At 37.6% G+C, this 57,671-nt stretch carries 51 protein-coding genes, 5 tRNA genes and 1 pseudogene (1 of these 57 running past the window's edge); 14 read left to right on the forward strand and 43 right to left on the reverse strand.

Going from position 1 to position 57,671, the window contains the following annotated elements:
* Positions 1-379: 379 nt before the first annotated feature.
* The 14 genes and pseudogenes from HF876_RS10610 to HF876_RS10670 form a co-directional block, all read right to left on the reverse strand.
* Positions 380-2,014 (reverse strand): thiamine pyrophosphate-binding protein, encoded by a 1,635-nt coding sequence (locus HF876_RS10610; protein WP_169360036.1) that lies wholly within the window; start codon positions 2,012-2,014, stop codon positions 380-382.
* A gap of 14 nt (positions 2,015-2,028) precedes the next feature.
* Positions 2,029-4,770, reverse strand: a complete 2,742-nt coding sequence (locus HF876_RS10615; RefSeq protein ID WP_169360087.1) for an EAL domain-containing protein — start codon at positions 4,768-4,770, stop codon at positions 2,029-2,031.
* 567 nt (positions 4,771-5,337) lie between these two features.
* Complete coding sequence (locus tag HF876_RS10620) at positions 5,338-6,123, reverse strand: ABC transporter ATP-binding protein (protein WP_169360037.1); 786 nt, start codon at positions 6,121-6,123, stop codon at positions 5,338-5,340.
* 20 nt (positions 6,124-6,143) lie between these two features.
* Complete coding sequence (locus HF876_RS10625) at positions 6,144-7,358, reverse strand: ABC transporter substrate-binding protein (protein ID WP_169360038.1); 1,215 nt, start codon at positions 7,356-7,358, stop codon at positions 6,144-6,146.
* A gap of 38 nt (positions 7,359-7,396) precedes the next feature.
* Entirely contained in the window at positions 7,397-8,458 is a 1,062-nt protein-coding gene (locus tag HF876_RS10630; protein ID WP_169360039.1) for a branched-chain amino acid ABC transporter permease, read from the reverse strand.
* Between the two features lie 4 nt (positions 8,459-8,462).
* Positions 8,463-9,347 carry a branched-chain amino acid ABC transporter permease gene (locus tag HF876_RS10635; protein WP_169360040.1) on the reverse strand — a complete coding sequence of 295 codons (885 nt, stop codon included), beginning with the start codon at positions 9,345-9,347 and terminating at the stop codon, positions 8,463-8,465.
* Complete coding sequence (locus tag HF876_RS10640; protein WP_169360041.1) at positions 9,344-11,221, reverse strand: AMP-dependent synthetase/ligase; 1,878 nt, start codon at positions 11,219-11,221, stop codon at positions 9,344-9,346. Before HF876_RS10640 ends, HF876_RS10635 begins: the two co-directional genes overlap by 4 nt.
* A gap of 15 nt (positions 11,222-11,236) precedes the next feature.
* On the reverse strand, positions 11,237-12,010 hold the full coding sequence (locus HF876_RS10645) for an ABC transporter ATP-binding protein (protein WP_169360042.1): 774 nt from the start codon (positions 12,008-12,010) through the stop codon (positions 11,237-11,239).
* Positions 12,011-12,377: 367 nt separating this feature from the next.
* Positions 12,378-13,588: pseudogene (locus HF876_RS10650) on the reverse strand (NupC/NupG family nucleoside CNT transporter).
* 203 nt (positions 13,589-13,791) lie between these two features.
* Positions 13,792-14,997 carry an EAL domain-containing protein gene (locus HF876_RS10655; protein ID WP_169360043.1) on the reverse strand — a complete coding sequence of 402 codons (1,206 nt, stop codon included), beginning with the start codon at positions 14,995-14,997 and terminating at the stop codon, positions 13,792-13,794.
* Positions 14,998-15,092: 95 nt separating this feature from the next.
* Positions 15,093-15,740, reverse strand: a complete 648-nt coding sequence (locus tag HF876_RS10660) for an SIMPL domain-containing protein (protein WP_169360044.1) — start codon at positions 15,738-15,740, stop codon at positions 15,093-15,095.
* Positions 15,741-15,812: 72 nt separating this feature from the next.
* Positions 15,813-16,358: an alpha/beta fold hydrolase gene (locus HF876_RS10665; protein ID WP_346764066.1), complete on the reverse strand. Its 546-nt coding sequence runs from the start codon at positions 16,356-16,358 to the stop codon at positions 15,813-15,815.
* Between the two features lie 4 nt (positions 16,359-16,362).
* Entirely contained in the window at positions 16,363-16,527 is a 165-nt protein-coding gene (locus HF876_RS18885; RefSeq protein WP_240949729.1) for an alpha/beta fold hydrolase, read from the reverse strand.
* Positions 16,524-17,144 (reverse strand): histidine phosphatase family protein, encoded by a 621-nt coding sequence (locus tag HF876_RS10670; protein ID WP_169360045.1) that lies wholly within the window; start codon positions 17,142-17,144, stop codon positions 16,524-16,526. Before HF876_RS10670 ends, HF876_RS18885 begins: the two co-directional genes overlap by 4 nt.
* A gap of 163 nt (positions 17,145-17,307) precedes the next feature.
* Here HF876_RS10670 and HF876_RS10675 point away from each other — a divergent pair, with 163 nt between their 5' ends.
* Positions 17,308-17,673 carry a DUF2188 domain-containing protein gene (locus HF876_RS10675; protein WP_169360046.1) on the forward strand — a complete coding sequence of 122 codons (366 nt, stop codon included), beginning with the start codon at positions 17,308-17,310 and terminating at the stop codon, positions 17,671-17,673.
* A gap of 85 nt (positions 17,674-17,758) precedes the next feature.
* Here the strand turns inward: HF876_RS10675 and HF876_RS10680 are convergent, their stop codons facing one another.
* The 8 genes from HF876_RS10680 to HF876_RS10715 all read right to left on the reverse strand — a co-directional run bounded on the left by HF876_RS10680 (position 17,759) and on the right by HF876_RS10715 (position 25,503).
* Positions 17,759-19,033, reverse strand: a complete 1,275-nt coding sequence (locus tag HF876_RS10680; protein ID WP_169360047.1) for a TRAP transporter large permease — start codon at positions 19,031-19,033, stop codon at positions 17,759-17,761.
* Positions 19,030-19,527: a TRAP transporter small permease gene (locus HF876_RS10685; RefSeq protein WP_169360048.1), complete on the reverse strand. Its 498-nt coding sequence runs from the start codon at positions 19,525-19,527 to the stop codon at positions 19,030-19,032. The genes HF876_RS10680 and HF876_RS10685 overlap by 4 nt, the downstream gene beginning before the upstream one ends.
* A 13-nt stretch (positions 19,528-19,540) precedes the next feature.
* A complete protein-coding gene (locus HF876_RS10690) occupies positions 19,541-20,566 on the reverse strand; it encodes a TRAP transporter substrate-binding protein (protein ID WP_169360049.1) in 1,026 nt (341 codons plus the stop codon).
* Positions 20,566-21,471, reverse strand: coding sequence for a hydroxymethylglutaryl-CoA lyase (locus HF876_RS10695; protein ID WP_169360050.1), 906 nt, complete (start codon positions 21,469-21,471; stop codon positions 20,566-20,568). Before HF876_RS10695 ends, HF876_RS10690 begins: the two co-directional genes overlap by 1 nt.
* Before the next feature lies 1 nt (position 21,472).
* Positions 21,473-22,675: a CaiB/BaiF CoA transferase family protein gene (locus HF876_RS10700; protein ID WP_169360051.1), complete on the reverse strand. Its 1,203-nt coding sequence runs from the start codon at positions 22,673-22,675 to the stop codon at positions 21,473-21,475.
* Positions 22,676-23,344, reverse strand: coding sequence for a GntR family transcriptional regulator (locus tag HF876_RS10705; RefSeq protein ID WP_169360052.1), 669 nt, complete (start codon positions 23,342-23,344; stop codon positions 22,676-22,678).
* Between the two features lie 461 nt (positions 23,345-23,805).
* The gene (gene hemH / locus HF876_RS10710; RefSeq protein WP_169360053.1) at positions 23,806-24,753 is read right to left on the reverse strand and encodes a ferrochelatase; all 948 of its coding nucleotides are present in this window, start codon (positions 24,751-24,753) and stop codon (positions 23,806-23,808) included.
* 93 nt (positions 24,754-24,846) lie between these two features.
* Positions 24,847-25,503, reverse strand: coding sequence for a vWA domain-containing protein (locus tag HF876_RS10715; protein WP_169360054.1), 657 nt, complete (start codon positions 25,501-25,503; stop codon positions 24,847-24,849).
* Positions 25,504-25,711: 208 nt separating this feature from the next.
* On the opposite strand from HF876_RS10715, the gene HF876_RS10720 reads away from it, so the two are divergent.
* Together HF876_RS10720 and HF876_RS10725 are read left to right on the forward strand one after the other, a co-directional pair.
* Positions 25,712-26,767 carry a YeeE/YedE family protein gene (locus HF876_RS10720; protein ID WP_169360088.1) on the forward strand — a complete coding sequence of 352 codons (1,056 nt, stop codon included), beginning with the start codon at positions 25,712-25,714 and terminating at the stop codon, positions 26,765-26,767.
* 18 nt (positions 26,768-26,785) lie between these two features.
* Positions 26,786-27,010, forward strand: a complete 225-nt coding sequence (locus HF876_RS10725; protein WP_169360055.1) for a sulfurtransferase TusA family protein — start codon at positions 26,786-26,788, stop codon at positions 27,008-27,010.
* Positions 27,011-27,281: 271 nt separating this feature from the next.
* On the opposite strand, the gene HF876_RS10730 is transcribed toward HF876_RS10725, so the two are convergent.
* On the reverse strand, positions 27,282-28,256 hold the full coding sequence (locus tag HF876_RS10730) for a macro domain-containing protein (protein WP_169360056.1): 975 nt from the start codon (positions 28,254-28,256) through the stop codon (positions 27,282-27,284).
* 136 nt (positions 28,257-28,392) lie between these two features.
* Between HF876_RS10730 and HF876_RS10735 the strand changes: the two genes are divergently transcribed.
* Positions 28,393-28,785, forward strand: a complete 393-nt coding sequence (locus HF876_RS10735; protein ID WP_169360057.1) for an SLAP domain-containing protein — start codon at positions 28,393-28,395, stop codon at positions 28,783-28,785.
* 90 nt (positions 28,786-28,875) lie between these two features.
* On the opposite strand, the gene HF876_RS10740 is transcribed toward HF876_RS10735, so the two are convergent.
* From HF876_RS10740 to HF876_RS10755, 4 genes are all read right to left on the reverse strand, one after another.
* Positions 28,876-29,337, reverse strand: a complete 462-nt coding sequence (locus tag HF876_RS10740) for a hypothetical protein (RefSeq protein WP_169360058.1) — start codon at positions 29,335-29,337, stop codon at positions 28,876-28,878.
* Between the two features lie 273 nt (positions 29,338-29,610).
* Complete coding sequence (locus HF876_RS10745; protein ID WP_169360059.1) at positions 29,611-30,546, reverse strand: MBL fold metallo-hydrolase; 936 nt, start codon at positions 30,544-30,546, stop codon at positions 29,611-29,613.
* Positions 30,547-30,567: 21 nt separating this feature from the next.
* On the reverse strand, positions 30,568-31,320 hold the full coding sequence (locus HF876_RS10750; RefSeq protein WP_169360060.1) for a YqjF family protein: 753 nt from the start codon (positions 31,318-31,320) through the stop codon (positions 30,568-30,570).
* Positions 31,301-32,002 carry an HAD-IA family hydrolase gene (locus HF876_RS10755; RefSeq protein ID WP_169360061.1) on the reverse strand — a complete coding sequence of 234 codons (702 nt, stop codon included), beginning with the start codon at positions 32,000-32,002 and terminating at the stop codon, positions 31,301-31,303. The genes HF876_RS10750 and HF876_RS10755 overlap by 20 nt, the downstream gene beginning before the upstream one ends.
* Positions 32,003-32,157: 155 nt before the next feature.
* On the opposite strand from HF876_RS10755, the gene HF876_RS10760 reads away from it, so the two are divergent.
* Complete coding sequence (locus tag HF876_RS10760) at positions 32,158-33,276, forward strand: NADH-dependent flavin oxidoreductase (protein WP_169360062.1); 1,119 nt, start codon at positions 32,158-32,160, stop codon at positions 33,274-33,276.
* A gap of 43 nt (positions 33,277-33,319) precedes the next feature.
* On the opposite strand, the gene HF876_RS10765 is transcribed toward HF876_RS10760, so the two are convergent.
* Together HF876_RS10765 and HF876_RS10770 are read right to left on the reverse strand one after the other, a co-directional pair.
* On the reverse strand, positions 33,320-34,096 hold the full coding sequence (locus tag HF876_RS10765; RefSeq protein WP_169360063.1) for a YqhG family protein: 777 nt from the start codon (positions 34,094-34,096) through the stop codon (positions 33,320-33,322).
* 29 nt (positions 34,097-34,125) lie between these two features.
* On the reverse strand, positions 34,126-35,658 hold the full coding sequence (locus tag HF876_RS10770) for a DEAD/DEAH box helicase (RefSeq protein ID WP_169360064.1): 1,533 nt from the start codon (positions 35,656-35,658) through the stop codon (positions 34,126-34,128).
* 437 nt (positions 35,659-36,095) lie between these two features.
* Between HF876_RS10770 and HF876_RS10775 the strand changes: the two genes are divergently transcribed.
* The 6 genes from HF876_RS10775 (at position 36,096) to HF876_RS10800 (ending at position 37,630) form a co-directional block, all read left to right on the forward strand.
* Positions 36,096-36,188, forward strand: a tRNA-Ser gene (locus HF876_RS10775).
* 193 nt (positions 36,189-36,381) lie between these two features.
* Positions 36,382-36,458 (forward strand) — tRNA-Met (locus HF876_RS10780).
* Positions 36,459-36,461: 3 nt separating this feature from the next.
* A tRNA-Asp gene (locus tag HF876_RS10785) sits at positions 36,462-36,537 on the forward strand.
* A gap of 110 nt (positions 36,538-36,647) precedes the next feature.
* A tRNA-Phe gene (locus tag HF876_RS10790) sits at positions 36,648-36,723 on the forward strand.
* Between the two features lie 13 nt (positions 36,724-36,736).
* Positions 36,737-36,807 (forward strand) — tRNA-Gly (locus HF876_RS10795).
* A gap of 136 nt (positions 36,808-36,943) precedes the next feature.
* Positions 36,944-37,630 (forward strand): hypothetical protein, encoded by a 687-nt coding sequence (locus tag HF876_RS10800; protein ID WP_169360065.1) that lies wholly within the window; start codon positions 36,944-36,946, stop codon positions 37,628-37,630.
* Positions 37,631-37,822: 192 nt separating this feature from the next.
* On the opposite strand, the gene HF876_RS10805 is transcribed toward HF876_RS10800, so the two are convergent.
* The gene (locus HF876_RS10805) at positions 37,823-38,821 is read right to left on the reverse strand and encodes a Gfo/Idh/MocA family protein (protein ID WP_169360066.1); all 999 of its coding nucleotides are present in this window, start codon (positions 38,819-38,821) and stop codon (positions 37,823-37,825) included.
* A gap of 164 nt (positions 38,822-38,985) precedes the next feature.
* Here HF876_RS10805 and HF876_RS10810 point away from each other — a divergent pair, with 164 nt between their 5' ends.
* A complete protein-coding gene (locus tag HF876_RS10810) occupies positions 38,986-39,861 on the forward strand; it encodes a radical SAM/SPASM domain-containing protein (protein WP_169360067.1) in 876 nt (291 codons plus the stop codon).
* A gap of 577 nt (positions 39,862-40,438) precedes the next feature.
* Here HF876_RS10810 and HF876_RS10815 read toward each other — a convergent pair.
* From HF876_RS10815 to HF876_RS10875, 13 genes are all read right to left on the reverse strand, one after another.
* On the reverse strand, positions 40,439-40,801 hold the full coding sequence (locus HF876_RS10815; protein WP_169360068.1) for a hypothetical protein: 363 nt from the start codon (positions 40,799-40,801) through the stop codon (positions 40,439-40,441).
* Positions 40,802-40,933: 132 nt separating this feature from the next.
* Positions 40,934-41,515, reverse strand: coding sequence for a hypothetical protein (locus HF876_RS10820; RefSeq protein ID WP_169360069.1), 582 nt, complete (start codon positions 41,513-41,515; stop codon positions 40,934-40,936).
* A 354-nt stretch (positions 41,516-41,869) separates the two neighbouring features.
* Positions 41,870-45,016, reverse strand: coding sequence for a DEAD/DEAH box helicase (locus HF876_RS10825; protein WP_240949731.1), 3,147 nt, complete (start codon positions 45,014-45,016; stop codon positions 41,870-41,872).
* A 78-nt stretch (positions 45,017-45,094) separates the two neighbouring features.
* The gene (locus HF876_RS10830) at positions 45,095-45,835 is read right to left on the reverse strand and encodes an NERD domain-containing protein (RefSeq protein ID WP_169360070.1); all 741 of its coding nucleotides are present in this window, start codon (positions 45,833-45,835) and stop codon (positions 45,095-45,097) included.
* Positions 45,836-45,972: 137 nt separating this feature from the next.
* Positions 45,973-46,266: a hypothetical protein gene (locus tag HF876_RS10835; RefSeq protein WP_240949732.1), complete on the reverse strand. Its 294-nt coding sequence runs from the start codon at positions 46,264-46,266 to the stop codon at positions 45,973-45,975.
* 53 nt (positions 46,267-46,319) lie between these two features.
* Positions 46,320-49,481 carry a DEAD/DEAH box helicase gene (locus tag HF876_RS10840; protein WP_169360091.1) on the reverse strand — a complete coding sequence of 1,054 codons (3,162 nt, stop codon included), beginning with the start codon at positions 49,479-49,481 and terminating at the stop codon, positions 46,320-46,322.
* 144 nt (positions 49,482-49,625) lie between these two features.
* A complete protein-coding gene (locus HF876_RS10845) occupies positions 49,626-50,549 on the reverse strand; it encodes an ABC transporter substrate-binding protein (protein WP_169360071.1) in 924 nt (307 codons plus the stop codon).
* A gap of 70 nt (positions 50,550-50,619) precedes the next feature.
* On the reverse strand, positions 50,620-51,477 hold the full coding sequence (locus HF876_RS10850) for an iron ABC transporter permease (RefSeq protein ID WP_169360072.1): 858 nt from the start codon (positions 51,475-51,477) through the stop codon (positions 50,620-50,622).
* The gene (locus HF876_RS10855; protein WP_346764067.1) at positions 51,474-52,502 is read right to left on the reverse strand and encodes a FecCD family ABC transporter permease; all 1,029 of its coding nucleotides are present in this window, start codon (positions 52,500-52,502) and stop codon (positions 51,474-51,476) included. Before HF876_RS10855 ends, HF876_RS10850 begins: the two co-directional genes overlap by 4 nt.
* A complete protein-coding gene (locus HF876_RS10860; RefSeq protein WP_481900285.1) occupies positions 52,502-53,296 on the reverse strand; it encodes an ABC transporter ATP-binding protein in 795 nt (264 codons plus the stop codon). Before HF876_RS10860 ends, HF876_RS10855 begins: the two co-directional genes overlap by 1 nt.
* 208 nt (positions 53,297-53,504) lie before the next feature.
* Positions 53,505-53,843 (reverse strand): DUF2185 domain-containing protein, encoded by a 339-nt coding sequence (locus HF876_RS10865; RefSeq protein WP_169360074.1) that lies wholly within the window; start codon positions 53,841-53,843, stop codon positions 53,505-53,507.
* Complete coding sequence (locus HF876_RS10870) at positions 53,836-54,372, reverse strand: ankyrin repeat domain-containing protein (protein WP_169360075.1); 537 nt, start codon at positions 54,370-54,372, stop codon at positions 53,836-53,838. Before HF876_RS10870 ends, HF876_RS10865 begins: the two co-directional genes overlap by 8 nt.
* A 7-nt stretch (positions 54,373-54,379) precedes the next feature.
* Positions 54,380-55,897: a T7SS effector LXG polymorphic toxin gene (locus HF876_RS10875; RefSeq protein ID WP_169360076.1), complete on the reverse strand. Its 1,518-nt coding sequence runs from the start codon at positions 55,895-55,897 to the stop codon at positions 54,380-54,382.
* Between the two features lie 518 nt (positions 55,898-56,415).
* On the opposite strand from HF876_RS10875, the gene HF876_RS10880 reads away from it, so the two are divergent.
* Together HF876_RS10880 and HF876_RS10885 are read left to right on the forward strand one after the other, a co-directional pair.
* The gene (locus HF876_RS10880) at positions 56,416-57,570 is read left to right on the forward strand and encodes an ABC transporter substrate-binding protein (RefSeq protein WP_169360077.1); all 1,155 of its coding nucleotides are present in this window, start codon (positions 56,416-56,418) and stop codon (positions 57,568-57,570) included.
* Between the two features lie 69 nt (positions 57,571-57,639).
* Positions 57,640-57,671, forward strand: the start of a protein-coding gene (locus HF876_RS10885; protein WP_169360078.1) for a branched-chain amino acid ABC transporter permease. Its footprint extends 853 nt past the window's final position; only the first 32 of its 885 coding nucleotides appear in the window; the start codon lies at positions 57,640-57,642; the stop codon falls past the right edge of the window.

The raw sequence follows: 57,671 nt of genomic DNA on the forward strand, positions 1-57,671 counted from the left end.
AGTTAAAAAAATTTTTTTCACTTTAAAATACGTAATGAAACCATTGGTACGACTACATTTTAAGAGGGAGTCGCCGTCTGGCGCTCCCATCAATAAATAGAACAGCTTTAGCATCGATAAAGCGCTAATAAATTAACTCGCATAAACAAAGCAGAAAAACTGTCACCAACCCCAGTTTCACAATCTATTTATGTTTTAATAGCCATTTGAAAGTTCCTTTTTTAATGTTTACAGTCACTATAAAAAAGAATTGCTATTCAAAATCAACCCATAACTTTAACAAAGCTTTTATAAAATACAAAAGCTCCGTTGCTTGAACGTATAAAATTATATAAAAGCTCCTATCTCGCAAACACTGAGATAGGAGCTTTTATATTAATTATTTTCCAAAGGATGATAGAAATTTAACTCGATCGCCCATTGGAGGGATACTATTATCTACCAATGAAATCTCTAATACAGCTGGGCCATTCATCTGCAGGAGACTGTTTATGACTTCCTCATTCAAGTCTCCCATTTCCTCTATACGAACACTAGGTATGTTCATAGCCGCTGCCATCGCTGCAATGTTAATCGGCTCTTGCGCAAAGGTTGGATGAACCCTTTTGTATTGCAGATTGTGTCCGTGGTAAACCATGCCTAAGCGAGCATTGTTCATCACAACAAAGAGCACAGGGATATTGTATTCCTTAGCAGTCAATATTTCCATTCCATGCATAAAGAAACACCCATCACCGGTGATGGCTACTGTAGGACGATCTGGTTCAGCAAGCTTAGCTCCTATCGCAGACCCTATACCACTACCCATAGCTCCAAAATGGACATTTATATCAAATGTACTGTATTCAAGGACATCCATGTCATGTATAACGTAAGCCATAAACTCTCCAATATCTATTGTGTATCGGGTAGATGAAGGGAGGAACGACTGTAACTGAAGTAACACATTCTTAGTAGTATAATCTTCATGACTTTGGACATTATCTTTTCTATTAAAGGCCATTTCTTTCCTTGTTATTCCAAGAGCTTTGAGCTCTTCTATTAATGCAGAAAGGCTCAATTGAATATCACCCAGGATAGGAATATCGATCGGATACTTGCGATTAAAGACGGTTTCATCAAAATCCATTTGAACCGTAAAGCGCCCATCAGTCAGGCTACCATTATAGTTATTAGTAGCTGTTTCTCCAAGACTGGAACCGATGATTAATAGAGATTTTCCATCTCCGTCATTTATAAGACTTGTAGCTTGTTCTGTAGCAGCAAATCCAAATACTCCTGCAGACAATGGATGATCTTGACGAACAAAGCCCTTTGCGACAGGCGTTGTCATAATCGGCCACTCGAGCATCTCAGCCAATTCAAATAATAGGTCGACTGAATTTCTAACCCCTTGACCTACAAATATATAACCACTTTTTCTTTCGACTAACTCTTTAGCTGCCTGCTTAATCATGTCTAGATTCGGTATAACTTCTTCCCTTACCAAAATAGTTGGAATCTCTTCGTTACCACACGGACCTTGTTGAACATCAATAGGCATAGCTATATGTACTGGACCAGGAACACCGGAAACTGCTATTTTGGTAGCCTTTATAATTTCCTTTAATAAATTCTTTGAGTCTCTCACTGTTACACTATACTTCGTGACAGAATGATAAATCGGATCCGCATCAAGCTCCTGCGATGCATTCAAGCCTTCTGTACTTACTGGCACAGCTCCCGTTAAAAATAAAATTGGCAAGTGCTCTCTCATTGCATTAGCTGCACCGGTGACTAAATTAGTACCTCCAGGACCGCTACTTCCAATACATACACTCAGCTGATCCGAGTATTTCGCATAGGCTGCAGCCATATAGGAGGCAGCACCCTCATGCTTAGTAATTATGGGAGTAATCTCCGGCATATCATATAATTCATCAAAAAATGCATTTACAGAGCCTGCAGGTATTCCAAAAACGTGTTGTACTCCAATCCCCTTTAAATATTCCAACACAGAACGAACAGCTTTCATCCCATTTCCCCCTATTAAATTAAATATTTATCTTTCAATGCACCCGCTTTTAAAGGAACACTAAAGTAATAACCTTGCATTAAATAGCAGCCCTTTGACAAAAGAAAATCTAATTGTTCCTTTGTTTCGACACCTTCAGCGATTACATTGAGCATGAGATTTTCTGCTAGTGTAATAATTGTATTAGTAATAGCTGAATTACTATCATCATCTTCTCTAATATCTTGAATGAACGATTTGTCTATTTTCAAAGCATCAATTGGAAAGTTTTTAAGATAGCCTAGCGAAGAATATCCTGTTCCAAAATCATCTATCGCTATCTTTACACCAATCTCTTTAAGTTGCTCCATCATTTCAACGGTCAAATCTTTATTTTTGATGATTTGATTTTCCGTCAATTCTAAGTGCAAGAATTCTGGAGCTAGCTCTATGTCAGATAAAACTCTCTGCACCATTTCTACTAAATCATTTTCTTCAAATTGTCTGCTGGATAAGTTTACCGAGACACTCATAAAGTCATTTCCTTCTTTATGCCACTCTTTCAACTGCTTACAGGCATTCTCCAGTACCCATTCTCCAATCGGCACAATTAGCCCTGTATCCTCTGCAATTGGTATAAAATCTGCAGGAGAAATCATCCCTTTTGTTGGGTGTATCCATCTTAAAAGAGCTTCCACTCCTATTATGTCGTTCGTCCTACTATCAATTTGTGGTTGATAATATACATCTAATTCGTTCCGATCAAGCGCCTTATATAGAGCATTTTCTAGCTTAATGCTTTCTAATGACCTGGTATTCATCTCCTGTTCAAAGAAGTGGTAGCCCGTACCTGATTTTTCCTTGGATTTGTACATGGCCGCATCTGCATTTTTTATCAGTACTTCCACATCCACGCCATCTTTAGGAAACATGCTTATCCCTATGCTTGTCTTAATATAAATTTCATTTCCCATTAATGAAAAAGGTTGCGAGAATATATCGGAAATCTGCTCTACAGCATCGAGCACGTCCTTTTTAGATTGAATATTAGGCAAAACAACAGTAAACTCGTCGCCCCCTTGTCGAGATGCAATCGCATCTGTCGGGATTACTATTTGAAGACGGTTTGCCACTTCTCTAAGCAACAAGTCTCCATAGCTATGTCCTAAACTATCATTTACTAATTTAAAGCGATCTAAATCTAAGTATAAAACTGCTCCTTGTTGTTCCTTATCTTCTAGTATTTTTTTTAACTTATCATTTAACAAGACCCTGTTTGGAAGATCCGTCAAACTATCGTAATAAGCCAAGTATCTAATCTCTTCCTCCATTTTCTTTCTTTCAGTAATGTCTTTGAACGTTACAACTTTCCCAATAACATTCCCATCTTCTACAATCGAGGAAAGAACATATTCTACAGCTAAATTTGTTTTATCTTTCTTACAAAACATTTGCACGGTTTCTCCAAAGGATGAATGTTCAGTCTCTTCGCAAATAACACTAGAAGATAACGTACCGATCAGCTCTCCCTTTTCATAACCTAGCATCTTTTCACTAGCTGGATTACAAAACGTGATTCTTCCGCACAAATCTATACCAAAAATCCCTTCACCCGCAGAGTTTAAGATCAATTCTTTCTCATTACTAAGATGCTGTAGCTCGTGAACAACTCTTTCCAGCTCTGTATTTTTTACACGGATTTCCGAGGTTCTCTCTTCTATAATGGTTTCCTGCTTGTCCATAAAAAGCATATTAGAAAGACTAGCTGCAGTTGCGTCCACTATGGACTGCGCTAAAAGAATATCAGACTCGGAATAGTTTATTTCTTCGTCATCTAAATTTACTACAGCAATTACCCCTAGTACTTCTCCCATCGTCACTAATGGCCACAGATACATTCCCCTTATACCAAACGTTCTACAGGCCTCGTGATTGGGACGATTATCTACAAAAACATTAGGTATCATAATTGCTTTTTTAGTCTGAATGACTTCTTGAATTACGAGATCATTTTCATCTACTTCTAAGTTTTCATGGGTTCTTATCCATTCTTCTTCAGTCCAATCACTATTTTGACTGAGACTTGCTGGCTTTATATTCTTATCAGCCATAGGATCCAATAAATGAACGCCAATATTATAGTTGCCCAATACTTTACCTACATAGAAGAAGCACCGATTAATTACTTCCTGCATGGTTGAACACATAGATAGCTCTCGAGTATGATCTAGAAGTAATTGCTTCTCCGCTATTAGGTTCTCTTTTCTAGTAAGATTGGTAGCATTTTGAATAGCAACCCCAGCCATATTCACATAGGCCTCTACGGTTTGAATTTCATCCTCCGTCAGGTTCATCGGCGTACCGTAATCGAACAAGAAAACTAGTCCAAAAAGCTCGTTTTCAAAAGAGATAGGAAGAGCTAGTAAAGATTTTATCTGGAAAGCTTTCACATTCCTTGGATCTGGTCTAGTATCCTTTGATGTATCTGGTATATATATAGTTTTTTGCGTTTCTATTACTTCTTTAGCAAGCAAGTCATATTCCGTCTCAATCAAATGCATATCTAACGTAAAACCATTAATATATTCGGGTTTCCCTACGAACCCCCTAAATTGTCCATCCTGCTGTGGCAAATAAATTCCTACAGAATCACATTGAACAATTTCCTCAGATATAGCCTTGATGACTTGCTCCAATACCTCCCTAAGATCTAGCTTTGTATTGATCAGCTTTGTTATATGGGCTAGACGAGAATATCTCGTTTGCTCTCTCACAATAAAGTACCTCCATTTTTAATAATCTATAAATCTTTAATATAGATTAATTAATATCTATATTAACACCTTTTTTTGTAAATAAATCTAGTATTTTAGATATGTTTATATAATAAACAAAAAATAATCATTTTTATATCTTTTTTATCAAAGAGATAAATTTAACTATTAATACTTTCCCTTTTTTCATTAAATTTAAACTAAAAACATAGAACTTAATGCCTATATTATTAAAATATTTTTATATGCCGGTTTTTCTTCTAACGAAATGGTGTAAAAAAGCACATAAAAAGAGACCGGGACAAAAATCTCTTCAAAATACACAATGTAGGTCGGTTTCCGTTATAGCAGGCGTTTTTGGGGGATCCTTCTTCAATCACCTAGTTGCTCATACTTAGGCTTTAGCTTTGACTGTTCACTCAGTCATGACTTTCTCGCCAATCAACGAGAATAGAAAATTTTTTATTCGAAATCAGTTTCCTTTAAAAAAAGCAAAGACGTGAAATCAAATTTCTGATTTCACGTCTTTTAATTGAGACTAGTAATGTCCCAGGCTTATAGTAAGCTAGTTTACCAAACCATTCGCTGTTTACGTCCAACTCCTTTATTATCTCTATAACCTTTCTCTTTGCCAATGCCTAAATAATGTTCCTTAACTTCTGTGTTTGATAATAGACTCGCAGCATCACCCTGTAAAACTACTCTACCATTTTCCATTATATATCCGTAGTCAGCTATCGATAGGGCAATATTGGCATTCTGTTCTACAACTAAGATGGAAGTACCTTCATCTTCATTTATTTGTTTTATATTTTGAAATATTTCCTTGACCAGTAAGGGTGCTATTCCTAACGATGGTTCATCTAATAGCAGTAGCTTTGGCTTTGCCATGATTCCTCTTCCTATTGCGAGCATTTGCTGCTCTCCCCCCGAAAGGAAACCCGCTTTACGGGAAGCTAAAGGTTTTAGCTTTGGAAAATACCCATAGATTTTCTCTATATCTTTTTTTATATTTGAACGATCCTTTCGAGTGAATGCCCCAGCTGTTAGATTCTCCTCAACCGTCAAGTCCTTAAAAACTCGTCTACCCTCCATGCATAAGAAAATGCCTTTCCTTACAATCACATCAGTAGTTAGTCCCTTCAATGACTTGCCTTCAAATTCAATCGTTCCATCAGTTAGCTGTCCATCTTCCGCATAAAGTAAACCTGAAATCGCTTTAAGCGTCGTAGACTTCCCTGCACCGTTACTGCCTAAAAGAGCTACGATGTCTCCATTCGGAACATTAAGAGTCGTTCCCTTTAAAGCTAAAATAATTTTTGAGTATACTGCTTCTACATTATTTACCTTTAGCATGCCAGCTCCTCATTTCCACTTTAGTCCTTATAGCTAAAGTAATCTGTTAAAGGCTCCCATTTGCCGCCCTTCACTATGCCTAGACGAGTCTGCTCCGTGCCTGTATGGTTGTCTGCACTGAAGCTTACCGGTGCTCCAAGTCCGCCAAGGTCAAAGTTATTTAAAGATTCAAGACCTGATCTAATCTCTTCTCCTGTAATATCACCGTCCGGATGTTTTTTAGCCGCTTCTTCTATACCAGCAACCATAATTTTAGCAGCCGACCATCCTTGGATAAATTTCTGATTGATATCTTCTAGTGTTTTTCCCTCACCTTTTAAATATTCCTCTACCTCAGCCATTCCTGGTTGATCCTCGTATGGTAAAGCATGCGATAGAATACCAATATAGCCCTCCGCTACATCTTCCCCTACTATTGTAATAACTCCTTCACCAGAGGCCCAGTTTAACCCTATAAATTGGGTATCTATGTTCAGTGTATTAGCATCTCTAAGAATTGTAGCTGTTGCGCCCCAAGTTTCTTGGATAATTGCATAATCTGGATTTTTCTTCTCCATATTCAATAACTGAGATTGTGCTTCGGTAGCCTGCACATCAACAATTTGCTCATCTACAACCTTAATACCAATTTCAGCCGCGTACGCTTTAATATCCTCGATTGGAGAACGCCCAAACGCTGTATCGTTATACAATAATGCTACCGTTGGATCAGAGCCTTTATGGTTATCCTTAATCCACTTTAATACAGTTCTCCCTTGATCGGAGTATGAAGCAGCCACCAAAAAGTTATAAGGACTCTCCTCTAAGTTTTTTAGATTCTCAGAATACGATGCAGAGAAAAAAGGAAGCTTATCGCTAGCCACTTGCTGACGTAATGCCTCTGTGTCTCCCGTTCCCCAGCCAAGTACAGCAGCAACTTTTTCTTTATCTCGCAGCTCTTGGTAAATCTTTTGGGCTTCTGGAATAGAATAAGCGTAGTCCTTTCCATTCAAAACCAAATCTACGCCTTCTATTTCTCCTTTATCTTTAGCATATTTGAAATACGCTTTTTCTCCCTCTGCGTAAGGTGTTCCAACGTCTCCAGTACCGCCAGTTATATCATATAGTCCACCAACAACCACTTTTCTCGAGCCATCACTGCCTTCAGATGTACCTTCCTCTGAACAAGCCCCTAGTAATAACACGAAAAGAATCCCCAATATTTTGTATACAAAATTATTTTTTCTCAACTTCATCAACACTCCCCTTGTTTCTAATAGAAAACGAAAACTAGTTAATAAGAAAACGGCCAAAGCTTAAAGTACTTCTTAAAATTGAGCCAAATATGTGCGAGTCCTCCTGGTTCAAAGATTAAAAATAAAATAATGACAGCTCCAAAAACAAAATCCTTAAAAGCTGAAAACAACTGATAGAAGTCTGGCATAAAAGCTGCCAAAAGATCAACGAAGGAACCTAGCAGTACAGGTAACAATGTTATAAAAGCTGCTCCTAGAATAGAACCAAATACACTTCCTAAGCCACCTATCAAAATCATTGCTAGGTACTCGATAGATACATGAAAGTTGTATAGTTCTGGACTCACAATCATTGTGTAATGTGCGAGTAAAGCTCCAGATATACCGACAAAAAACGAGCTAATAACAAATGCCATTACTTTATATTTGAATAGATTGATCCCCATTATTTGTGCAGCTATATCTCTGTCTCGGACAGCCAAAAAGGCTCTTCCAGTTCTTGTTCTCAATAGATTAGTAGCATACAAGACGGTAAGTAACAAAATAATGACACATAAATAATAATATTGTGTATTACTCGTTAAAGAAACGTCTCCAACCTTTGGACGATTCAATACCATTCCAGCAGTACCACCTGTTAAACTATCCCATCGACTAATGACAAACAAAATGATAACTTGCGCAGCTAAAGTAGCAATAGCCAAGTACAAACCCTTTAGTCTCAAGGAAGGAACACCGAACAAGCCCCCTATTAAAGCTGTAACGATTCCAGCCAACGGTAAAGAAATCCAGAAGCTTAATCCATAGGTGGAAGTTAGAATTGCTGAGGTATATCCACCTACACCTAAAAAGGCGCCGACTCCAATCGATATTTGCCCAGTAAAACCCGTCAGTATGTTAAGTCCGATTGCCCCAATCGCTGAAATAGAACAGAGGGTGAGAAGGCCAATCCAATAATTAGTAGTAACTAATGGCAGCAAGAGAACCATGGCTACTATTAACAAACCTTTAATCTTGCCAGAGGTTGTTCCAAACATTTTTGCATCGTCTAAATAAGAAGTTTTATAATTACCACTTTCTCTAACAAACAGATTCCTCATAGGTTCACACCCTCTCAATTGTTCTACTACCAAATAGTCCGTATGGTTTTAACATTAAGATGAGTAAAACCACTATGAATGGAACAACCTCCTTTAAGCCTCCCCCTACAAGTGGATCTATATATCCACCTGCCATGTTTTGGAGAATACCAATTATAAATCCACCTACAATTGCTCCAAGAACACTATCTAATCCACCTAAAATTACGACCGGCAGAACGGTCAAACCAATTGCAGACATAGTAGGACTTAAACCGTTGATATTTCCTAATAATATCCCGCCTACCGCTGCTACGACAGCAGCAATAGTCCAAGTTGCTGCATAAACATACTTCACACTGATGCCCATGGACATCGCAGCCTGACGATCATCTGCCACTGCTCGCATAGCAATCCCCATTTTTGAAAACTTGAACAGCAACAAGAATATGGTGAGCAGTGTTATGACAATTACAAATGACCAAAGATATACAGGACTAATAATAATTCCTGATATATTTATAGGAGTTGTTGGGAATATTTTAGGAAACATTCTTGTTTGGTGACCCCAAATCATATGAACGGCTCCCCCTAGTAAGCTAGAAAGTCCAATTGTCGCCATAATGACAGATACTACTGGTGCATTTTGAATAGGGCGGATAACTAATCTTTCCACGATTAACCCCAAAATGGCACTGAATATAAGGGTAATTAACAAGGCAATAAAGAAAGGGATACGGTAAGCAGTCATCAAAACTAAACAAATATAGGGGCCAACAATAACAAACTCTCCATTTGCCAAATTCAGTGCACCACTTGCCCGATAAATTAATACAAACCCTAATGCCACTAGACCATAGATACTACCTACTACCACTCCCGTGACAAGCATTTGAAGAAAGAATGTCATAACGTCACCTCCTGCTCTCTATTTAGTTGAACCACTCTTACGTTATCCATCTCACTCGACCCTACAGAAATACTTTCTCTTTCTGTATACATCCCGTCAATCAACACTCTGTAACGATCTTCTATGAAATTTCTTCTTATTTTATAGGTTCTGGTGAGCTCTCCTTCTTCTATTGAAAATGGTCTGTGTAAAAGTGTGAATTTCTCTACCCTTGCAAAGGAAGGAAAATCTTTCATTAACAATGACACCTGTTGTTCCAAAAACTCTATCACTTGATTATTTTTAGCCAGCTCTCCATAATCTGTGTAAGCAATTCTTTGTTTGTCTGCCCATCTCCCCATACTGTTCCAGTTCATATTGATCATTGCAGTTACATATGGTTTATTTTGACCAAAGCAAACTGCCTCTAAAATGTAAGGGTTCGATTTTAACTTGTTTTCTATCAGTCTCGGATAAATAACTTGGCCATTTTCGGCAATAATAATATCCTCTAATCTATCTAGCACGTAAAGATGTCCGTCATCCTCCAAGTGACCACAATCACCTAAGGAAATCCATCCATCCCCATCATGCGTACTTTCTCCACCTATATAATTTGTAGCAACAGCTGAATTTTTAATGTATACTGCTCCATCTTCTCCAATCTTAGCTAGTGTATTTGGTAATGCTTTTCCTGAGCTTCCGGCTCTTACGTCTTTGTCTCTTTGAACAAAAGCTATACCAGCAACCTCAGTCCCCCCATAGGTTTGTTTTAGATTTACTCCAATACTGTGATAAAAGTAAAAAGCTTCCGGATGCAAAGCAGCTCCTGCAACATAAGCTCTTTTAACTCTCGCTAAACCTAAATGATCACGAATGGCACTAAAAACAATAATATCTCCTAATACATACATTGCTTTGTCTACGAAATTGATTGGCTCTTTGTTCAATTCTGCATGGGCAGCCTTGTCCCCAAATTTCTTGAAAAAATTATAAATTGTTTTTTTAAACTTACTTGCTCCCTCTATCCTGTTCGTAAAACTAGACATGATAGATTGATAAACTCTAGGTGGAGCCAGCAATGTATGTGGACCTATTTCCCGAAGATCGCCTAAAACTGTATGTGGGCGTTCGGGGAAGTTAACAACCATCCCTTTAATTAAAGGAGTTACTATCCCTAAAATTTGCTCATGAATCCAAGCGAAAGGTAAAAAAGAAAAATAATCTTCCTTTGTTTTCACGTTATCAATAGTAAGTAGACCTTCAGCCGCATCAATTAGGTTAGCATGCGTTAAAATGACACCTTTTGGCATCCCTGATGTTGCTGCACTATAGGCAATAATTGCAGGGTCATTTTCCAAAACCTCTTCAGGTGGATCAACAAGGAACTTTGCCTTATCTCGCAACAATAATATGCCGTCTGATAGTAAATCCTCAAAGTCTACTAGTTTTGGATGCTTATAATGCCTCATCCCTTGCTTGTTACAAAATATGATTTGCTCAACTAATGGTATTTGCTCTTCAATTCCCAATAATTTATCTACCTGCTCCTGATTATCCACTAATACGATTCTAGCCTTACAGTCATTTAGATAAAAAACAACTTGTTCTGGTAATGATTCTGGATAGATTCCTACCGTTACACCACCTAAACTTTGTGCAGCAAGTTGGGTATAAACCCACTCTTGCCGATTATCAGCTATAATTGCTAGCCTTTCCCCTTTATAAAAATCAAAATATTCAGATAATATAATAGATAATTGATTTACTTTTTTACTGTATTCCCCCCACGTAACCTCATGCCAAATTCCTAGCTGTTTTTGCCTGAGAGCAACCTCTTGCTCATGATTAGCAGACCTTTCCGCTAAAAGAGTGGGTAATGTTTTGTGATCCATTTTAATTTCCCCTTCCTAAATAACGGCTTCTTCCCCAATATAGGCCTTTATAACAGCTGGATTTTCTTGAATTTCTGCTGGGGTTCCAAAACCAATAAGTCTACCAAAATCTAATACAGCTATATGTTCCGATAAATTCATAACAACCCCTAAGTCGTGCTCGATCAAGACTACCGTCATATTCATCGTCTCATGCATCTCTACTATAAAATGTGACATTTCATCTTTTTCCGCTTTGTTCATCCCAGCCATTGGTTCATCCAATAAGATAAGGTCAGGGTTTAACGCAAGTGCCCTTCCCACCTCGACTCTCTTCTGTAAACCGTAAGGCAGCGTACCGACAGGAGTATGACGGATATCTTGAAGCTCTAAAAATTCAATTACTTCTTCTACCTTCTGTCTGTGCGCAATTTCTTCTTTTGCAGCCTTTCCAACGTACATTCCTCCGCTAATTGGTCCGGAATTCATCAATGTATGTCTTCCAAGCTTTAGGTTGTCTAGCACAGACATATGGGCAAATAACGCTATATTTTGGAATGCACGAGCAATCCCTAAAGCTGTGCGATTATAGGGTTTCATATTTATGATTTCATGACCTTTGTACAAAATGGAGCCACCAGTCGGTTGATAGAGACCACTAATACAATTCAGCATACTAGTTTTTCCAGCTCCATTTGGACCTATTAACGAAAAAATCTCTCCTTTGTTAATATGGTAGCTGACATCTTCTAGTGCCTTTACCCCTCCAAATTGTAAAGAGACATTTTTTATCTCTAATATAGGATCCAATATGGATACCCCCTTTTAGTTAAGCGTTTACAAGTAAGCTTTTGTTGAATATTACTTTACAAACAATAACTTTGTCAATGAATTTTATGCGACTTTATTCCTAATAATTTGTCGTTAAATGTTTGAAAATGTACGAAAATGTTGAAATCAAAAGTCTCTGTAGCGCTACTATTGTATATCCCAAAAAGAAAACCTCCTATGGCTAGTTCCATAGGAGGTTGTAGTAAATTCATTATTCGACAAATAATTTTTATTTTTTGTAGAACGTTTTGTTATGTCATATCTGTCTCACACTTTTCGCCAGAGCCTGTAGCTGCAATCCCTCAACAGAAAGTATTCTCGTTTCATCTTTTATGAAGATCACTGTTTATAAAAACATTCCTGCTATTGCAGCACTAAGTAATGATGCAAGCGCTCCTGCAATAACTGCCTTAAACCCTAATCTTGCAATGTCTGGTCTCCGGTTTGGAGCTAGGGAACCTAATCCACCTAACAATATTGCCATTGAGCTTAAATTTGCAAAGCCACATAGAGCAAAACTTACGACAAGATTGGTTTTAGCAGAAAGGTTCCCCATGTCATCGGTAAAAGCCTTATAAGCAACAAATTCATTCAAAACTAGCTTTTGACCAATGAAGGATCCCGCCGCTACTGCTTCTGACCAAGGTACTCCTATTACAAAAGCCAATGGAGAGAATATAAAGCCCAATATCCCTTCTATCGTTATCTCACCATAGCCAAAGAGTCCTCCAATCCCTCCAATTAAACCATTCAAAAGAGCAATTAAGGCGATGAATGCCAATAACATAGCTCCTACATTGACTGCAAGTTTCATCCCGTCTGTGGCACCTCTTGCAGCAGCATCAATTACATTGACGTTTGAATCATCTTTTTCCATCTTGAAATCGGTGTCTTCCACAGTCTCCGTCTCAGGAAACATTAGCTTAGCCATGATCAAACCTGCTGGCGCAGCCATGAAGCTAGCGGCAAGCAAATATTCCAGTGGCACCCCTAACAAAGAATATCCTACTAAAATGGATCCTGAAACCGATGCAAGTCCGCCTGTCATCACAGCAAAAAGCTCTGAGTTAGTCATCTTTGCAATAAAGGGACGAACAACTAGAGGAGCCTCTGTTTGTCCCACAAAAATGTTTGCTGCAGCAGATACAGACTCTGCCCTACTAGTCCCTAAAAGCTTGGAAAGTCCTCCTCCAATAATCTTTATAAAGAACTGCATGATGCCCAAGTAATACAAAACTGAAATTAAAGCTGAGAAGAAAATGATGATAGTTAACACCTGTATAACAAAGATGCTCCCAAACTCATCCACATCGGACAATGAGCCAAATAAGAAAGATATCCCCTCATTGGCATACCCAGTTAAATTTTGAACTCCTTTTGAAAGCTTTAATAATGCCCAGCGTCCAAATCCCACTTCAATACCATAAATGCAAATGCAATCTGTATAGCTAAACCAATCAGTATGGTTCGTAAATTTATCGACTTTTTAGCATTGGAAAGGAGAAAAGCAATCCCGATTACAACAATAACTCCACCAATTCCCCAAAGTATATTCATGTCAAAACACCTTCTTTTTATGTATAATTCGCCTTTTAAAATCAGACATATTGTAACTATTCCCTAATATCCTTGAAAGAAACGGAAAAATATAGCTCTAATCTGGGCAATAAATATACACAAAAAAATCGAAACCTTAGGGAAGATTTCGATAGATGGATTTTCTTTAGTTATAGTAAGGCACCCTCACCTACTAGTAGGCTTCATCTGAAGATATTCTTTTTAAATAAATAATCATAGGAAATATCAATAAACATATATTCATTCTCGTTGATTGGTACAGAGAAGGTTCTTATCATTTCGCCTGTTTGAATATCGCTATAAATATCAGAGAACACACCACTTTGATCATTTCTCATCTTAATAATTGTTTTTAGAAAGTATGGGCGCCAGCTCCAGTTTTTGTTAATGGCGTCTTCTTCAACCTCCCAATGCGAATCAATTCGAACAATATTGGGCGAGGTCTGGAAGCCTTCCTCGTCACAAATATAAAGACGGAATGAGTATTCACTTAGCTCTTCAGCTAGTTTCAATAAATCTTCTACTTCCTCGCTAGAAGATTTAATAGCTTGAACTTTTTTCTCTAGATTAACTTGTAATTCCTTCAATGCCTTGTAATTCTCTTCTAATATCCGTTTTTCTGTTGCAATAAATTGACGACATCTATCCTTAAAGCTTTTCTTTAGTTGATTTCGTGGGATTAGCCCTGTACCTGCTTCAGCTAAATATTTCCCTTGATAGTATCGGCCACTATTTTTCCAGGCAAATTGAAGCTGGTGAACTGTATCAATACCCTCAAAAAGCATATTTGCTCCAATTTTACGCGCCGATGAACTAAGTGATGTAAAAAGGTCATTCTGTGCTCCCCAGGATTCATAGCTTAACTGCTCTATATTTACCTTAAGGATATTAGGTGCTAGCATTTGTATATAATCGAGATGACTCTCTGAGCCTAATTGGTTAATCGCTATTTTTATTCCATAGGTTTTAAAGTAACGTACTATATTATTTAACTGATGAAAATCCCCTTTAAAGTTATGCTCGGAAATAACTATAACAATTCGGGAAAGCTCTTCCTCGGGGATATATTGTTTTATAATATCAAAAAAACCTTCGCCATAATCTAGCACTAGTAAATTGGCGTTGCACGGAAGATATATATCAAAGTTTTTTGGCTGGTCTACAAGCTCCCCTAAAGCAATATGAAGAATTCTTTGTTCGACCTCAACTCTATACTCCTCTGGTACCTCTTCATCATAAGCAAACGCGTTTAAGTTTATAAGCTTTTCATCATGCAGTAATTTTCCAGAAACCTCATAGGCGACTACAATATGCTCGTCTGCACTAAAAATAGGCTGAAAATAAGCTTGCAAGTTATCTAAGTTCGTTAGAATATCAATTGCATCCATCCTGAACCCTCCTTACCTATATATACATGATAAGTTGTAAAAAGGTATTATGCAAATGGATATTACGTATTTTTATACACAATATTAATTATTTATTAGTATTGAAACTTAACTGTGACTCTAGCTATTATCGTAATTACACCTTGTTCTATTGGGGTTGCTCCTGTAGATGATTCCATTAACATCGCTCTATATGGTACGATCGGACTTCCTTCTTTTTCTTCCACTACCTCTATAACTTGTGGTGAAACTGAAAGCCTCATTGTTTCTGCTATTGTATTTGACTTTAATTGTGCATTTATTAAAGCCTTACTAAGAGCTCTTTGATAATAGGCATCTTCGTTTTCTAATCTGAATTCAAGAGAAGAAATTCGATTTGCACCATTTCTGACTGCTGTATCAATCACTTTTCCTACCATGCTTACATCAGGTATTTTTACCGAAATGGTATTAGTCACTTCATATCCCCTGAAAACCTGTTTTCCCTCTACAAAATCATATCGCGGAAAAATATTATATGCAGCTGTTTGTATATTTTCTCTTGGTATACCTAGCTCTAGTATGGATTGAATGACCTGATTCATAATTGCTGCATTTCTTTGCTGGGCTTCCTCAACCTCGCTGCCTTCCGTAGTAACTTCGATTTGTAACAACGCATAATTCGGTGGAACAGTAATTGAGCCTTCCCCATTAACAGAGATCGTCCGAATGAGAGGACAAGGATGTAACGCGTTTAAATACATAAGATCCCCTTCCATATCGCATATATAGTTAGCATATGCTTGCTGGCCAAAAAACTTGTTTAAAATAATAATTTAACTGTGGGAGCACTCTAAAAAGGTTTTTACTATATCGGTGTAAATAGCAGGCTGATCTTCATGTACTAAATGCCCTGCAAAAGGGATAACAGCAACGTGAATATGTTTGTTCTCTTCCGGATAAATGGTTGCCCCTACTGTTTCATGCATATTTATTTCCCCAACTATGTATAGGACCGGGAACTCGAAGTGATACATAGCTAACATATCTTCAAAAGGATACCAGTCCTCTTTTTTCCCCAAGTAAATAAACCTTCTCCAATCTGAAGAATGTAGTTCATTGAAATAGTTTATAAAATCATTGTTCCATAAAATCTGTCCCTGAGTTTTTACATCCTGCATATGCAAATCCAGCCAGTTGTCCGGTTTAACTGGCATCATGCCTGAAATAGTGAGTGTTTGAATTCGCTCCGGAAAAAGTCTATCAAATTGTACAGCTACAATTGCACCCAGTGAGCATCCAACCAAATGAATCTTTTTCAGCTGATAATGATTGATGGTTTCCAATAAATCCTTCGCGGAATCTAAAAAGAAGTTTTCAATATCATCAGAAGGCGACTGACCATGTCCCCCTTAAATCTGGGGCAAACACTTTATAGCTATCTTTGAAAAAGTTCTGCTGGTATTGAAAGTCTGTATTTCCAGTTTGTAAGCCGGTATGCAAAAATAAGAGTGGTTCACCGCTCCCCTGAATGGATGTATGTAAAATCATTTAATCACCTCTTCTTCGATATTTATATGCTCCAGTCTATTTAAAAACCTGATGATACGCTTGTCCTGTTCAATGGTTAGTAAATGAATTCCCGTGTCTCCCGTAGGGAAAATATAGTCACTGTTAACTGGCAATTGTAGAAACGCCTTAATAAGGTTAGAGATCAAGCCGCCGTGTGACACAATTGCTACTCTTTGATAATCCTTGTATTCTTCTATTATTTTGCGAAGGATGTATTCTGCTCTGTAACGAAACGCTAACTCGGATTCTCCAGCTTCAATTGGTATATAAATTGGTCTTCCTTCTTTAGGTAGAGGGTATTTTATAGCTGCTTCTCCTCGAGGTAAACCCGCGAGCACTCCGTTATTAAACTCCATTAAGTCAGACTCCTCATACAGCTCACAGCCTATATTACTTTGTAGAATAGTCGCAGTACTCTTTGCACGACTTAGAGGACTACACAATATAACGTTTGGTGGAAAATGACTCTTTACGTATATAGCCATCTTACTAGCTTGTTCAATACCTAACTCAGTTAAAGGAAAGTTCGCTCTACCTTCATGCACACCTAGCAGATCAGCTTCCGATTCTCCATGTCTAATAATTAATAACTCCACTCAAATCACTCCAAATATTGGAAAGTATATAAATAATTATACTCGAATGAGTATCTTCACGAAAAGAATAATAAGATTTTCCTTGAAAATAATTTACTATTTCAGTACGGGATGTTTATTTTGATTTGTTTCGGGGAATTTCTTAGCCAAGGAGGCGATAGATATGCCGTGGAGTAAAAATGATTATCCAGCTTCAATGAAAAATCTTGAGCCGGATGTTCGAGAAAAGGCAATTGAAATTGCGAATGCATTATTAAGAGACGATACTGATGAAGGTAGGGCAATTGCAATTGCTACTGCACAAGCCCGAGAAGCTGTTAACGGGGATAGCAGTAATCGACCGAGGTATGAAGTAAAGGCTCGGGAAAACGACTGGGTACTACTTAAAGAGGATGGACAACGAGCTATTTTCACTGAAGATACCAAGGCCGCTTTATTAGAAAAGGCAAAGCCATATGTCAATGACCACAATGGAATTCTTTCTATATATCAGGAAGATGGGGAGTTAGATAGTACCTTATATGAATAGGAAGAAGACAAAAAGAACTTCAAGGGCCTGAAGTTCTTTTTGTCTTGCTCTCCAGTATTTACATTGTAATGTAGAAAAAAAGATATTATTCTATATCACTAATTAAAAAAGTGGATATTTCCGGAAAAATAGATAAAACAACTATCACCATTATCATAATTATTGCATATGGAATTACTCCTTTAACAATTTCATCTATCCTATTAGTTCGATCTATTCCCTTTAAAACAAATAAATTCAAACCAACTGGAGGAGAAATAAGAGCAAGCTCCATGTTTATAACCATAATAATAGCAAACCAAATTGGGTCAAAGCCCAACGCTAGAATTATAGGATATAAGATAGGCAAAGTGATTACCAGTATAGAAATTGTTTCTAAAAACATACCTAATACTAGCAATACTATGTTGATTAATAAAAATATAATCCATGGTGAAATATCTTGGCTTGTAGCATAATTTGTAATAGTTTGAGGAATATTTAAAATTGTCATTATGTAACCCAATAACATTGCCCCAACAATAATAAATAAAATCATTGCATTAGTTTTTACAGTTTCAATTATTATCTTTTTAAAATTGACTAGAGTAAGATTTTTATAGATAAACAACGATATTGCAAAACTAACCATTACACCCACAGCCGCAGCTTCAGTAGGCGTAAAAATACCAGTGTAAATACCCCCTATTACAATTGCTGGTAACAACAAGCCCCAAATAGCTGTTTTAGTACCTTCCATTCTTTCAGCCCAAGTAGCTGGTTTATCTTTGATATGACGTGTTTGATAAGAAGCAAATATCATAAAAGATATAGTTAATATTATCCCTGGAACAATTCCAGCTATAAAAAGCTTACCAATTGACTCACCAGTTACAGAGCCATAAATAATCATCGGAACACTGGGTGGTATTAAAATGCCTAGAGTACCACCAGCGGCTAGCATACCAAGGACGTGTCTCTTATTATATCCTCTCTTAACCATTTCAGGTAAAGCTACCGAGCCTACTGTTACTGCAGTAGCAACACTCGAACCTGATATAGCTGCAAAAATTGCACAACAAAATAGTGTTGCAATTGCAAGTCCTCCCGGTAAGTGACGAAACCATCTGCTAGCCATTTCATATAAATCTCTTCCTACTCCACTTACTAACAATATTTGACTCATTAATACATACATCGGCAAAGCTGTTAATGAAAAATCATCTAGAGCCTTATAAGAGATAATTGGCACTTGCATAAATGCAAAAGTACCACCATTAAATATATACATTCCTACTACAGCGAGTAATGAAAGAGCAAATGCCACAGGGAGCCCCAGAAGTAAAAACGTTCCTAGTCCACCAATAAAGAAAATATTCAAATATGTTCCCCTCCCCTGTGAATATCACCATCTATTATCTGCAAGATAAAGGCTATGCACATCAAGGCACCTCCTACCGGTAAAAACAACTCCGGTAGGTACATTGGTATCCTTAATAAAGATGAAGAGGTAATCCCTAATTCAAAAGTATTGAGCACATGATGGAATCCATAATAAGTAAAAATAACACTAAATACTAATCCCATTGCATTTGATAAATAGGCAAGCACTTTCTTAAATTTATCGTTAACATTATTGATTAGGATGTCGACGGTAATGTGAGAATAAGTTCTCACTGCATAAGCGCTCGCCAAGAAACAACTTCCAATAATAGAGTATGTTGATAGTTCAGTCGCCCAAATGGTAGGACTATTAAATAACCATCGAGAAATAACTTCAAAGAATGTCATAAAAGTTGTTAACACTATTAGCAAACCTGCAATATAGGCCCCTATTTTTATCAACTTATCGGAGAGTTCGTAAAGTGATTTCATAAGTTCTCCCCCTTTATTGAACCAAGTCTAAAAGTTCATTCCCTGCTTCACCAGTATTGTTTAAAAATGCCTCCCAAGCAGGTTTAGCTGCTTCTTTCCATTCCTCTAGGTCTTCCTCGGGAACTTTATATACCTCCATACCTCTGTCTTCTAGTTCTTTAGCTGTTTTTTCATCTTCAGATTGCGCTTTATCACGGATCCATTTTTCAGTCTCCTGTGCAGTTTCAGTTAGTAAGTTTTGCGTTTCTACAGGAAGGTCGTCCCAAAACTTTTTATTAACAGCTAGAATAAATTCAAGATAGGCGTAATTGTTAATAGTTAAGTATTTTGTTACCTCGTCGTATTTTCTTTGAACCATGGCAGTTGTGCCAGACGTTGCTCCGTCAACTGTGTTACGTTGTAGTGCCATGTACACTTCTCCCCCACCCATAAATACCGGCGAAGCGCCATAAGCCTTTATCATTTCAGAAGGAATATCCCCTATGCTTCTAATTTTTAGCCCTTTAAAATCTTCTGGAGATTTTAAAGGACGTTTATTATTTGCAAATTGAGCAAATCCATAATCAGCAAACATTAGCACCTTTGCACCTTTATCTTCCATAGCAGTACGAAGCTTGTCCCCAAATTCACCATTTAGAGCCTCTCCTGTTTTTTCATAGTCATTAAAGACATAAGGCACATCAAATACCCCCATTACAGGGACAGTACTTGCCCAAAGAGTTGAAGAATTTACTCCCATCTCTACACCACCAGTTAATATAGACTGGTTCATCTCTTTATCAGTTAATAACTGACCAGATGGATAAACTTGCATTTTTATAGCGCCACCTGATTTTTCCATAACATCTTTTGCAAATTGTTCAATACCTATTGCCACATGATGATCTGCAGGCAAATTATAGGCTAAGCGAATTGTTGTTTCTTCAAATCCTTTTACATCTGAACTGACTGCCTTAGTTTCTCCATCACTAGAACTACATGCCGATAATAGTAAAGTTACTATAGTGATAAAAGAAAGAGTTTTCCACAATCTTTTCATTATATTTCCTCCTTAATAATATTTCTCTCGATATGCCTAATACGTCCCAATGGGTTCTTCGAAGATAAACTTGCAGCAAAATCTGCTGCATTTATCAATTCATTTAAATCTAAGCCTGTGCTAATGTTCATTCGATGAAATAAGTAAACTAAATCTTCTGTCGCTAAATTACCTGCCGCACCTGGGGCAAAGGGACATCCACCAATTCCAGAAACCGCTGTTTCAAAAATGCGAATACCCGCTTCATAAGCACTGTAGGCGTTTGCCAGTCCAAGACCTCTTGTGTCGTGTAAATGAATTGCTACATCTGTATTACCTACAATACCTAAAACTTCCTCACTTAGGGCTTTTACCTGGTTAGGTGTTGCAATACCTATCGTATCTGCAATAGTAATCCGATCTACCCCAATTTCCTTTACTCTTTCCACTAATTCAACAACTTTTGATTTATCCACATCTCCTTCATAAGGACAACCAAAACTAACAGCAATTGAAAAATTAGTCTTAATTCCCGCTTGTTTAGCTTCCTGTTTTATTAATTTAAATTGCTTCAAACTCTCTTCAATCGTGAAGCCAATATTTTTTTGATTAAATGTCTCTGTTGCTGAACTGACCCAGTTTATTTCTGAGAGGTTGAATTCTTTCAGTCGTTGAAATCCCTTATAGTTCGGGACCAATGCAATTGCTTCAAAACTTCCTAATTTTGCTGATTCTTGGACAACCAATTCTGCATCCGCCATCTGGGGAACTTTTTTAGGATGAACAAATGAAGTAATTTCAATAGAGCTAACCCTTGCATTTAGTAATCTATTAATCAACTCAACTTTTTCTTCAACCGATATAATTTTAGAGTCGTTTTGTAGTCCATCACGAGGACTGACGTCAATAATTTTCACATCGGTCATATTAAATCACTCCCTTTTCTTTAAATGTTTTGAACTCTTCCACTGACATATTTAAAAATTTTGTATAAATTTCTTCGTTATGCTCCCCTAGTTTAGGTCCACTCCACTCAATTTTCCCAGGAGTTTCAGAGAGCTTGGGTACAATTCCAGGCATTAAAACCTTTGCGCCATTTTGTATTTCAATTTTTTGTAACATATCGCGAGCAATGTATTGCTCATCCTCAATAATCTCCTTGATTCCATAAATCGGCCCTACCGGAACAGATGCATTATCGAGAATATTTTGCACTTCTTTTAATGGGAGTTGCCTTGTCCATTCTTCAATAGCACCATCAATAAACTCTACATTATCTGCGCGTCCTTGATTAGTTGAATACAAAGGGTTGGTTGCTATATCTTCTCTACCAATAGCTTTCATTAATCTCTGAAAAATTTTGTCCCCATTTCCCCCTATGACTATGTGCTTTCCATCTTTGCACATATATGTATTGGAAGGTGCTATTCCCGGAAGCGTACTACCTGTTCTCTCTCTAACAACCCCTGTTAAATCGTATTCTGGTAAAATTCCCTCTAGTAAACTAAAAACAGACTCATAGAGAGCTACATCAACTAGTTGCCCATTCTTTAAAGGGTGATTATCCCTAGCTCTGAGCGATATAAGAGTACCAATTACAGCATATAATCCAGCTATCAAGTCACCTAAAGCTATCCCTACTCTGACTGGAGGTAAATCTGGATAACCAGTCAAGTACCTCAAACCTCCAATTGCTTCGGCAACACTTCCAAATCCAGCCTTTTCTTTATACGGTCCGGTCTGACCGTACCCAGAGATTCGCGTCATAATAATTGATTTATTTATTTCTTTAAGGTCTTCATAGCCTAACCCCCATCTTTCTAGAGTTCCTGGTTTAAAGTTCTCAAGAACGACATCCACTTTGCCCACAAGATCTCGAACTATATCCTGTCCTTCAGACTCACGTAAATTTACAGTAATCGACTTTTTATTTCTTGATTGTACGTACCACCAAACGGAAGTATCCTCATGCATCACCCGCCAACTTCTTAAAGGGTCCCCATTTTTAGGTTCTTCTACTTTTATTACTTCTGCACCAAACTCCGCAAACAATTTCCCCGCAAATGGAGCAGCCACTAAATTGCCTAATTCCAATACTTTAATTCCTTCTAACGGTTTTTTTGACGACAATTATTTCACCTCTTTTTTTCTACATAATTCCATAAATAAATTGTAATCGCTTTCAATATGGATTTTCATATACTTACAAGCACCTTCGCTATCTTGATCTACAATGGCTTGAAATATTTTTTGATGTTCTATATAAGCTTGTTCAACATGAAAAGGATTTTCCTCTATTATGGACTTTCTATAAAAACCATTAATACCTCTTAGGTGAGAAACCATACTAATCAGCCATTGGTTATTGCTAGCTTGAACAATTGCCTCATGAAAATTCAAAAGCTCATCGTCTTTACTAGTTGAACCAATTTCAAAATTTTTACCTTTAAGCAACGCAGCCCTTATCGTCTCTAATTGTTCTGATGACCTTCTCTTCGCGGCATAAAAAGATGAAAGCGGTTCCATTTCTACGCGACATTCATACATATGTTGAAAATCTTGCATAGTGGGTTTTACTACTGTAACTCCTCCTGTTTTTTTTACTTTCAGAAGTCCATCTTTCTCAAGCATTCTAATCGATTCTCTAATTGGGCTCCTACTAACTTCTAAATCGTTAGATATCTTCTCTTCTATTAATCTTTCACCCGGCCTTAACTTTCCCGTCATGATTTGATTTTTCAAGTAGTTATAAACTTGGGTCTTTAAATTCGGATTTTTTTTTATACCTGTCGACAACATTACCCCTCCCGTTTTAATTGTAGACTGTATACAACTTTCATATTTTAAAGAATAATCAAAAAACTTTAAATAGTCAATATATTTTTTAGCGTTAAATGAATTATTATATTTAGCTATTTATTTATAACCGATTAGCCAAATAAAACACAAACTTTATTTCAATATTTTGTGGTAGATGGAGAAATCACAACAAACGCAATAAACAGAAAGTCTTATCGGACGATACTTTGGAAATATATACTGATAAAAAATTTTATTAATTACTATTAATCCAATAGCAATTATAAACTTTGAACATCCTTCTTCATTATTACTTTTACCTTAATGGTTTTTGTTTTATTGATTTATTGATTTAAAAAGGGCTATTTTAGGGAGATGAGTGAGACAGATAAGACAACACTAACGCACGGAAGCGATGGTAGTGGCTTATCGCTCACCACACGGAAAGCGCCAGATTATCACTAATCTTTTATTCTCTTAATTTTCATAGTTAGTTGCTCCCTCACTATCTCCCCTAATGCATTTACGGTATCAAATGAATCACCTGGAAACTCTGCACGGACAAAATCTACCTTTAGCTCCTCACTAACAAGTTGGGCATCTCTCCCGATTTCAAAATATGACTCCATGTCTGCCACGACAGATAAAAGCTCACATGTTACAAATCCGCGAGCTCCCACCTCTACTAGTGATCGAATGATATCCTTCACATCGGGGCCAAGCCAGCCAACCTTACTACTGGCACTGCGATAAGACAACATCCAGTTAGATATACCTGCTTCACTCGCTACTGCCTGAGCCATTGCTTGAAATTGTTCAATATATTTATCATTTCCTTTCGGATTAAGCGGCTGGCTATGAACCGTAAATAATACAAATGCATTTTCTTGCCCATGTGCAGGAAGCCATCTAAAGGCACGTCTCACTCGATCGCCATAAACGGAAATAATGGCTGGATGCGTGTTCCAATTTTTTATATGAATAAGTTCTTTATTAACTCCTGATTTTGCAAGTAAATCCTCTACCTCTTTTTGATACACACCAGCGCCAGTGGGTGAAAATATAGGGTTAACTGAAAAAGTAACAATTGTTTCCACTTGGTCATCTAACATTCTTTGGAGTGTCTCTTCTAAAAACGGAGAAGTGTGCTTGTAGGCATTGTATACTTTGATTGCTTTTGAGTGGCTATTCAATAATTTTTCTAGACCTTGAGCAATTCGCGCGGAATGTGCACCTAATGGGTCATTCGATCCAAACGCACGATATCTTTTTACAAAGTCCTCAATCATCTTTGTGGTTACTTCTTTCCCATGTACGAGGTGGGCAAAAAAATCGGGCAAATCATCTATCGATTTTGGAGCTCCATACGCATAAAAAATAATACCAATCATTGTGCTTTCAACTCCCATCTAATTCAACACCCTTGGAAAACTACATGCCAGTAGTCCACTAACTAAAAAAAAGAAAAGGTCAGTCGCTTTTGACTAACCTTATTATATGAATCATTTTCGATGTTGCTTGCGACTCGCGTAATCGGTTTCTATTCCCTTTTTCCACGATTTATTTATTTTTGCTCCATTACGATAAGAGGAAACAACATCACTAACTGATTCATAATTCAAGCGCGTCCCTTCTTTATCCGCATAGTATTTAACAGCAAACTCCTCTGCAATCCCAAAGTTAGCAGCAGTTGCAATTGCATCAATATTAGCACCGAGGAATATGAATTCCCAACCGTATTTCTCCTTCTGATATGAAATCATGGAGCGGATTTTTTCATAATTGTACTCACAGCTTGAATTTTCCATCCCATCTGTTGTAATAACAAAGAGCACCCTATTGGCACGCTCTTCATAGCTTGTTCTCTTTTGTGTATTCCCTATTTTCTGTATGGATGACCCAATCGCATCAAGTAATGCGGTCATTCCCCCTACCTGATAGTCCCTTTCAGTAATAGGTGATACCCCTTTAACATTTATCCGGTCATGTAATAATTCATAGTTATCACTAAATAACACCGTTGTAACTATAGCCTCTCCCTCCTCCTTTTTCTGTTTATCAAGCATCGCATTAAATCCTCCTATCGTATCTGCCTCTAATCCAGCCATTGAACCGCTCTTATCCAAGATAAATACTAACTCCGTTACATTCTTCTTCATTAGGTTAACCCCCATTTGTTTTTTGTTTACAAATGAATAATATCAATTGAGACAATGTAAAAGGTCGCTTGAAAAGCGACAATTATCTATTCCACATATTGGCGATTATTTTTTTAAGCAAAATTATTGTCATATTTACTTTTCCAATGTAATATAATCCTATCAGTTTAGTAAGAATTAAAGAGAAGGCGGGATAAACGTGATACAAATGCTCATTACAGGTTTATTTTGTGGGGCGTTATTAGGATTCGTCATGCAACGAGGCAGATTTTGCTTGACTGGCGGTTTCCGTGATATGTACTTAACAAAAGACAATCGCATGTTTTATGCGTTATTAATAGCAATTGCCGTACAAAGTGTCGGTGTGTATACATTAATAGAGTTAGGCGTGTTTGAATTTAATGCCGGTACTCTACCATTAGTTGCAATAATTATAGGATCATTCATTTTTGGTATTGGTATTGTGTTAGCAGGTGGTTGTGCGACAGGGACGTGGTACCGTGCTGGTGAAGGTTTAATCGGGAGCTGGATTGCCTTAGCAGGATATATGCTAATGGCTGCTATTATGAAAACTGGGGTTTTAGTACCTTTAAACAATAAAATAAGTTCTTCTCAGCTACCATCTAACTCCATTCCAGAAACACTTGGAATTAACGTATGGATTTTAATAGGTATTCTAGTAGCAGTAGTAGGATGGATCGTTTATAAAGAAGTTACAAAACCAAAAGTTTTTATCCCATCTTTAAAGCCAAAAAGAACTGGATTGGCACATATTTTGTTTGAAAAACGCTGGCACCCATTTGTAACTGCAGTTTTAATTGGGGCTATTGCAGTATTAGCTTGGCCATTAAGCGTTGCTACAGGACGTATTGGTGGTCTAGGGATTACCACTCCATCAGCTAATATCCTTCAATACTTAACAACTGGAGACACAGCATTTATCAATTGGGGTGTATTTTTAGTCCTTGGTATTTTCATTGGATCATTTATTGCAGCAAAAGCTAGCCGCGAGTTCCGTTTCAGAATGCCAGATGTTAAAACTGGTATTAATAGCTTTGTTGGTGGTAATTTAATGGGCTTCGGTGCTAGTTTAGCAGGCGGATGCTCAATTGGGAATGGTTTAGTAATGACTGCCATGATGACTTGGCAGGGCTGGATTGCTCTAGCATTTATGATTTTAGGTACATGGACGGCTGTATACTTCGTTTTTGTCCGTGGACGTAAAAAGAATAAAGCAATGAAAGCAAGTGTAAAAACTGCATAAAAAAGGAGAGATTTTGAAATGAAACAAGTATTAGAAGTTATGGGTATGGTTTGTCCATTCCCTTTAGTAGAAGCAAAAGAGGCTATCGCAGAAATGAGCTCAGGTGACGAGCTTGTAATTGAATTTGACTGTACGCAAGCAACTGAAAGCATCCCTCGCTGGGCAGCAGAAGAGGGTCACACAATTACTAACTACGAGCAGCTAAGTGATGCGGCTTGGACAATTACTGTTCAAAAGAAATAATAAAATGGGGACGATCCAGACATTAGTCTGGGTCGTCCCTTTCTTGTTGTTTAGGAATTATAAAGTACTGAACCTGTCGATAAATTGATGACTAGCTCCGGTGGCTTGCCTGTCGGGGCAGAGATAGGCGCTTACACTTTTCTATCTGTCTAGCTTCAGCGCCTTGTCCCTCGGGGTCAAATGGGAAAATACTGTGGTGGCTGAGGAGCTGCCTCCTCGTATTTGCCCATTTGCCTGTCGGGGCAGAGATAGGCGCTTACTCTTTTCTTGTTTATGTGCCTAATAAGGGTTGGTCAAAACTAAACAAAGCTTCATTGATTTCAAATATATTATAGTTGTGTTGTTGAATAAAGTATTCAATAATAACATCAAATTTATGGCTTCTAGACAGGGTATAACCCGCCTTTTCTAGTAACTGGTTTGTTTCCTGTAAATTTAACTGTAGACCAATAGCGAAGGCTACTACCGTTTTTTTTAACGGAGTATAGTCCTTGTTATTTCTTATTTTCGAAAAAAGTCGACGGTCCATATTAGACCTTTTGTAAACTTCTACATCCGTCATTCCCTTTTCATCTATAAGGCGTAGAAGCCTTTCAGAGAATGATTCATCCATATGTTCTATCATTTCCTGTAAATTCTGGCTAGATTGCAACACCATCGAATCCTCTAGCTCATATGCCTCTCTTCTATTTGTGCCGAAACTTATGTCCATTTCCTCGACATAGTGCTCATCAATAAATTCCTCAATAGACCTGAACAATTTCTCACTTAGTTGAAAGGCTTTTTTATCAAACACCACAAGATATACAAGTATTTCATGCTGCATAAGAAAAGAGCTGATAGTTGAAACAGCCACTTGTAGCGCCTGCTCCTTTGGGTAACCATATATACCAGAGGATATTAGCGGAAACGCAACTGATTCACAGCCATGAGACAACGCTAAGTTTAACGAGTTTTTATAGCAATCCTTCAACTGCTCCTCTTCTTTATGAGAACCCCCTCTCCATACCGGTCCTACTGTATGAATAATATATTTTGCCCTTAGTTGATACGCGTCCGTTATGACAGCTTCACCTGTGGGACAATTGCCAATCCTATTACACGCCTCTTGTAGCTCACCGGATCCCGCACCTTGAAAGATTGCTCCACACACACCGCCTCCCCTTTGAAGATCTCGGTTAGCGGCATTTACAATAGCATCTACCTGCATTTTCGTAATATCATTTCGAACAATTTCTAAAGGCATTCTACTTATCCCCTTCCCCTCGCACTTAATATCTATTAACTTAAATAATAGACAATACTTGGCAGATTGAACAGTAGTCCATTTCCATAATGAGCCTGTCTCTTATGTTAAAATTACACAAGAGGGGGTTTATAACATGCAGCAGCTAAAATTTGAACCATCTTGGAATAAAGCAGTGGCAGCCAAGGATAGAGAACAAATTGAACGTATTTTTCGAAGAACCAAAAACCATGTAAACAAAGATATTCTTTTCTCTCCTATCCGAGTTGCAATTAATCATAAAAAAGAATTTCTCGCCACTGTCCTGATCCATAATTTCACCAGCCAGGAGCTAGCCTTTAACAACACTAGATTAGTCTATACGATGGAGAATGAGCTAGTGGCTGAACATGTATTTACGGTACCAGCGCTTACACTTCCTCCTGAAACAAGTATGCCTTGGACCTTTATATTTCCAACTCATAATTATGTTGAAGAAATACCTTCACTAGAAGGAAATCTACGTATAGAAGGACCAAAATCCACTTGAAAATATAACGCTATTTAAACCTTACCCAGCGTAAAGTTTAAATAGCGTTATATTTTAATCAAAACTCCTATCGATAGACGCTTACGAGCATCAAAATGGACCAAACAGATCCTCGTAACCTTTTACATAATATGAAATGCTACCCTTCTCGTCTACGTCTGTTATTTCTAATTCAATTACTACCTTTTTAGGGTTGAAGGAGCCTAAGTAAAGCAAAGACTCTTCTACTAACGAGGAATTATTTAAAGGATATTCAAAGTATAAACTTCGGTCATTTCCCGTTTCTTTGATTCGCGGAGTGTATAAAATTTCACTTTCTCCTGGAGCTAGACTTGAAATTCTACCCAAATCCTGCGGCACTACTGTAAAATAATAAGTTAAATCCTTTACTGTTTGGTCACTTGAATTTGTCACCTCAATTGTTACCCCATCTTTATGATGATAATACTCTCCCTCAAATAATCGTTCATATAGATAGAGAGATTCCCATACAAATAGCAAAACTGAAAGGAGAGATCCTAAAACAATGTAAATTATTTTTTTCTTCTTCAATAAAATCCTCCACTCTTGCTAACCTCATAGAATTCATGACAACTTTTTATATGCACGTCTTGCAGCATATTCAGAGCAGCCATAACAAAGCTTCATTTTCTTTCCCTCTGGACTTTGAAACAAACGATAAGGACCTGCTTTTCTATGACAAATGGAACATTTAGTTTTGAATATGCTAAACATATTATCTCCCCTAAAATAGTAATCTATCTCTGTATATCTCATTTACATTGTTCTGTCCCTATTTCAAACTCAATCATAATATTTTTGATATTACTTACCTAAATAATCCATCAACCCCATAGCGCAAACCCTTAAATCACCATGGATATATGGATAGACTTCATGATTATCTGGAATCTCTTGCCCTCTTAAATGATCCTTCACTAATGCCTCGAGTCTATTGGCTAGTTCCCTATGATCTTTATGCTCTCTTTGGACGTCTTTAGCCGTTTCAACGAAAAGCGGAAGCCATTCTGAAACCTGTGCTAGAGCTGCAGCGGCATTATCAGTCACTCCAAAGTGACCATAGTAAATGTAACTTAGGCCCATCTGTTGGAATCGCTCTATAGCTTTTTGCATTGCCTTTGGATCGAATTGGTTAGGGGAGGTGGAAGGCAGCACTAAATCTACGCCATCTTTGGCCAGCTGCTCGTAGCGGACCCCCACCGTATCCCCAGCAAACATCCCGTTACTAATTGGATCATGAATACCAAAATGATGATTGGCATGACCAGGTGTATCTAAAAAGGTCAAAGTACAAGCTTCTCCAATTTTTAATGTTTCTCCATCAGCCTTTGTTAAGAGTCTTTCCTCTGGTATCGCTACGATAGGATCAAACAAGTCATCAAAATTTGAGCCGTATACAGCTCTTGCACCTGCTATAAGACGCTCTGGATTTGCTAAATGTCTAGCACCCTTAGGATGTACTACTACTGTTGCATTAGGGCATTGCTGGAGAAGCAGACCTGCTCCACCGGCATGGTCTAAATGGATATGGGTCAAAATAATGTATTTAACATCTGCTAAGGGGAAGCCAAGTTTTTGTAAGCCTTCTTTCACATGTTTTACAGAGGGGCTTGGTCCAGTCTCTACTATAGTCAATTCATCTTCCTGAATTACATATGTACCTGTTCTTTCATTTAATCCCATATCCAAAATGTCTATTAAAGATATTCTCTCGTTTAACCGAAGTGGATATTTATTCATTTTATTACCTCCTTTTTTCTATCAGTCATTCATCGCGGATACTAATGGCCACATCCGAACCTCTATACTTTTGGAAAAATGCAAGATTGGTAAATTATCCTCTACTTGTATCCCCTGCTCGGACAGCATAGTATTTACCTGAAACTCTGCCTCTGCTTGTTGCAACGGCCATTGGGGATGAAGAATATCACAACGGAGCGGATCCCCTTTTTTACTTAACGTATATAAGCAGTAGCGCTCTGTGAGCCATTCTTCAAAGCTTCCTCTCTCTGCATAGAATATTTCTGATGTAGGACGGTATCTACATTCCAATCTGGCATCCACTCCTTGTCGACGCTTACTTTTATATTCGATAAATGATTCACTTTTTGATACATTCATCTCAGCATGCATGTATGGTAAACGGTATACAGTTTGAGCCACCTTTACCGCCAATAAATTTTCCGCATCCAGACTAAAGAAGAATACCCCTGGTTTCCCATTGATTATGACATACGTTCGAACATTCAATTCTGCAAAACTATCTGTGCCGGGTACCCTCGGCGTCCCACGCAACCTGATATTTGTCATATGGAAGGGAACGATACCAATCCATCCTTTTCCATTATACGTATCCAAAGGAAGTGCTTTTGGTACAATTTCTCTTAACACTTTTATATCGATAGGGTAATGTGCAAATAACAGATCATTCCATGTCTGAGTCATTGTCCATGGCAGTTTAGGTAATGGCCAAGACCTGTGACTAGCATCCCACTTACCTTTTTTGGCTTCCATAGCTCTCCTCCTCTTTTCGTACAACTTCTATTACCTCCATAGGTTTTCTTAACTTTGGAAATTCTGAAGTTTCATTAGGAGCACTTGAGGGTAAAAACCATGTGGCCTGGTATGGCCTCATTCCTACCTCACTTGCTCCCCTTAGCTCCTCGGAGCCACCATCTCCGATAAATAAACATTGCTTAGGATTTACATTCAAGTTGTTGCAGGCAGTTAGATAAATTGCTTGATTCGGCTTACGCGCTTTGACTTGATAAGAGAACACCACGTCGTCAAAATAAGCTGGCAACACACAAGTAAACCAACCTTCTATCTCCTCTGATGTACAGTTACTTATGAGACCCATTTTTATATTCATAGCTTTCAGATTTTCTAGCATACTTATAATAGTTTCATCAATATGCTTAAAGGCTACCGACTTAACGAATGCCCTGTCATTATGTATTAGCTGGATGGCCTGTTCATCAATAGGTAAACCTGCCTCCTTCAATATCTCTCTCAAAACGCTTGGGTGATCAGGATATGTTCCATCCATTCTGTCATTAACTCTCGCATGCCATCCCCTTTTATAAATCGATTCCTCCAAACCAAGTGGTTCTACAGAATAACTTGCTTTCCTTTTTCCCATTTCCCATTCCGTGATCAGTGTCTCATACAAATCAAATAACACAGCCTGAATCACATAGCTTCCCTCCCCTAATGCGTCATAGATAATCTTCTACAATTAACAAGTAAAAACCTTCCTTTGATGAGATTTCAAGCCAATTATTTTGATTTTGAAGAGTATTCCTTTAGGGTATAAGTATAGGTGACTTAATATAAGGGAGATGTTATTTAATGGAAAATATTTCTATGTTCGATGCATACACTTTACCATCAGGGGTTACATTAAAAAATAGAATTTTAATGGCTCCCATGACTACTTATTCTTCAGAGAAAAATGGTGATGTCTCAGAAGATGAACTGATATATTATGCTCGACGTGCTAAGAGTGGGATTGGTGCAGTTATCACCGCTTGCGCTTATGCAGAGCCACTTGGTGCTGGTTTTGAGTATTCAATAGGTGCTGAATCGGATGAGAGAATACCTAGCCTCAAGAAACTGGCTAGTGCTATTAAAGATAATGGAGCAAAAGCGATCCTTCAGATTTTCCACGCTGGACGACAATCGAATTCGAGGGTGTTAAACGGTGAACAACCAGTATCTGCAAGTGCTGTTGCAGCACCTCGCGACAATGCAGAAGTACCACGAGAAATGACAGAGGAAGAGATTGAAAAGACCATTGCCTCTTTTAAAGAAGCAACCCGTAGAGCCATTGAAGCAGGCTTCGACGGAGTAGAAATCCACGGGGCGAACACTTACTTAATTCATCAGTTCTTCTCTCCACATTCCAATCGTAGAACTGACAAATGGGGTGGGGACCTAGAGAAGCGTATGACATTTCCGTTGGCAATTGTAGAAGCGGTTCAAACTGCTGCTAAGCAGTATACAAAGGAGCCATTTATAATAGGCTATCGCTTTTCTCCAGAGGAATATCAGGATCCAGGATTCACAATGGATGATACATTAAAGCTGTTACGTGTATTGGCTGAAAAAGACCTTGATTATCTTCACGTGTCTCTCGGACACTTCTTTGGATCTTCTAATAGAGACGAAAGTGATACTACACCACGTATTGAACTTATTCAGGAGGCGATAGGCGACAAGGTACCTGTGATTGGTGTTGGAACTTTGGAATCTAGAGAAGACATTGAAAAAGCATTACAGGTTACACCTCTTGTTGCAATCGGGCGCGCATTAGTAACTGACCCCGAGTGGTTTTCTAAAATGGAAAAAGGAGAGGATGACTCCATCTTCCCAGCTGTTTATGTAAGCAAAAAAGAGGAGTTAGATATCCCTAATCCATTATGGGATAAAATCATGCAAGTGAAGGGTTGGTTTAAAGTAGCCGACTAATATTTAAAAATGGCTCCGGAGATTAAATCTCTAGAGCCATTTTTCACTTCATATAAAACAGACCGCCATTAATAATTTCTATTCCCACGCGAGCTGCATACTGTTCCTCAAGAGCCTTTTTTTCCATCTCATAGCATTCAGGCTTGTCCTCCACACCGTCATAGAAATACTCCAGAACTTCCAGACTCCTCCGTAAACGTTCCTTTGCCTCTTCAGCCCAAGTATGATCGTCATTAGCAATTACTCCATCAATGATTGCATCCAGACGCTCTAAGCCACGTAAAGGCTTTATAATATAAGGCAGGTTAAAAACATTGTCAGGCATAGCCACATCGAAGCTAATCTCTTTTATCGATTCGTGGAAATCCTCTCGAACAATTCCTGTCATTAGGTTTATCCCTAGAGAATAGAACGTTTCCTTCGTTTGATCACTATAATAGGTCACCTTGTAGTTTACCCCAAGCCATGGAGTAAAGATCACTTGCGTATCACTTTTAACTTTTTCGTACATATGGACGAAGGAGCCAAGGTCTTGGACCGCCTTGAACATTTGACTAAGCCTGTTGGAGCCAAAGTGAATAACCTCTCCCTTGACGTCTTCCTTTAGCTTTGTTTTATCTGTGATAAAGGTAAGCTGCATCGGACTTGGCTCAGTGCCAGTTGCTTCTACATACTGCCAATAATACGGACGGTTCATCAGCTTTTTATCCATCTCTTCTGTTAATTGGACAACAACGTAATGGTCATTTTCGCTTAGAATAGGACAATTATTTTCTTTAAAAAATTGAAGTAAAAAGTCGTGAACTTGTTTTGGGTACATGCATACCCTCCTTCCCTACCCTGTTTGTACTATATTGTTTTTTTATAGGTCGTTAATATATCGTCCAGTTCACCGACTACTTTTTCAAATACATCGATTTTCGTGTACAGCAGATCTAGAATATGCTGCTCAATAGTGTCCTGAATAGCTAAATTATAAATATGGACATCATGCTCCTGCCCTAACCTATGGACACGCCCTATTCGTTGCTCCAGCTTCATTGGGTTCCATGGAAGATCATAATTGATTACATGGTGACAAAACTGAAGGTTAATCCCTTCTCCACCCGATTCAGTAGCTATTAATACCTGTGCCTGTTCCTTGAACAAGTGCTTCATCCAATCACGTTTGTTCTTATTGAACTTCCCGTTGAATAAAACGCTCGAAATTCCTTTTGTACTTAAATACCATTGCAGATAAATTTGGCTTGCACGATATTCGGTAAAAATAATGACCTTGTCATCTGCCTCAGCAATAATCTCATAAGCCTTCTCCGCCTTCGAGTTTACCTCTAGAGACATGAGCTTTTCCATCAAGCTTTGTACATAAGTAACTTCTTCTTGATTCGTACACTTTTCAACCATGTTGTTAAGCGTCAAACAAGTTGCTTCCTTGCTGCTACACATTTCCTTTTGAAGTGTTATCATAGAAAAAGCACCAGAAAAGACGGAGGAAACATTTTTTAAATCGGAAATCATTTCATAGACTTCCTTTTCCTCTTTCGTAAATTCGATTGGAATGATTTTCACCTGACGAGTTGTCCACTCAATCCCTGTATCCTGCCTTCTATTTCTTACCATTACCTGATTGACGAGCTCTCTTAAATACTCATCATGCTCTAAGCTATGCTTACTTGCAGAAAACGACTCCTGAAATGTCTCGTAATTACCCAAATGACCTGGCTTCAATAAAGAAACAAGATAAAATAACTCAAATACATCATTTTGAACAGGCGTAGCTGTTAACAACAAGCAGAATTTCTTTTTCAACCCCTGGACGAATTCATATATTTTCGTTTTATGGTTTTTCAGCTTATGTGCCTCATCAATGATGATCATGTCATAATTTTGAGCATATATAAGCTCTTTATGCGGACTTTTTTTAGCTGTATCCATGCTCATGATGACAATGTCATTGTGGTCAAGGGAATAACTCTTTTTGTATGGAATGGCAGGTATATGAAATTTAAAATTCATCTCCTCTACCCATTGATTAATCAAGGAAGCAGGGGCAAGTATCAAAGCTTTTTTTACTAGTCCTCGCACCATATACTCTTTTAATATCAAGCCTGCTTCAATCGTTTTACCAAGACCTACCTCATCCGCTAAGATTGCCTTTCCATTCATCCGCTCGATCACTGTTCGAGCAACCTCTAATTGATGGTTTAATGCTTGAAGATTTGGTAAATACTTTGGAGACTGAAGTCCCGTAAACTCTGTAATCAAATTATTTTTTACTATGTCATAACTCATATTATAAAGATTCCAATTATCCCATGGCTCTTCATTTTCTAATCTTTTTGTAAAGCCTTCCTTCCAGGAAGACGATCTTTCAATCAACATAAAAAAACACCTCACAGCAAATCATTTTTCTTAGATTGCCCAAATGTGAGGTGTGTATGATTTTTTTGAAGAATATTACTATAAAAAGAATTTTCCAATGAACCTTTAAAGTATACAAGTCTTCGTAATTCCTCATAAATGTGTAGTGGGACCGTCCGATTATTTGTGTTGACCAACCGATTATTGAACGGAACCGACCGATTATTATTAGATTTAATCATTTGCTCGATATTAATGGAATGTTAAAATGACTTTTCGTAAAGATTACCACCTGGACTTTACATCTTCTAATTGCTAGGTGTAGAAGAATGTGTCATTTGAGAGGAACACAACCAAAGATAGGTTAAAATGTCTTCTATCAGAAAAAAGAGGTTGCATATTTTTTTTAGACATGGTATATTATATCTTGTCTTGTTGCTTTAGAAGTAACATTTTACGGAGGAATACCCAAGTTCGGCTGAAGGGATCGGTCTTGAAAACCGACAGGCGGGTCATACCGCGCGGGGGTTCGAATCCCTCTTCCTCCTCCATTTTTTATATTATTTCTCTAAAGTATGTAGTATAATATAAGAATAGTTGATTTAAATTTCAACAATTATATTGTCGCGGGGTGGAGCAAATCGTCAAACGAAGATGACGATTAACACCGATGCAGGCGCAGCCGAAGCAGGTGTCTTACTTTCTTTGGAGCGTAGTTGATTTAAATTTCAACAATTATATTGTCGCGGGGTGGAGCAGTTCGGTAGCTCGTCGGGCTCATAACCCGAAGGTCACAGGTTCAAATCCTGTCCCCGCAACCAAATGGTCCCGTGGTGTAGCGGTTAACATGCCTGCCTGTCACGCAGGAGATCGCCGGTTCGATCCCGGTCGGGACCGCCATTTTTTTGTAAGCAAGCAGTTCCTATGCAACTAAGTGATATAACAAACATAATTTGTGTTATACTTAACTGACTATGAGACACTAAGCTTGATTTACTTAATGAGATTTAGGCTCAGTAGCTCAGTCGGTAGAGCAAAGGACTGAAAATCCTTGTGTCGGCGGTTCGATTCCGTCCTGAGCCACCATTTATATTAATATGCGGGTGTAGTTTAGTGGTAAAACCTCAGCCTTCCAAGCTGATGATGAGAGTTCGATTCTCTTCACCCGCTTCATATGAAAAAGACCTATTGATGCAAAGATCAATAGGTCTTTTTTTGCGCTTTTTTATTCTCTATTCATCCTAGGAATAAAAAGACCAGATTGGGATAAGATAGTAGAAGAATATGATGAGAGGCGGTAATGACTATGACTACAGAATGGTTTGACAGAGTAACAGAGGAACTACAGGATCATTTGAATTCGATCTGCGAGCAATATGACCAAGTCGGCCATATGAATATTAATCGTGCCTCTAAGCATCCTAGAATCGAATTTTTTGTTACTAGTACGGATGAGGAAGAACGAGACTATTTTTGCACTATACTTTTTGACCCTTACAATGAAGAATTTTATGTGGAAAGCTTTGACGTTCAGTTGAACCAGCCAACCAGAATAATGTTAGATGATATTACGGATATAATAGAAGCAGTTCATGAAAGCTTCCACGAGTTTCTGGAAGACGATAGTGATATTGAATGGATCTACATGGATGAGGAAGATGGACTTGACGATTACGTTATCGATGATGAGGATGATGACGATGACGATGATGACGAAATTATGCTAGAGGAAATTGATGTAGAATGGGAAACTCCTGAAATCACTGCATTTTTAATAGATGATAAAATGGAAGTAACATATCAATTCGGAATAGACAGTGCCAATGGTGATGGTGTTCTTCGCAGAAGAAACCGCAGCTGGACTGATACTGAACAAGAGCTAGTGGACGAGAGTACTTTTACATTTACTAAGGATGAGGCAAGTACTATTATAGCTATGATTGCCAGTCATATGGATAAAATGGTCGGATACGATGATATTATAGATATCTAAATTTTATATACATCTTCAATTGGAGCAATCTCTCATTGAAGATGTATTTTTTTTATAACGTCAGGATACGTCTGCATCCCTGCTGATTTTGATTACTTTGTTTATAAGGAAACAGAATGAGTCTTTAAAAAAAGAAGAGCTAAACTCTTACAACTGTTCTAGTAAGAGTTTAGCTTTTCTTTCTGTATTTTGTTAATTTACCATCTGCATAATTTTTCCCGTTTTAATCGACTCCAGGCAGGCCTCCATTACACGCATGTTTCCAATACTAAATTCGCCTGTCACCTCGGGATTTGTATTCGTTAAAATAGCATTGGAGAAATGTTCGACCTCTATTCGATAAAGATCACCAGGAATATTTTCTTCACTTGTCATGTCATCTTGTTGAATCATTATTTTACCTAAGCCGCCGTTTTGGTCAGGACGAAATGCATACAGCACTTTAATCGTTCCTTTAGAACCCACTATTTCATATTCATTTCTCCCAGCCATGTCAAAGCTACAATTAAACGTAGCATGAATACCATTGTCTAGCTGTAAAGTACCGAATGCACTTATGTCAACGTTAGTTTCCTTATCTAGATCTGCCATACAATGCACCCTAACAGGTTCTGCTCCGGTCATATATCGAATGGCATGGATGCAATAACAACCTACATCGAATAGACTACCCCCACCCATCTCTGGATTCATTCTAAACTCGTTTTGTCTATTTTCCATATAGAACGAGTGGCTGGCAGTTACCAGTTTGATCTCTCCTATAACACCGGAAGAGATGAGTTCTTTCACACGATTATGCTGAGGATGTAGCTGATACATGAAAGCCTCCATGAATTTAACATTTTGTTCCTTACAGACTTCAATAATCTCGATTGCTTCTTGGGACGTAAGTGAAATTGGCTTTTCACAAAGTACGTGCTTTCCTGCCTTAGCTGCTTTAATCACCCATTCCTTATGTAAATGATTAGGTAAGGGAATATAGATTGCATCAATAGTTGGATTGGCGAGAAGGTCTTCATAGCTTTCATAAGCGATATTAATTTCTAATTCCTTTGCAACCTCATGTACTTTACTTCCTCTACTTGCAATAGCCACTAACTCTGCATTTCCAGCTCTTTGGATTGCCGGGATAAGCTGTTTCCTTGCAATTCTCGCCGTGCTTAAAACACCCCATCGAATCTTTTTTTCCAATAGACACGCCTCCTTTAAAACTATCTCTCATGCTTCATTCGGCAAAATCTGAAGGTTTTCCTTCTACCGTAAAATATACTTTTAGAAAGCTCTCCCCCTAAAATATTTTTCTGTTAAAATGAGTATAGTTGTTTATCAAATAGAACTGGAACGGTGAAGAAAACTTGAAAACTTTTAAAAAGATGTATATAGAAATTACAAGTGTCTGTAATCTTGCTTGTAGTTTTTGTCCACCCACTGCTCGTAAGGCTAACATTATTAAATTAGATGCATTTAATAATATCCTTGACCAAATAAAGGACCATACGAGATATATTTACCTGCATGTAAAAGGAGAGCCACTACTCCACGCTCGTATCGATCAGCTTCTAGATGCTGCTCATGCAAAGGGATTTAAGGTTAATATCACTACTAACGGAACGTTAATCAAAAAGAATAGAGAAAAATTATTAGGTAAACCAGCACTTCGTCAAATCAACTTCTCTCTTCACAGCTTTGATGGTCATGAAGGATCTGAGAATCGTGAAAAGTACTTAGGAGATATTCTTGAATTTGTACGTGATTCGAGAGAGCATAATACAATTATTTCTTACCGCTTATGGAACCTCCAGCAAGACCAGGTGTCAGACCTAGTACAGCGGAGAAATAGAGAAACATTGGAAATTTTAGAGAATGAATATAACCTAGACTTCAGAATTGAAGAAAAGGTACAACCAGGTAAAGGGATTAAAATCGCTCCAAATGTCTTCTTAAACCAAGATCACGAATTCCAGTGGCCAAGTCTACAGGCTCCAGAGGACGACGGGAAAGGTTTCTGCCATGCTCTTCGAAGTCAAGCTGCTATCCTGGTAGACGGAACTGTAGTGCCCTGCTGTTTAGACGGTGAAGGAGTCATAAACCTAGGTAATATCAACAAAACCCCCTTCTCTGAAATAATTGAAGGTGAACGAGCAAATGCTCTTTACGATGGTTTCACTAGAAGAGAAGCTGTTGAGGAAATGTGTAGAAAATGTGGGTATAGACAGCGGTTTGGGGTCTGATTTAAAAAAAGATATTGGAAAAACTCACTGTAAAAAATGCTCTTAAGATTTATACTTACTCGCTTAATACCTTATCTTATCTAGATAGAGCGCACTTTGGGTAATTAGCAGTCACTTAAAAAAGATGAACTACTTGAAAAGATTTTTGTCCAAACGTATACTAAAAGTAACAACTGCGTACATTAAAAAAGACTGATTGATGTTAGTGCATCAACCAGTCCATTATAATAGTTGGTCCCAAAGGGGATTGGCTTCAATTAGGATTAACCCATCTGAGCTCTCAACTCAAGGATGGGTTATTTTTTATGGTTAAACGACAATATTACAACGACCAATGTCGCAAATGCTACTGCAAACATCAATGCTTCGAATACTGACAAGGCACCACCCCCTCTCTACCGGGAGTGAACCAACCACCCTTGAGCTACCACACTATTATCTCTCTATTATACCACACATACGTTCTGTTTTGGTTTTATAAAAAAGGCAATAGAGACAGGATAAGAAAAGATTCTCCTCTTACCTTTTGTCACTTTTACCTTTACTTTTTTATATTTTAACAAATCATCCAGACAAACTACTCACTAATATAAATCATATAGCTACTGCTAGAGATCTTGGCAAGGTAAATATCCGGATCCTCGTTAATAGAATAGATTTCCGTCCCAGGCGCTAATGCATTGGAGGAAAGGTTATTGCTTGGTACAATATCTCGACCGACATTTTCTTGTACCTCCCCAACCTTCTCTCCAATAGTGAATTCACTACCTGTTGTTTCTCTCACTTCCGTGAATCTATTACCATTTGCTATTAGGATGGAAGGGCTATCCGCATGAACTTGTATTATTTCACTTTGTACGGTCATTTGGTCATACTCTGTACAGCCAGTAATGATTGGTAAAATACAGCATATCAATAAAACTACCCATGATTTTCGCATTTAAACACCTCTCGCTTAGCTACAAATTACAGCATTGTAAAATCTCTGTGTACAGAAGTATAACCAACTTCCTCATTTATATAATTAACTCAACCCATCCTTATTTTTCCATCACAATTGAATCTCTAATTTCTAAAATCCGCCATCCTCACCTGGGAAATCTACTGTATCAAATACTTTGTTCGTATCCTCGTCCTTTACATCAATCTTTACTTCATACGTTTCATAATCTTCCCCATTAAAATAATGGTAATATAATGTTCTTAATAAAAGCCCTAAAAGTGCATAGCCCTGGGCATTGCCGTCTGCTTCATAAAGCTCTCGGTTTACAGTAGCGGTGTAGTCATTGTATTCCTTGTTATATTCAATATCCTTTATCGAGCTAATATCTTCATTCGCTTCTATCTCTTCTACAAACGATTTCAGGTTGCTCTTTAAATCTGCACTGATTTCCATCTGTGTTCCTCTAGTCATCTCATATTCAACTAGTCGATCTTCCTTATTTATTGTAGTTTTGCTTATCCCAAGTTTGTCCGCCTGTTCAAGTACCTGTTCCTCACTTACGCCATCATAAAAACGAAAAGGAATTGTTACCTGGACCATTTCATCTTTTGATTTTTCATCTTTTGATTTTCCTTCCTTTTTATCAGTCTCATTACTACAGGCTGATAAAAACAAAACAAAAATCATAAGAACTACAGTTAACTTTCTCAATTTAAAATTCCTCCTAATTACATCTATTACTTACTACCCTATTCTACTTAAAAATAACAAAGAGTACCATTTTAGGTGTAAATTCATTACGATTGAACCTAATTCATAATTCCTGTTTTTATAGGTAAACCTAAATAAATCTATTAAAGCAAAATTGATTTTGCTCCATCAAATAAGAATCACTCGTTGCTAACACACTAGACTGTGAAATGATTTTTAATTGGGAGATTGCTAATTGATTTATTAGAACGCAAATAATGCATCAGGAGCAAAAAATTTCTCCTGATGCATTATTTATCGCATATACCTTATCCTGGATTGATTCAGTTATGAACCATTAGATATAGGTTAATATCATAAAACATTTTTATTTGCACTTGATACCAGATATGCTGGCATTGGTTCGTGCAATTTCCATATAATACTCACAGGCTTACTACCCTCGTGCTTAACATAATCTGCTGTTCCAAGAAAGATAAAGGGAGAGGTATACGCTCCTTCGTTCCTATATTCTCTTACAAAGATAGAGATCTTATTATTCGTTTTGCGATGATTAAATAGCCTTCTCGCTGTTGGACTTGTATCGGAAGTTCTACTTTGAGATTGCCAATGGAATAATTGTTCATTAATCGCATAGTCATCGTATAAAGTAGAAGGAGAGAAATCTTTATCAGATTTATTTAAAGTAACGAAAAAAACATCCGTTCTTTCTTCCTCAAAATACTTAACCCCTTCTCTAAAAGCAGGTTTTTGTTTTTCATTATAGTACCCAAATGCAGCTAAGATTTGGTCTATCGTATAATGTGCGTGCACTCTTAGAGGAGACACAAAATTGAACGGAGATTTTTTTTCAAGTAACCTTAAGTTTTCAAAACAAACCTCGATTACTTGGAGAATCTCATCTTTTAATGCTTGATTTGTTAATAATTCTCGAAGCCCTGCCTTTATGGAAGAAAAGCCTAAATCCTTAGGAGTCTTAGAGAAAAATGAATAATACAACATTGCTTCCATTCTTCGTTCTTCCTCTGTATTAACCTCAAACTTTTCAATATATTTTTTGTAGAAATTTATCAGATCTAAGGAATCTAAATGAAATAATTTATGAATTTTTTTCATCAAAAGATCCTCATATTCTGCTACATATTCTTTTATGACCCCTGCCTCTACCTTCATCCTTTCAAAGCTACGGTTTTTTTGTGACCCATAAACATCTGCTAATGATAGATGATAGAACTGTATAAAATTATTTAAAGTTAACAGCATTCCCGAATCCGCTTCAAAATGCTTAATTTTTGCAATAAGATTTTGTTTATTAATTCGGGCAGCCTTTATATTTCTTAATATATAATCTTTTGCTTGTTTCTCCATTTGGATAACAGAACCCTTAGGTAGATGGAAAAACCCATTTTCAATGTAATGATGAATAGAATGTTTTGTTTTTCCTACCAACGCTCGGAATTTTTCTTCAAAAGGATAATCTTTATGGGCTTGTCCAACAAAATCAAGTACAGTTAAACATTCTTTACCATCCGCGAGTCTTAATCCTCGACCAAGTTGCTGTAAAAAGACAGTTAGACTTTCTGTTGGACGTAAAAACAATACTGTGTTGATTTCAGGAATATCTATTCCTTCATTATACAAATCCACAACAAAGATAAAATTTATCTCTCCACTTACTAATTTTCTTTGTGCTGTAATTCGTTCCTCAGGTGACGATTTACCATGCAATGAAATAGAAGGTATATTTTTTTGATTAAAATAGGATGACATATATTTTGCATGGTCTACTGAAACGCAAAAACCTAACCCTTTTACTTCTTTTAGTGAGGTAACATACTTTTTTATACTTTGTATAACTAGATCACTTCTACGATGATTTGCAGTATAAATATTTGTTAGCTCTCCTATGTCATATCCTTTTCTTGACCATTTAATATTAGTTAGGTCAACGTTATCAGTTACACAGAAGTAATGGAATGGACTTAATAATTTTCTATTTATTGCTTCTGTCAACCTCATCTCAGCAGCAATTCGATCATTAAAATAACTTAAAATACTTTCATTATCCATTCGTTCAGGTGTAGCTGTTAAACCAAGTAAAATTGTTGGTTGATAAAAGTCTAATAATGCTCTGTACGAGGGTGCTGTTGCATGATGAAATTCGTCAACAATAATATAATCGTAAAAATCAAAAGTAGTATTTTCACTCATCTTTTTGCTATTCCAGCTTTGAATACTCATAAATACTTGATTAAAAGATTTAGGCTCATGCTTCCCAACAAACATTTCACCAAAGTTGGCATCCTTCAAAATCGTTCGGAAAGTCATCAGACTTTGTTTTAATATTTCTTCTCTATGTGCTATAAATAATAACTTTGCGTTAGGTTTTTGTTTTAGAAATCGTTTAAAATCAAAAGCAGAAATTACTGTTTTTCCGACTCCTGTCGCAGCCACTACGAGATTTTTCATCTGCCCGTGAATAACTCTTTCCACTTCCAACTCATCTAATATTTCTTTTTGATAATGATACGGTTGGATATCAAAATAATACTGTTCGGTTTCCTCGGCGACAGTCTCTTTTGACAATGAGTACTGTACCATTTCCCAATTTTCGTATTCCTCAGGTAAAAGAGATTTAAATTCCTCATCGTTCCAATAACTTTCAAAGGTTGCCTCAAACTTTCTTAGAACATCAAAGGAATCCCTTTCAGTAATCTTTAAATTCCATTCTAACCCTGAAGTTAATGCTGGATTAGATAAGTTGGAAGAACCAATGTAAGCTGTACTAAAGCCTGTATTGCGTTTAAATAAATATGCCTTTGCATGAAGTCTAGTTCGTTGTTTATCTAATGATACTCTTATTTCTGTATTAGGTAGTTTACTAAGCTCCACAAGTGCTTTATAGTCTGTTGCTTCCATATAGGAAGTAGTAATAATTCTTAGCTTCCCACCACGTTCTATAGTAAAGTCTCGAAGTTCATTTAATATGATCCTGAGTCCTGACCACTTAATAAAAGAAACCAGCCATTCAATTTCATCAGAGGAAGCAATCTCTTTTTTTAATTCTTCTAACATATTAGGTTCATATTGAGAGCCCGTGAATAGAGAGCTTTGAGAAATTGAAGTGATTGGTCGAGTTGGCTTCTCTTTACGAACTGCCCGTATACTGTTTAGCTTTTTATATACGGAAGTAAGTATTTCTCCTCTTTCATCTAGCTGTAGGTTCACAAAATCCTCGTCGTGTAATTTTGAACTTAACAGTTGAATAATTTGATTACAAGTTTGAATTTGCAACAAAAGTGCTTCTTCATCTTCTTTTACCTCTTCCCGAATATATGAGAGAGCTTTCTTAGTAACCTCTGAAATGTAAGCAGCAAAGTAGGTTTTTGCCTCTTCAAAATCCATCTTCTCTAGGTCAATTGTATACATTTCAGGAGTAAGCTTCTCTAGCTCTGCATAAATATTTTTGTTTATAGGTAGGTCGTAAATACCTTCTTTCAAAGAAACACCTCCATAGAACCTAATCTTATTATTTATTATACTTTACCTCTTTTTTACTCTAATACTTTAGACTTCCTATCACTTTAGCACATACCGACATTTAGGAAAATTAGAACAACCTTTAAAATCACCATATTTCCCTTTTCTCGTGATAAGATGGCCACTACAACGAGGACAAATTTCAGTATTTAAGTTAATTTGGTTTGCTACTAGTTTGGTTTTTATTTCTTGGACATGGATCTTTCTCGTTTCCTTGCCTTGTATATTCTCGTTTATTAACAACTTTGCAATTTGTCTCACACGATAAGGAAGAATTACTTTCTGTTCATAGGATTTTATCGTTTTAAATAAGTCAGATATGTATAACACTCGTACGTGGTCAGAAGTTATTTCTATATTTTTAAAAGTAGCTTCGTTGCTAAATGCTATTAATGAATAGTAAGGTCCTTCGTACATTTCTTTTATTAAAGCTTGAATAGCAGTAAGATGAGCAAAGTTTTGCATTACTGGATTGAGAAAATTATAGTTCTTCTTATAAATTACCTGCTTCCAATACTTTTGTCTTTCCTTACCAAATATCCACCCTTTATAATTTTTAGTCTCGATCACGAATATACCTACTGTTGAGACAACTACATGATCTATTTGTGTTGTTCCTTCTTCATAGGGAAGCAAGAGGTCATGGAGCACTACATATTCCTCTTCATCTAGACCCATTAATTTACGCTTTACTTGCCACTCACCTATAGACCCTTTTACTGTTGGTTTTTTTAGAATTACTAAAAAAAATATAAATAGTACTAAAATTATTATACCCATTTACTTCTATCCACCCACCTTTAATAGACAATATTTTTACTTTAAATGAAAATTATTCCATATACAAGCAAAAAAACAGATACCTAACAAACGGCATCTGTCTTACTCCCTAACTTGCTAATAAGAAAAGTTATCCTTTATTTCCACCCATAAAAATCTAAAAATTTATCCGGTATTCTTAATTCTAGCTGTTGCTCCAATTCCTTTAAGAAGATATTCATATCTGCTTCATCAAACCATTTCTGACTGTTTTCTAAACTCACATTAGATTTCCCGTAGTTAATAGCACATCCAAAACTGCCTCTATCATAACCTAAAGTAATAATGAAGTATTTATATGCTTGGAAGTCTATCGAGAACATTTCTTGTGGTGTATCTGTTAAGTTGTAAATTGAAAAATTATCTACTCGGTCTCCAAAGTATTCTTTCAATGCTTTAGTGAAGCTTTTTGCTGTGTCTTTTGCATTTTCTTTCTTCAGTCATCTCACTCCCCCATCAAAACCTCTAAAATGTCTTCTTCATTCATTCCAGCTAATATATCTTGTCCGGAATGGATTACTTCTTCTATTAGATTTTGTTTTCTGTGCTGGAGCTGTGTAATTTTTTCTTCAATGGTGCCTTTTGCTACCAATCGAATGACTTGGACCTCATTTGTTTGGCCCATGCGGTGAGCACGATCTGCTGCTTGCTGCTCCACTGCTGGATTCCACCACAGGTCATATAATATTACTGTGTCTGCTCCGGTGAGATTAAGCCCTGTCCCCCCTGCTTTCAATGATAAGAGGAACAAGTCTCCCTCTCCTTCGTTAAATCGTTCGCACAGACTGACACGATCCACTGGAGGGGTTTGTCCGTCTATATAAAAGTATGGTGCACCCTGCTTAATGAGCTGCCTACGGATAATGGCTAGCATTTGAGTAAACTGAGAAAAGACAAGCACTCGTCTACCTGTCATTCGGCAATCCTCTAAAATCTCCATTAACTGCTCATATTTAGCGGAGCTCCCTTCATAGCCTTCTACAAAGAGGGCTGGGTGACAGCATAATTGTCGCAGCCTAGTTAGCCCAGCAAGAAACTTAATACGATTTTTTCGAAAGGTCTTTTTCTTTAAGTGCTTAAGTGCATCGTGCTTGAGCTCTGCCAAGTGAGCAGCGTAGAGCTTTTTCTGCTCGACCTGCAGTTCGGAATAGATGACCATTTCCGTTTTCTTAGGCAGCTCTTGTAAAACATCCGTTTTCATACGCCGCAATATAAATGGGCGAACTTGTTTGGCGATATGCTCTCTTCTCATCTCACTGAATTCTCTTCTGTTTGGCAATAGACCAGGAAATACAACATAGAAAATAGACCAAAGCTCGTCTAAAGAGTTTTCTATTGGTGTCCCGGTAAGTGCAAATCGATGCTTGGCCTGTAGCATCTTCACTGCCCGAGCTGTTTTTGTCATTGGATTTTTAAAAGCCTGTGCCTCATCAAAAAATACAGTATGAAAGAAAAGATCTCTATAACACTCTGTGTCCATTCGTAGGGAAGGATAGGAGGTGACGAGGACATCAGCCTCTATCCCAGCTTTCCATGCCACATTTCTGTCTGCCTTACTGCCATCGATGATTTGTACATCTATATGTGGAGTAAACTTGCCTAGCTCGTTTTTCCAATTATAGAGGAGTGATGCAGGCGTAACGACCAATATGGGCTGTTTTCGAACACGAGATTCTGATAGCACCGATTCAATAAAGGCAATGCTTTGAAGTGTTTTCCCTAGCCCCATATCGTCTGCGAGTATACCTCCAAAACCATATGATGCCATCAGTTTAAACCATCTGAAGCCCGCCTTTTGGTAGTCTCGTAATACATTTTCTAACCCTAATGGTACATCCTCTTCCAGGTTCTCCGGCTCATTTAGATTCCTAAGGAGCTTAGCAAATCTTTGTCCTGGCTCAAGTAGATCCCCTCGACTTAGTGTCTGTGCAATCTGCATCCCCTTTAGAACAGGAACCTGCATCCCGTCCCGAAAATGTTCACTGCTTACCTCCATGTCCTCCATGAATCTTGCAAGGTCTACAAATTCAGGTGTTTCAAGCGACACTAGATTCCCGTTTGGTATCCGATAAAATCTTCTTTTTTCTTCAATGGCTGTCATCAGCTGTTGAATTTCTTTTTCCTTTATACCGTCTAGCTCAAAGCGAAACTCTAGCCACTCGGTTCTTTCCTTCATCTCAATCCTTATCTTTGGACCTGTATATTCCTTCACTACCCGTAATTTCACAGCAGTAGAAGCGTATACCTGCACCCACTTTTCAACATTTGGCAATACATAATACAGGAAGTTATATTCTTCTTCCTCATCCATTAAGTAAAATCCCCCTGGCGTTTGGGTGAACCCGCAGTCCAACAAGAGCTTCATGATTTCGAGCTCCTTCTCTCTTTGACGCCGTATACCAGGAAAATGGGTGAATGACTCCTCTGTTTCCTCACAGGGATTGACTAGCAGATGGCCGTAATGGAACTCTAAGCCAGCAAGCAGGCGATTTTTCACCCTATCGAGAAACAGCTTCGCCTTTAGAGGAGTTTCTCCCATCCTTTTAGAGATAGGCTCCGCTATGTAGACCTGACCTAGCTTCATCAAGCCTGGTAGAACTGTTTTCATGAATTGGTCGATATTGTTCTCTAGAATGATTAGCTCATGCTTACCAGATTGGTCCAGCATGCTTTTTAGTTCTGCCAGTCTGCTTGTCTCCTCCGGCTGTAGCTTGTATAGCACCCCTTTAGAAAATGCGTAGCCATAGGATCTGTATACGGTCACCATATCGAGACCTTTTACGTTCAACTGATAGTCAGGCTTCTTCGCTTCATCAAATTCAAAACGTATCGGCAGCTCTTGACCAAGCTGAATACCTTCATAGTAAAAATCATCATGTAGAAACTTAACTCTCGGTGCTTTTATGAGTAAAGGGAGAAGTCTATCCCAATCGGTGGCCGACATAAGCAAAATATCGTCCTGTATTAATGCCTTACTATTTACGCGCTGACTTTTCATTAATATTTGAAGTACGTCATCCGTTTCCCTTGTAAAGCTAAAGACCTCCGGTGCATAGAAGTAGCCTGGCGAATATTCGAAAGGTCTTCTTCTTTCCATTTCATAGAGAAATTTTGCTACCTGCTTTATTTCTTGAAATGGTTCGGGGCCAACAGTTAACTGTATACCGAATCCGTAAGCCCCTCCCTCCAAAGGAACTGTACAGCACGTGAACTCCATCTCCAGTATCTTTCTTTCATCAAAGTGCAGCTGCTTTCCTGTAGGTGGTGAGGTCTTTTTTTCAAATAGATTTAGCATTCTTTCTGCCAAATAACCATCCATTCGTTGCTTTTCATCGAGTGAGATGAGAGCAGCCGCAATATGCTGACAATAGGTGGAAACAAAACCGACAGGGGGACATGTACAAGTGGCCACAATCTCTCCAACGGAGTCAGCTTTTATAGTGACAATAAAATTCTCTCCTGCCTTTACAGTAGCTTTCATCACCTTTTCATCTTTAGGGCTAGGATGAAGATGCACCTTATCCGCAAGAAAATAAGCCTTACCCTTTTTAAAAGCAGTAATGCCACATAGTTCTTTAATTTTCTTTTCGTTTATCGTACTATTCATCATCTAAAACCCTTTCTCTGTTTCTGTTTCTAGTTAGCTCTATTTTAGCATGATAGGAATGTTTGTGCGCCTTGTGCATTCTTTACGATCAACAGCATAGACAAAAAGAAAAGGACGCCCATTGTTGGACGTCCATCTCTCCTATTATTTAGACTCTAAAATATCTTGTAAATTTTCTAATGCCAATTTGTTTCCATAAGCTGAATAATCTAACCATGGATTTTCACCTATAACAAATACTTGGTCATTTTTAACAGCATTTAGACTTTGCCAGATAGGATCGTTTTGTAGCTCTTCAAAAACTTCCTCACTACCTTCATCAACAGAAGAAACTAGGACAAACATTGTGTCCGCATTGAAATCAGGGAGTACTTCCTTCGAAATATTTTCCCAATTGCCATCTATTTGATTTACACCGTTGGCAGGAGTAAATTTCAAGTCTTCAAATAGGATTGGACCAAGTGGTCGTTCCATCCCATAGACACGAATACCTTTAGCAGATACTCGCACTGCCATTACAGTGCCATCACCAATTTTTTCTTTAGCTAGAGTAGCGACCTTCTCTACTTGAGCATCATAGTCAGCGATAAATTCCTCTGCTGTTTCTTTACGGTCCGCAATTTCAGCGATATTTAGCAGGTGATCCTTCCATCGACCTTCGTCTAGGTTAATCACATGTGTCGTTGCAATTGCTTCGTATTTATCTAAACCATGCTTCTCTGCAAACTCTGCATCGATAAAGATTTCATCAGGTTGCATGGCAATCAAAGCTTCCATATCTGGCTCTTTTGTGAAACCTAGATATTCTGTAGAAGGGAAACGCTCCGGATCAAGTGGTAAGTAATCACTCGTTGTCGTTCCATCTGGAGTAATTCCTAAAGCCATTAAATCTCCCGTTAAAAAGATGGAGATAGAGGCTACTTTTTTATCATATTCATCAGTTGTTACTGTTTCATCAACTGCTGACTCACTTTTTTTATCTGTCGTTGTATCATCTTTTGTCTCTGAACCACATGCGGCTAACAACAATAGCAGCAATGCTGTCATTATAACTAATATTTTTTTCATTGTTCTCTCCTAATCTTTAATTGATAACGATTATCATTATAAATTAGAAAATGCTGAAACACAACGTTTTTTAGTATTTTTTTGCTTTGAATAGCAAGTATAGAAAGTATGGAGCTCCAATCGCCGAGACAATCACTCCTGCAGGAATTGCGCTAGGTTCAAATATAGAGCGGGCTATCGTATCGGATAACACTAAAATTACTACCCCTACCAATCCCGAAATTGGCAATAAATATTCGTGAGCTGGGCCTACTAATCTTCTTGCAATATGAGGTGCCACAAGACCTATGAATCCAATTCCTCCAGTCATCGCCACACTTGCACAAGATAAGGCAACCGCAAGTCCTAACAATTTAATCCGTTCATCATTCACTCTCGTCCCAATACTCATAGCTAACTGGAGGGATAAATATAAGGTAACTGCATTAAATCCTGCTGCAATTGCTATACCTACTAGCAATAATCTATTAGGCAAAAGGCCTTTCCCTTTTTCATAAGCAAACAACATGATCAACGTGGCTGCTATTATACCCCCTGCAAATGTAAACAAAGGAATCGTAAGAGCAGGCAGTGTATTTAAGGAAGTAAAATATGTCATATAAATCATTAAGCCGACGCCTGCTCCTGCATGTATACCTAAAACACCTGGGTCAGCTAATGGATTTCGGGTAATGCCTTGAAAAATTGCACCTGCAACACCAAGCCCAAAGCCTGCTAATACTGTTATACAGATTCTCGGTAAACGATAGTCGAATAAAATCATTTCCCGTATATCCGTACCTTGTCCAAGCAATGTTTTTATAACATCAAAAGGAGCTATTTTTAAAGAGCCTGTATTCAACCCATATAATATGGTGATCAGAACCACTATCAATAGAACAAATCCAACTTTTCTCATCTTTTGTTTTCTTTTCTGAAACATATTCATAGTCGTCTCTTTTCCCTTCTAGCAATAAATAAAAAGAAAGGAACACCAATCATGGCAACGATAACACCTATAGCAAATTCCTTCGGTGGATCAATGGTTCGTGCAACCAAATCAGCAACTACTAACAAAAAAGCGCCAAGTACTGCGCTCATAGGAAGGACAAATCGATAATCTACCCCGACTAGCTTTCGAGAAATATGTGGAATGACTAATCCTACGAAAGCGATGGAACCAACTGCGGAAACAGAGACTCCAGCCAACAACAAGGCACATAATACAGCAAGCAATCGTATTCTCTTTGTATTTAAACCTAAATTAGTAGCTATTTCTTCTCCCATAGCCATCAATGATAAAGGTTTACCAAGCAGCATAGAGAACATTAAAACAATAAGCAAAATAGGTGCGATTAATAAAAGCTGCTCCCACTCCACTCCTGCAACTCCACCGGCATACCAAAATGCCAAGTCTTGACTCAGCTCAAAGTAAATAGCTATACCCGAAGTTAAAGAATGAAGCATAGAGGCGATCACGGTGCCAGCCAGTGTGAGCTTAATTGGCGTTAGCCCACCTGGGGAGTTCATACCAAGTAAAAAAATGAGCATGGTCGTACAGGCTGCCCCTAGGAAAGAAAGAACCATAAGGGCAGAGAATGGAAGCTGCGGAAAGAAGACAAACGTAAGGGCAACAACAAAGGCTGCTCCAGCGTTAATCCCTAGAACTCCGACATCAGCTAAAGGGTTTCTAGTTACTCCTTGCATTAAAGCGCCTGCCACTGCAAAGGCAGCCCCTACCAACGCAGCAGCTAATACTCGAGGAAACCGAACAAACTGAAGAACTTGATAATCTATATTGTCTTGACTACCTTTCCAAAGAGCATTCCAAACCGTTTCCAAGGGCAAGCTTTTTGCACCAAAGGAAAATGCAAACAGCATGCTAACGAGTAACAACAATACACTTATAAAAAAGGTCACATAAAACCTTCTATTGCTTTCCTTACAATAAAGATCCGTTGTTTTATCATCTATCACTTCTCTTCACCTATCACATCCATTGGAATACATATCGGAACCCCTGTTTTTGGTTCAATCCAAATAGTAGCTTCGATTTGAAACACGTCCTTCATAACTTCCTCTGTCACAACCTCGTGGGGATTTCCTTTACTGACCACTTTACCTTCTTTAATACATATAATATGATCTGCAAAACGAGTGGCATGGTTTAAGTCATGTACAACCATCACAATAGTACATTGCTCTTCTCGATTTAGTTTTTGGATAAGCTTTAGAACCTCTAACTGATGACCCATATCTAAAAAAGTCGTGGGTTCGTCTAACAATAAAATATTTGTTTTTTGAGCTAGCGCCAGGGCGATCCATGCTCGCTGCCTTTGACCGCCCGACAGCTCATCTACTGGACGATTTTGAAATTCTATTAAACCTGTAGCTTCCATTGACCATTGGATAATTTCAAAGTCTTGCTTTGTATTCGTACTGAATGCCTTCTGATGTGGATATCTTCCATAAGCAACTAGCTCACTGACCGTCAATCCGTCTGGTGCAATTGGGTTCTGTGGTAATATTGCTAATCTCTTTGCGATCTCTTTAGTAGAGAAGGTATGGATGGCTTCCCCATCCAGCAAAACTTGGCCACTCTGAGGCTCTAGTAAACGAGCAATCGTTTTTAATATCGTTGATTTCCCAGAGCCATTCGCTCCTACCAATGCAGTAACTTTTCCGATTGGAATAGAAATATTTAAATCATCTACAATTATTTTTTTATCGTAGGCTATTGATAGATTTTTTGTTTGAAAGTTTATTATCATATGTATCCTATCTCACTGAATTTTATTGATAACCATTATCATTATTTAACGATATAGACAACTTACTTTAAAGTCAATGACAGATAAGTTTAGGAAATATAAGGAATAAGAGGGTGATCAAGACACACGTCATGACCACCCTCCTATATGGTTGTGCCTATCCATTTTTAAACTTTGTAAACTCCAAAACTAGGAACATCTACGCCTACGCTAGAATCTGTTCAATTGACGTTATTTTATCTGCCACCAAATCATAAAAACCGATGTGTATGTTTTCTTCATATACCCAAAAAAGGTCAGTACCATAAGGAGCATCAAAAATTTCTAGCATCTGTGGTGCTAAAGAATAAATAGTTTCAGCATTCACAATGACAAAGTTATCCGGATTGTTTACATATTCATCATCGTCTAACTCCGAGAAAAGATTCCAGCCGTTTAACTGAGGTATAGAACTCGGTTCTCTAAAGCTATATCTGATTGGCACTCCATTCAAGACGTTTTTAGAAACCATAAAGCCGCCATATGCATCATTTTTATTATCCATGCTCATACTCCTTTACTATTTCCAAAAATTCATTTCTCCAAGGAAACTCTTTTGCGTAGTCTACTATTGATTTATTAAAGGTATCCTTAATGTTCACATCAGATCCCTTTTCCACTAAATAAGAATAAATCCCTTTCATATCCTCTGTAGTATTTTTATTAACTGTTATCGCATACTTTAAGGGAATCGAATTGAACTTATCTAAACCGTTTACTTCTACACCATTTTCCACTAGCAGTCTCACAACTTGTTCCATATATTCTTGTGGGCCTTTCATAACGTTAAAAAAGAAAGTATGTAGAGCATTCCTTTTATATAGAGAATCTGTAAAAGAAATATCTACACTATTTTCTAATAGATACTGAATAATCTCCAGCTTATCATTGGGTTTCTCATAATTAAGCATTGCGGTAGACAATAAATTTAACTTGCTATGTGGATTTATCTGATTTACTTCTCCATTATAGAAACTTTTAAAATCCTCAAAGGTTCCTTTTAGTACTGCATCAAACACATTTGTTATTTTCATATCGTTATCATTTCCCTTCGAATTTACGACTCCTATTTGCTCCAGGACTCTCTATCCTAAAGTTTTCGGGATTAAATTGGAACTCTTTCAACTCGTCTAAAGTTATTTCACGATTTCTATATTTTTCAAACATAGGATGATACTCATAACCTTGGCGATGTCCAAAGTCTACTGCACCTCTTCTTGGTTGACCAGGCTTCCAGTCAAGGACCTCCATTGTATTTGGATCACGTAAAATGCCATCAGGTCCAACATTGTCGTCATATACCTTCCGTTCAAATTCTAATTTTTTGTCACCTGATAATTGTGGTCTTCCACGTGGTTTTCCATTTTTTATATATGGTCCATTTTCTATAGGAGGTAACTCATCTACAATTCTAGAAGCATCTCTAACCTTATCTGCTGACTTTGAAGCATCAGCAGCATTGTCTATAGCTTTGACTGCTGCCGAACCGCCTTTTACAAGTTTTCCAACAGGAATAGGGATAACAGAGGCGGCAGCTATTCCTTTATCTAAAAAAGATGCATTTGGATCTGTTAATGTTCTGATATCATCCATAATCAGAAAATCAGCGACCATTTCAAAACCGTTTTTATCCTCTGACTCCTGTGCTTCTTCTACCTTGGATACTATTTCATATTGAATTTGATCGGATTCAATTTTTTGAAACTCTTTTACGATAAGTCCATTGTCATAAGCATGATACCTGACAAACAACATAGTTTCATCCGGTTCCCCTTCAACTGATTTAATTCTACCATTTTCCATAATGCTCAGTATCTCCGGATCAATCTCTGTCCCTATTAATTCGTCTACATTGTCTCCTGCAGTACAAGTAATCATTGGATATGTCTTCGAATCTACTATATCTTTTAATTCACTGTTCAACGTTAATGCTTTCCATTGGTTCGTCTCAAATCTAATATCTGTACGTCCGGATAAAAATAATGATTCAATCATAGAAACCCATTGATTCATTAAATTAATACCTTCCTCTATAGAGGATAAAGCATTTTTTTGAGAGGTATCAAACTCATGAAGCTTGTCTATCGTTTCATCTTTACTTTTTCTTGAATTGCCTACTCCTTCTTGCACCAGACTATCATCTAAGTGAGGAAGGGGTACAATATCGCTAACTTGATTCATAATGTCATTTGATTGGTTAGTTAAATCACTAGTGAGTTGTGAGATACTCGTCAGCCCTGTCTCTATTTCACCCTCCAAATACGTTTCCACTATATAGCCTTCTGTGCTTGACTCCAGTGATTCTAAAGCATTATTTATATTCACTAAGGTTTCTGAAAAATGTTGAGAAAACAATTGAAAGGTTTGATGAAGAGGGAGGTGACACTCTTCATAGAAGGACCTAATCGCTGTTCCACCTTTCCCTTTCAGTACTTCGTCCATAGCTATTAATGCCTCGATAGATTGCTGTATAGCAGTCATTTCAGTTCTTAATCTCTCCTGTTGATTCCCAATCCGCTGAAGTCCATTTTCTAATAAGTCTACATCTAATATTTTCATAGTATGCTTTTCCTTTTAGCTCTTCTAACGACCTTACAACCATCCCCTGTTTGCTTGCCTCTGCACATAAAACTCCTCCTTTTAAAAATTAATATTAGTTATAATATTCCATTTTTGTATATAGAGGTAAAGTCAGAACTCTATTATAAACAACAAATAATTCCAAAGTAATTGAATTTTAAGTTATATTGTGATAAAAGGCTCACGAAGAAGTTGATCTTTGTAAATAAAAGCGTTTGGGCCAATCTTGATCTTTTGGACAGCAAAGTCAGAAGCAAACTTGAATTTATGTAAGATACACCCTACTAGTTTTATACGTAATAGCTTTATTTTTAAATAATTTAATCTTATTAATCTTTTCTTTGAAACCTCTATTTACATGACTAGTTCTATATTTCATATATCAATATATTATTATTTTATTATTTCAATTATTCAAAATATTAACTTTACATTATGGAGTTAATAGTTTTAATATAGATATATGTTCTATAAATCTTTTTTAGGGGGTTTGGGGTATGGGAAATGTTTTTAAAAAGTTATCTATTATTTTTACCGTTACGATGTTAGTTTTCCTGGCAGCTTGTGGAACTGGGGAGTCTACAAATGGAGAAGGCAGTAAGGACGCTAATGGCACGATTTCAGCCAAAATAGGGGTTATTTCTTACATGACAGGTCCAGGCGCAGCTTATGGGGAAGCGATTACAAATGGATTAAAGCTAGCTTTAGAAGAAATTAATGAAAAGGGCGACGTAAAGATTGAGCTTGTTATCGAGGATTCTGTCGGAAAACAAGAGCAGGCATTATCAGTTGGCCAAAAATTAATGAGTCAGGATGACATTGTTGCCATTATAGGACCAACGTTAAGTACGGAAATGAACGTTGTTGGCCCTGAGGCTGATATTAATGGTATTCCAATTATGGGAACATCGACTACAGCCGCTGGTATTCCTCAAATTGGGGATTATGTATTCCGTAACTCTATACCGGAATCTTTGGCTATTCCAGCAGCATTAGAGAAGGCAGTAGACAAATACGGCGCTAAAAAAGTGGCCATTTTATATGGAAACGATGACTTATTCACTCAATCTGGATTCGATACGATGAAGGCTGAGGCTGAAAACATGGGACTAGAAATATTAACAATCGAGACATTCCAAAAAGGACAGTCTGACTATAATGCGCAGCTTACTAAGATTAAAGATCTTCAGCCAGATTTAATTTTGGCTTCTGCTCTCTACAATGAGGGGGCCGTTATTATGGATCAAGCGAGAAAAATGGGGATTGAAGTTCCTTTTGTGGGAGGGAATGGTTTCAATTCACCTCAAGTAATTGAGATTGCTGGGGAAGCATCTAACGGATTAATCGTTGCGACTCCTTGGTTTGCTGATAAACCCGATGAAAAAGTGAAGGCTTTTGTAGAGAAATATGAGGCAGCGTACGGGCACAAGCCAGACCAATTCGCTGCACAAGCCTATGATGCTCTTTATATTTACGCAGAGGCACTAAAAAATGCTGGGGAAGCAGATCGTGATGCACTCCGCGATGCTCTAGCTGAAATAAAAGATTTAGAAGGTATTCTTGGGAAGATCTCTTTTGACGAAGAGGGCGATGTAATCATGGACCCTACTGTACTGATCATTCAGGATGGGGAATTTAAATTATTTGAATAAGTAAATAAAATCTAATGATGATAGGTAAGGGTGAATAGCCCTTACCTTATTTTGAAAGGGTGAGCTTTCATGCTTTTAGAACAAATTATTAACGGTATAAC

The sequence above is a fragment of the Psychrobacillus sp. BL-248-WT-3 genome (assembly GCF_012843435.1).
Taxonomy (GTDB): domain Bacteria; phylum Bacillota; class Bacilli; order Bacillales_A; family Planococcaceae; genus Psychrobacillus.

Excerpts from the sequence above, each read along its gene's own strand:
- HF876_RS10610 (WP_169360036.1), bottom strand. The coding sequence starts at position 2,014 with ATGAAAGCTGTTCGTTCTGTGTTGGAATATTTAAAGGGGATTGGAGTA.
- HF876_RS10620 (WP_169360037.1), bottom strand. The coding sequence starts at position 6,123 with ATGCTAAAGGTAAATAATGTAGAAGCAGTATACTCAAAAATTATTTTA.
- HF876_RS10625 (WP_169360038.1), bottom strand. The coding sequence starts at position 7,358 with ATGAAGTTGAGAAAAAATAATTTTGTATACAAAATATTGGGGATTCTT.
- HF876_RS10630 (WP_169360039.1), bottom strand. The coding sequence starts at position 8,458 with ATGAGGAATCTGTTTGTTAGAGAAAGTGGTAATTATAAAACTTCTTAT.
- HF876_RS10635 (WP_169360040.1), bottom strand. The coding sequence starts at position 9,347 with ATGACATTCTTTCTTCAAATGCTTGTCACGGGAGTGGTAGTAGGTAGT.
- HF876_RS10640 (WP_169360041.1), bottom strand. The coding sequence starts at position 11,221 with ATGGATCACAAAACATTACCCACTCTTTTAGCGGAAAGGTCTGCTAAT.
- HF876_RS10655 (WP_169360043.1), bottom strand. The coding sequence starts at position 14,997 with ATGGATGCAATTGATATTCTAACGAACTTAGATAACTTGCAAGCTTAT.
- HF876_RS10660 (WP_169360044.1), bottom strand. The coding sequence starts at position 15,740 with ATGTATTTAAACGCGTTACATCCTTGTCCTCTCATTCGGACGATCTCT.
- HF876_RS18885 (WP_240949729.1), bottom strand. The coding sequence starts at position 16,527 with ATGATTTTACATACATCCATTCAGGGGAGCGGTGAACCACTCTTATTT.
- HF876_RS10675 (WP_169360046.1), top strand. The coding sequence starts at position 17,308 with ATGCCGTGGAGTAAAAATGATTATCCAGCTTCAATGAAAAATCTTGAG.
- HF876_RS10685 (WP_169360048.1), bottom strand. The coding sequence starts at position 19,527 with ATGAAATCACTTTACGAACTCTCCGATAAGTTGATAAAAATAGGGGCC.
- HF876_RS10690 (WP_169360049.1), bottom strand. The coding sequence starts at position 20,566 with ATGAAAAGATTGTGGAAAACTCTTTCTTTTATCACTATAGTAACTTTA.
- HF876_RS10695 (WP_169360050.1), bottom strand. The coding sequence starts at position 21,471 with ATGACCGATGTGAAAATTATTGACGTCAGTCCTCGTGATGGACTACAA.
- HF876_RS10705 (WP_169360052.1), bottom strand. The coding sequence starts at position 23,344 with ATGTTGTCGACAGGTATAAAAAAAAATCCGAATTTAAAGACCCAAGTT.
- hemH (WP_169360053.1), bottom strand. The coding sequence starts at position 24,753 with ATGGGAGTTGAAAGCACAATGATTGGTATTATTTTTTATGCGTATGGA.
- HF876_RS10715 (WP_169360054.1), bottom strand. The coding sequence starts at position 25,503 with ATGAAGAAGAATGTAACGGAGTTAGTATTTATCTTGGATAAGAGCGGT.
- HF876_RS10720 (WP_169360088.1), top strand. The coding sequence starts at position 25,712 with ATGCTCATTACAGGTTTATTTTGTGGGGCGTTATTAGGATTCGTCATG.
- HF876_RS10725 (WP_169360055.1), top strand. The coding sequence starts at position 26,786 with ATGAAACAAGTATTAGAAGTTATGGGTATGGTTTGTCCATTCCCTTTA.
- HF876_RS10730 (WP_169360056.1), bottom strand. The coding sequence starts at position 28,256 with ATGCCTTTAGAAATTGTTCGAAATGATATTACGAAAATGCAGGTAGAT.
- HF876_RS10735 (WP_169360057.1), top strand. The coding sequence starts at position 28,393 with ATGCAGCAGCTAAAATTTGAACCATCTTGGAATAAAGCAGTGGCAGCC.
- HF876_RS10745 (WP_169360059.1), bottom strand. The coding sequence starts at position 30,546 with ATGAATAAATATCCACTTCGGTTAAACGAGAGAATATCTTTAATAGAC.
- HF876_RS10750 (WP_169360060.1), bottom strand. The coding sequence starts at position 31,320 with ATGGAAGCCAAAAAAGGTAAGTGGGATGCTAGTCACAGGTCTTGGCCA.
- HF876_RS10760 (WP_169360062.1), top strand. The coding sequence starts at position 32,158 with ATGGAAAATATTTCTATGTTCGATGCATACACTTTACCATCAGGGGTT.
- HF876_RS10765 (WP_169360063.1), bottom strand. The coding sequence starts at position 34,096 with ATGTACCCAAAACAAGTTCACGACTTTTTACTTCAATTTTTTAAAGAA.
- HF876_RS10770 (WP_169360064.1), bottom strand. The coding sequence starts at position 35,658 with ATGTTGATTGAAAGATCGTCTTCCTGGAAGGAAGGCTTTACAAAAAGA.
- HF876_RS10800 (WP_169360065.1), top strand. The coding sequence starts at position 36,944 with ATGACTACAGAATGGTTTGACAGAGTAACAGAGGAACTACAGGATCAT.
- HF876_RS10815 (WP_169360068.1), bottom strand. The coding sequence starts at position 40,801 with ATGCGAAAATCATGGGTAGTTTTATTGATATGCTGTATTTTACCAATC.
- HF876_RS10830 (WP_169360070.1), bottom strand. The coding sequence starts at position 45,835 with ATGGGTATAATAATTTTAGTACTATTTATATTTTTTTTAGTAATTCTA.
- HF876_RS10840 (WP_169360091.1), bottom strand. The coding sequence starts at position 49,481 with ATGAATAGTACGATAAACGAAAAGAAAATTAAAGAACTATGTGGCATT.
- HF876_RS10845 (WP_169360071.1), bottom strand. The coding sequence starts at position 50,549 with ATGAAAAAAATATTAGTTATAATGACAGCATTGCTGCTATTGTTGTTA.
- HF876_RS10850 (WP_169360072.1), bottom strand. The coding sequence starts at position 51,477 with ATGAATATGTTTCAGAAAAGAAAACAAAAGATGAGAAAAGTTGGATTT.
- HF876_RS10865 (WP_169360074.1), bottom strand. The coding sequence starts at position 53,843 with ATGGATAATAAAAATGATGCATATGGCGGCTTTATGGTTTCTAAAAAC.
- HF876_RS10870 (WP_169360075.1), bottom strand. The coding sequence starts at position 54,372 with ATGAAAATAACAAATGTGTTTGATGCAGTACTAAAAGGAACCTTTGAG.
- HF876_RS10875 (WP_169360076.1), bottom strand. The coding sequence starts at position 55,897 with ATGAAAATATTAGATGTAGACTTATTAGAAAATGGACTTCAGCGGATT.
- HF876_RS10880 (WP_169360077.1), top strand. The coding sequence starts at position 56,416 with ATGGGAAATGTTTTTAAAAAGTTATCTATTATTTTTACCGTTACGATG.